This window comes from Micromonospora marina (assembly GCF_900091565.1).
Taxonomy (GTDB): Bacteria; Actinomycetota; Actinomycetes; order Mycobacteriales; family Micromonosporaceae; genus Micromonospora; species Micromonospora marina.
The window spans coordinates 1-57,292 of sequence record NZ_FMCV01000020.1 but is presented as its reverse complement, the minus strand read 5'-3'; the positions used below and the strand labels follow the sequence as shown (position 1 = coordinate 57,292).

50 protein-coding genes, 2 rRNA genes and 1 pseudogene (1 of these 53 cut by a window edge) are annotated in these 57,292 nt (G+C 73.1%); 11 read left to right on the top strand and 42 right to left on the bottom strand.

Annotated elements, in window-relative coordinates; translation table 11 throughout:
- Window positions 1-688, top strand: partial view of a hypothetical protein gene (locus tag GA0070215_RS21025; RefSeq protein WP_208600390.1) — the 3' portion only. It extends 173 nt beyond the left edge of the window; only the last 688 of its 861 coding nucleotides appear in the window; the start codon falls outside the window, past its left edge; the stop codon is at window positions 686-688.
- A 26-nt stretch (window positions 689-714) separates the two neighbouring features.
- Here the strand turns inward: GA0070215_RS21025 and GA0070215_RS21020 are convergent, their stop codons facing one another.
- From GA0070215_RS21020 to GA0070215_RS20990, 7 genes are all read right to left on the bottom strand, one after another.
- The gene (locus GA0070215_RS21020; protein ID WP_018787323.1) at window positions 715-1,548 is read right to left on the bottom strand and encodes a carbohydrate ABC transporter permease; all 834 of its coding nucleotides are present in this window, start codon (window positions 1,546-1,548) and stop codon (window positions 715-717) included.
- Complete coding sequence (locus tag GA0070215_RS21015; protein ID WP_018787322.1) at window positions 1,545-2,531, bottom strand: carbohydrate ABC transporter permease; 987 nt, start codon at window positions 2,529-2,531, stop codon at window positions 1,545-1,547. Before GA0070215_RS21015 ends, GA0070215_RS21020 begins: the two co-directional genes overlap by 4 nt.
- Entirely contained in the window at window positions 2,528-3,820 is a 1,293-nt protein-coding gene (locus tag GA0070215_RS21010) for a sugar ABC transporter substrate-binding protein (protein ID WP_018787321.1), read from the bottom strand. Before GA0070215_RS21010 ends, GA0070215_RS21015 begins: the two co-directional genes overlap by 4 nt.
- Window positions 3,821-4,042: 222 nt before the next feature.
- A complete protein-coding gene (locus GA0070215_RS21005; RefSeq protein WP_030503112.1) occupies window positions 4,043-4,327 on the bottom strand; it encodes a GlsB/YeaQ/YmgE family stress response membrane protein in 285 nt (94 codons plus the stop codon).
- Between the two features lie 253 nt (window positions 4,328-4,580).
- Window positions 4,581-4,868 (bottom strand): GlsB/YeaQ/YmgE family stress response membrane protein, encoded by a 288-nt coding sequence (locus GA0070215_RS21000; RefSeq protein ID WP_018787320.1) that lies wholly within the window; start codon window positions 4,866-4,868, stop codon window positions 4,581-4,583.
- Between the two features lie 219 nt (window positions 4,869-5,087).
- A complete protein-coding gene (lepA, locus tag GA0070215_RS20995; protein WP_018787319.1) occupies window positions 5,088-6,965 on the bottom strand; it encodes a translation elongation factor 4 in 1,878 nt (625 codons plus the stop codon).
- Between the two features lie 106 nt (window positions 6,966-7,071).
- The gene (locus tag GA0070215_RS20990; RefSeq protein WP_018787318.1) at window positions 7,072-7,608 is read right to left on the bottom strand and encodes a DUF4240 domain-containing protein; all 537 of its coding nucleotides are present in this window, start codon (window positions 7,606-7,608) and stop codon (window positions 7,072-7,074) included.
- On the opposite strand from GA0070215_RS20990, the gene GA0070215_RS20985 reads away from it, so the two are divergent.
- Complete coding sequence (locus GA0070215_RS20985) at window positions 7,607-8,683, top strand: phosphotransferase (protein WP_018787317.1); 1,077 nt, start codon at window positions 7,607-7,609, stop codon at window positions 8,681-8,683. The genes GA0070215_RS20990 and GA0070215_RS20985 overlap by 2 nt on opposite strands.
- A 214-nt stretch (window positions 8,684-8,897) precedes the next feature.
- Window positions 8,898-9,164, top strand: coding sequence for a 30S ribosomal protein S20 (gene rpsT / locus GA0070215_RS20980; protein WP_091048864.1), 267 nt, complete (start codon window positions 8,898-8,900; stop codon window positions 9,162-9,164).
- A 285-nt stretch (window positions 9,165-9,449) separates the two neighbouring features.
- Here the strand turns inward: rpsT and GA0070215_RS20975 are convergent, their stop codons facing one another.
- The 10 genes and pseudogenes from GA0070215_RS20975 to pepN form a co-directional block, all read right to left on the bottom strand.
- Window positions 9,450-9,947 carry a hypothetical protein gene (locus GA0070215_RS20975; protein WP_026268341.1) on the bottom strand — a complete coding sequence of 166 codons (498 nt, stop codon included), beginning with the start codon at window positions 9,945-9,947 and terminating at the stop codon, window positions 9,450-9,452.
- Complete coding sequence (gene holA, locus GA0070215_RS20970) at window positions 9,944-10,924, bottom strand: DNA polymerase III subunit delta (protein WP_026268340.1); 981 nt, start codon at window positions 10,922-10,924, stop codon at window positions 9,944-9,946. Before holA ends, GA0070215_RS20975 begins: the two co-directional genes overlap by 4 nt.
- A 120-nt stretch (window positions 10,925-11,044) precedes the next feature.
- The gene (locus GA0070215_RS20965; RefSeq protein ID WP_091048975.1) at window positions 11,045-13,444 is read right to left on the bottom strand and encodes a ComEC/Rec2 family competence protein; all 2,400 of its coding nucleotides are present in this window, start codon (window positions 13,442-13,444) and stop codon (window positions 11,045-11,047) included.
- A 23-nt stretch (window positions 13,445-13,467) separates the two neighbouring features.
- Window positions 13,468-14,391, bottom strand: a complete 924-nt coding sequence (locus tag GA0070215_RS20960) for a ComEA family DNA-binding protein (RefSeq protein WP_091048861.1) — start codon at window positions 14,389-14,391, stop codon at window positions 13,468-13,470.
- A gap of 144 nt (window positions 14,392-14,535) precedes the next feature.
- A pseudogene (locus GA0070215_RS20955) lies at window positions 14,536-14,643 on the bottom strand (short-chain dehydrogenase); the annotation flags it as partial.
- A 9-nt stretch (window positions 14,644-14,652) separates the two neighbouring features.
- Window positions 14,653-15,507: a DegV family protein gene (locus GA0070215_RS20950; protein ID WP_091048971.1), complete on the bottom strand. Its 855-nt coding sequence runs from the start codon at window positions 15,505-15,507 to the stop codon at window positions 14,653-14,655.
- A 48-nt stretch (window positions 15,508-15,555) separates the two neighbouring features.
- Window positions 15,556-16,185 (bottom strand): histidine phosphatase family protein, encoded by a 630-nt coding sequence (locus GA0070215_RS20945; protein ID WP_091048857.1) that lies wholly within the window; start codon window positions 16,183-16,185, stop codon window positions 15,556-15,558.
- Complete coding sequence (gene rsfS, locus GA0070215_RS20940; RefSeq protein WP_018787304.1) at window positions 16,182-16,586, bottom strand: ribosome silencing factor; 405 nt, start codon at window positions 16,584-16,586, stop codon at window positions 16,182-16,184. The genes GA0070215_RS20945 and rsfS overlap by 4 nt, the downstream gene beginning before the upstream one ends.
- Before the next feature lie 110 nt (window positions 16,587-16,696).
- Window positions 16,697-17,293, bottom strand: a complete 597-nt coding sequence (gene nadD, locus GA0070215_RS20935; protein ID WP_018787303.1) for a nicotinate-nucleotide adenylyltransferase — start codon at window positions 17,291-17,293, stop codon at window positions 16,697-16,699.
- A gap of 81 nt (window positions 17,294-17,374) precedes the next feature.
- The gene (pepN, locus tag GA0070215_RS20930; protein ID WP_091048853.1) at window positions 17,375-19,891 is read right to left on the bottom strand and encodes an aminopeptidase N; all 2,517 of its coding nucleotides are present in this window, start codon (window positions 19,889-19,891) and stop codon (window positions 17,375-17,377) included.
- A 66-nt stretch (window positions 19,892-19,957) separates the two neighbouring features.
- Between pepN and GA0070215_RS20925 the strand changes: the two genes are divergently transcribed.
- On the top strand, window positions 19,958-20,176 hold the full coding sequence (locus tag GA0070215_RS20925; protein ID WP_013287999.1) for a DUF397 domain-containing protein: 219 nt from the start codon (window positions 19,958-19,960) through the stop codon (window positions 20,174-20,176).
- 7 nt (window positions 20,177-20,183) lie between these two features.
- On the opposite strand, the gene GA0070215_RS20920 is transcribed toward GA0070215_RS20925, so the two are convergent.
- Window positions 20,184-20,570, bottom strand: a complete 387-nt coding sequence (locus tag GA0070215_RS20920; RefSeq protein WP_091048848.1) for a hypothetical protein — start codon at window positions 20,568-20,570, stop codon at window positions 20,184-20,186.
- Window positions 20,571-20,808: 238 nt separating this feature from the next.
- On the opposite strand from GA0070215_RS20920, the gene GA0070215_RS20915 reads away from it, so the two are divergent.
- Window positions 20,809-22,074 (top strand): cytochrome P450, encoded by a 1,266-nt coding sequence (locus GA0070215_RS20915; RefSeq protein WP_091048844.1) that lies wholly within the window; start codon window positions 20,809-20,811, stop codon window positions 22,072-22,074.
- Window positions 22,075-22,095: 21 nt separating this feature from the next.
- On the opposite strand, the gene GA0070215_RS20910 is transcribed toward GA0070215_RS20915, so the two are convergent.
- A complete protein-coding gene (locus GA0070215_RS20910; protein ID WP_026268336.1) occupies window positions 22,096-23,274 on the bottom strand; it encodes a zinc-dependent alcohol dehydrogenase in 1,179 nt (392 codons plus the stop codon).
- Window positions 23,271-23,909, bottom strand: coding sequence for an SRPBCC family protein (locus tag GA0070215_RS20905; protein ID WP_091048839.1), 639 nt, complete (start codon window positions 23,907-23,909; stop codon window positions 23,271-23,273). The genes GA0070215_RS20910 and GA0070215_RS20905 overlap by 4 nt, the downstream gene beginning before the upstream one ends.
- A 123-nt stretch (window positions 23,910-24,032) precedes the next feature.
- Between GA0070215_RS20905 and GA0070215_RS20900 the strand changes: the two genes are divergently transcribed.
- On the top strand, window positions 24,033-25,118 hold the full coding sequence (locus GA0070215_RS20900; protein WP_091048968.1) for a glycosyltransferase family 2 protein: 1,086 nt from the start codon (window positions 24,033-24,035) through the stop codon (window positions 25,116-25,118).
- A 53-nt stretch (window positions 25,119-25,171) separates the two neighbouring features.
- On the opposite strand, the gene GA0070215_RS20895 is transcribed toward GA0070215_RS20900, so the two are convergent.
- The 3 genes from GA0070215_RS20895 to GA0070215_RS20885 are packed head-to-tail and all read right to left on the bottom strand — an operon-like array spanning window position 25,172 to window position 27,016.
- Window positions 25,172-25,810 carry a DUF3618 domain-containing protein gene (locus GA0070215_RS20895; RefSeq protein WP_018787296.1) on the bottom strand — a complete coding sequence of 213 codons (639 nt, stop codon included), beginning with the start codon at window positions 25,808-25,810 and terminating at the stop codon, window positions 25,172-25,174.
- Window positions 25,807-26,259: a phage holin family protein gene (locus GA0070215_RS20890; protein ID WP_018787295.1), complete on the bottom strand. Its 453-nt coding sequence runs from the start codon at window positions 26,257-26,259 to the stop codon at window positions 25,807-25,809. Before GA0070215_RS20890 ends, GA0070215_RS20895 begins: the two co-directional genes overlap by 4 nt.
- A gap of 31 nt (window positions 26,260-26,290) precedes the next feature.
- Complete coding sequence (locus tag GA0070215_RS20885; protein ID WP_018787294.1) at window positions 26,291-27,016, bottom strand: hypothetical protein; 726 nt, start codon at window positions 27,014-27,016, stop codon at window positions 26,291-26,293.
- Window positions 27,017-27,281: 265 nt separating this feature from the next.
- On the opposite strand from GA0070215_RS20885, the gene GA0070215_RS20880 reads away from it, so the two are divergent.
- A complete protein-coding gene (locus tag GA0070215_RS20880) occupies window positions 27,282-27,746 on the top strand; it encodes a DUF4383 domain-containing protein (protein ID WP_026268334.1) in 465 nt (154 codons plus the stop codon).
- A gap of 100 nt (window positions 27,747-27,846) precedes the next feature.
- Here GA0070215_RS20880 and GA0070215_RS20875 read toward each other — a convergent pair whose 3' ends face one another.
- From GA0070215_RS20875 to GA0070215_RS20830, 10 genes are all read right to left on the bottom strand, one after another.
- Window positions 27,847-28,296 carry a GNAT family N-acetyltransferase gene (locus GA0070215_RS20875; RefSeq protein WP_018787292.1) on the bottom strand — a complete coding sequence of 150 codons (450 nt, stop codon included), beginning with the start codon at window positions 28,294-28,296 and terminating at the stop codon, window positions 27,847-27,849.
- Window positions 28,297-28,355: 59 nt separating this feature from the next.
- A complete protein-coding gene (gene obgE, locus GA0070215_RS20870) occupies window positions 28,356-29,807 on the bottom strand; it encodes a GTPase ObgE (RefSeq protein ID WP_018787291.1) in 1,452 nt (483 codons plus the stop codon).
- A gap of 90 nt (window positions 29,808-29,897) precedes the next feature.
- Window positions 29,898-30,152 (bottom strand): 50S ribosomal protein L27, encoded by a 255-nt coding sequence (gene rpmA, locus GA0070215_RS20865; protein WP_013288010.1) that lies wholly within the window; start codon window positions 30,150-30,152, stop codon window positions 29,898-29,900.
- Between the two features lie 11 nt (window positions 30,153-30,163).
- A complete protein-coding gene (gene rplU, locus GA0070215_RS20860) occupies window positions 30,164-30,478 on the bottom strand; it encodes a 50S ribosomal protein L21 (protein ID WP_018787289.1) in 315 nt (104 codons plus the stop codon).
- Window positions 30,479-30,781: 303 nt separating this feature from the next.
- Entirely contained in the window at window positions 30,782-34,114 is a 3,333-nt protein-coding gene (locus GA0070215_RS20855) for an Rne/Rng family ribonuclease (RefSeq protein ID WP_091048835.1), read from the bottom strand.
- A 130-nt stretch (window positions 34,115-34,244) separates the two neighbouring features.
- Window positions 34,245-34,964, bottom strand: a complete 720-nt coding sequence (locus GA0070215_RS20850; protein WP_081635974.1) for a TIGR03936 family radical SAM-associated protein — start codon at window positions 34,962-34,964, stop codon at window positions 34,245-34,247.
- A 254-nt stretch (window positions 34,965-35,218) separates the two neighbouring features.
- Complete coding sequence (mycP, locus tag GA0070215_RS20845; protein ID WP_091048830.1) at window positions 35,219-36,556, bottom strand: type VII secretion-associated serine protease mycosin; 1,338 nt, start codon at window positions 36,554-36,556, stop codon at window positions 35,219-35,221.
- A gap of 10 nt (window positions 36,557-36,566) precedes the next feature.
- Window positions 36,567-38,099: a hypothetical protein gene (locus GA0070215_RS20840; protein ID WP_091048827.1), complete on the bottom strand. Its 1,533-nt coding sequence runs from the start codon at window positions 38,097-38,099 to the stop codon at window positions 36,567-36,569.
- A 13-nt stretch (window positions 38,100-38,112) separates the two neighbouring features.
- A complete protein-coding gene (locus GA0070215_RS20835) occupies window positions 38,113-38,550 on the bottom strand; it encodes a hypothetical protein (RefSeq protein WP_091048821.1) in 438 nt (145 codons plus the stop codon).
- 169 nt (window positions 38,551-38,719) lie between these two features.
- Window positions 38,720-40,705, bottom strand: coding sequence for a TIGR03960 family B12-binding radical SAM protein (locus tag GA0070215_RS20830; RefSeq protein WP_091048816.1), 1,986 nt, complete (start codon window positions 40,703-40,705; stop codon window positions 38,720-38,722).
- Between the two features lie 207 nt (window positions 40,706-40,912).
- Between GA0070215_RS20830 and GA0070215_RS20825 the strand changes: the two genes are divergently transcribed.
- The gene (locus GA0070215_RS20825) at window positions 40,913-42,847 is read left to right on the top strand and encodes a hypothetical protein (protein ID WP_091048812.1); all 1,935 of its coding nucleotides are present in this window, start codon (window positions 40,913-40,915) and stop codon (window positions 42,845-42,847) included.
- Between the two features lie 4 nt (window positions 42,848-42,851).
- Here GA0070215_RS20825 and GA0070215_RS20820 read toward each other — a convergent pair whose 3' ends face one another.
- From GA0070215_RS20820 to GA0070215_RS20810, 3 genes are all read right to left on the bottom strand, one after another.
- Entirely contained in the window at window positions 42,852-43,544 is a 693-nt protein-coding gene (locus tag GA0070215_RS20820; protein WP_018787283.1) for a lysophospholipid acyltransferase family protein, read from the bottom strand.
- 157 nt (window positions 43,545-43,701) lie between these two features.
- Entirely contained in the window at window positions 43,702-46,848 is a 3,147-nt protein-coding gene (gene ileS / locus GA0070215_RS20815; RefSeq protein WP_018787282.1) for an isoleucine--tRNA ligase, read from the bottom strand.
- 307 nt (window positions 46,849-47,155) lie between these two features.
- Window positions 47,156-48,715 carry an alkaline phosphatase D family protein gene (locus GA0070215_RS20810; RefSeq protein ID WP_091048807.1) on the bottom strand — a complete coding sequence of 520 codons (1,560 nt, stop codon included), beginning with the start codon at window positions 48,713-48,715 and terminating at the stop codon, window positions 47,156-47,158.
- Window positions 48,716-48,909: 194 nt separating this feature from the next.
- Here GA0070215_RS20810 and GA0070215_RS20805 point away from each other — a divergent pair, with 194 nt between their 5' ends.
- Window positions 48,910-49,347 carry a carboxymuconolactone decarboxylase family protein gene (locus tag GA0070215_RS20805; RefSeq protein ID WP_026268329.1) on the top strand — a complete coding sequence of 146 codons (438 nt, stop codon included), beginning with the start codon at window positions 48,910-48,912 and terminating at the stop codon, window positions 49,345-49,347.
- Window positions 49,348-49,497: 150 nt separating this feature from the next.
- On the opposite strand, the gene ndk is transcribed toward GA0070215_RS20805, so the two are convergent.
- Window positions 49,498-49,923, bottom strand: coding sequence for a nucleoside-diphosphate kinase (gene ndk, locus GA0070215_RS20800; protein WP_018787279.1), 426 nt, complete (start codon window positions 49,921-49,923; stop codon window positions 49,498-49,500).
- A 145-nt stretch (window positions 49,924-50,068) separates the two neighbouring features.
- On the opposite strand from ndk, the gene GA0070215_RS20795 reads away from it, so the two are divergent.
- A complete protein-coding gene (locus GA0070215_RS20795) occupies window positions 50,069-51,415 on the top strand; it encodes a VOC family protein (protein WP_091048803.1) in 1,347 nt (448 codons plus the stop codon).
- A gap of 72 nt (window positions 51,416-51,487) precedes the next feature.
- On the opposite strand, the gene GA0070215_RS20790 is transcribed toward GA0070215_RS20795, so the two are convergent.
- Genes GA0070215_RS20790 through GA0070215_RS20780 form a run of 3 tightly spaced genes read right to left on the bottom strand, consistent with a single transcriptional unit; the run spans window position 51,488 to window position 55,898 of the window.
- Window positions 51,488-51,943: a DUF4233 domain-containing protein gene (locus GA0070215_RS20790; protein ID WP_091048800.1), complete on the bottom strand. Its 456-nt coding sequence runs from the start codon at window positions 51,941-51,943 to the stop codon at window positions 51,488-51,490.
- On the bottom strand, window positions 51,940-53,283 hold the full coding sequence (locus GA0070215_RS20785) for a bifunctional folylpolyglutamate synthase/dihydrofolate synthase (RefSeq protein WP_091048797.1): 1,344 nt from the start codon (window positions 53,281-53,283) through the stop codon (window positions 51,940-51,942). Before GA0070215_RS20785 ends, GA0070215_RS20790 begins: the two co-directional genes overlap by 4 nt.
- Window positions 53,280-55,898: a valine--tRNA ligase gene (locus tag GA0070215_RS20780; protein WP_091048793.1), complete on the bottom strand. Its 2,619-nt coding sequence runs from the start codon at window positions 55,896-55,898 to the stop codon at window positions 53,280-53,282. The genes GA0070215_RS20785 and GA0070215_RS20780 overlap by 4 nt, the downstream gene beginning before the upstream one ends.
- Before the next feature lie 70 nt (window positions 55,899-55,968).
- Between GA0070215_RS20780 and GA0070215_RS20775 the strand changes: the two genes are divergently transcribed.
- On the top strand, window positions 55,969-56,646 hold the full coding sequence (locus tag GA0070215_RS20775) for a hypothetical protein (protein WP_026268328.1): 678 nt from the start codon (window positions 55,969-55,971) through the stop codon (window positions 56,644-56,646).
- A gap of 307 nt (window positions 56,647-56,953) precedes the next feature.
- On the opposite strand, the gene rrf is transcribed toward GA0070215_RS20775, so the two are convergent.
- A 5S ribosomal RNA gene (rrf, locus tag GA0070215_RS20770) occupies window positions 56,954-57,070 on the bottom strand.
- Window positions 57,071-57,149: 79 nt separating this feature from the next.
- Window positions 57,150-57,292 (bottom strand): 23S ribosomal RNA (locus GA0070215_RS20765); the annotation flags it as partial.

The following is a 57,292-nucleotide window of genomic DNA, read 5'->3' as shown; positions in this document are numbered from 1 at the left end:
GATGGCGAACGCGGCCACCATCGCGGCCATCGGCATGCAGCGCCGGATGCCCGACCGCGCGGTGGTGGTGGCGCTGGCGACCGCGTACCAGGAGTCGCACCTGCGCAACATCGCCCACGGCGACCGCGACTCGCTCGGCCTGTTCCAGCAGCGCCCGAGCCAGGGCTGGGGCACCCCGGAGCAGGTCCAGGACCCGCGGTACGCGGCGAACAAGTTCTACGCCGCGCTGAAGAAGGTGAAGGGCTGGGAGCGGATGCGGGTCACCGACGCCGCCCAGCGGGTGCAGCGGTCGGCGTTCCCCGAGGCGTACGAGAAGTGGGCGGACGAGTCGGAGGTCCTCACCCGGGCGCTGCTCGGCCACGCGACCGGCGCGGTGGCCTGCACCGTCTCCTCACCGCCGACGATGCGGGGGCCGGCCGCCGCGAGCGCCGTGCTGGAGAGCCTGTCGCTGGACTGGGGGCTGCCCCGGCTGCCCACGGCGACGGACCTGACCGCGCTCACCGTGCCGGCCGGCGGCGACCGCAACGGCTGGCGGTACGCGCACTGGCTGGTCTCGCACGCCGACGACCACGGCGTGAAGAGGGTCCGCTTCGGCAACCTGGAGTGGACCGCCGAGCAGGGCTCCTGGGCCCGGGTGAAGGGCGACCCGGCCACCGAGGTGCGGGCCGAGGTGTTCGCCGCGGCCTGACGGCCGCCGGGTCGGCCCGCACCGGGTCAGCCCTTGACCGCTCCCGCCACCAGACCGGAGACCATCCGGCGCTGTACCAGCAGAAAGAAGACGATCACCGGCAGGGTGAACAGCGTGGACGCGGCCATCACCGAGCCCCAGGCGGTGTCGTCCCGGCCGAAGAAGAACGTCATCGCCACCGGCAGCGTGTACTTCTGCTGGTCGTTGATGAAGGTCAAGGCGAAGATCAGCTCGTTCCAGGCGGTGATGAACGAGAAGATGCTGGTGGCGACCAGGCCGGGCGCGACGAGCGGGAACAGCACCTTGCGGAACGTCTGGGCCCGGCTGGCGCCGTCGATGGCGGCGGCCTCCTCCAGTTCCTTGGGCACCGCGGCGACGAATCCGCGCAGCATCCAGACCGCGAACGGCAGCGAGAAGCCGAGGTACGTGAGGATCAGGCTGGGCAGCGTGTTGTAGAGGCCGAGCCGCTGGATCATCAGGAACAGCGGGATGACCAGCGCCTCCAGCGGGATCATCTGCACCACCAGCAGCATGATCAGGAACGTGGTGCGCAGCTTGAACCGGAACCGGGCCACGGCGGTCGCGGCGAGCAGCGCGACCAGCCCGCTCAGCAGCACCGTCGCGAGCGCGACGAGCACGCTGTTAAGGAAGAAGTCGGCGAACGTGACGCCCGGGATCAGGTTGCCGGTGAGGATCTCCCGGTAGTGCTCCAGCGTCGGCTCCGCCGGCACCGGCCGGGGGGTGGACGAGAAGATCTCCCGGTTGGGCTTCAGTGAGGTCGCCACCATCCAGTAGACCGGGAAGGCGGCGAAGAGCGCCACCAGCAGACCCGCGCCGTTGAGGGCGATCTTCTTCGTCATTCGTCCTCCTGCTTCAGCACCATGCGGACGTACAGGGCGGTCACCACGAGCAGGATCACGGTGAGGATGACCGCGATGGCCGAGCCGAGGCCGTACTTGGGCGGCGGCGAGAACGCCTCCGCGTACGAGTAGATCGACAGCATGAACGTCGTCCGGTCCTGGGTGCCGCCGGCCAGCACGAACTGCTGGGTGAAGACCTTGAAGTCCCAGATCGTGGAGAGCACCACGAGGATGCCGAAGACCGGCCGCAGCATCGGGAACGTGACCTTCCAGAAGACCTTCCACGGCCCGGCGCCGTCGACCCGGGCCGCCTCCTGCAGCTCCGTCGGTACGCTCTTGAGCCCGGCCAGGACGCTCACCGCGATGAACGGGAACGAGTGCCAGACCACCACGAGCGTCAGGATGGCGAAGAACAGCAGCGGATCGTTGAACCAGCCGTACCCGGTCCAGTCGCTGCGCCCGAACAGGGCCGTGGAGAGCCCGTCCGGAAGCTTGTTGAACAGCCAGGTGACCAGGCCGCTCGTGTCGTCGAAGATCCACTTCCAGACGATCGTGCCGGTCAGTGCCGGGGTGGCCCAGGCGAGCATCACGCAGCTCGCCACGAACGTGACCATCTTCTTGCCCAGGCGGTTGAGCAGCAGCCCGACCAGCGTGCCGAGGATCATCGTGAGCGCCACGTTGGCGAGCGCGAACAGCACGGTGTTGCGCAGCACCGTACGGAAGAACGGGTCGCCGAGGATCTGGGCGTAGTTGGCCAGGCCGACCCACGGCCACTCGCGGTCGCCGCGCAGCTGCCGGACGCTGTCCAGCTTGTGGAAGGACATCCACACGACCTGGCCGAGGGGCCAGAGCAGCAACACGGCGATGATCGCCAGGCAGGGCAGCAGGAGCAGATACGGAAGGTGGTCCACCCGGCGACGGCGCCGCCGCGCGGGGGTCTCCCGCGCGGCGGCCTCGCCGGGGCTCTTTGTCAGTAGGCTCACTTGCTGTTCAAAATGCCTTCCATCTCGGTGGCCGCGTCGGCGGTTGCCTTCTCGACCGTCTTCTGGCCCTTGATGACCGAGCTGTTCATCGCCTGGGTCACCGTCTTGGTCCGGCTGACCTCGACCCACTTCGGGGTGAGCGGGGTCAGCTTCGTGTTCTGGATGGCGGTGGCGAACGCGGCCATCACCTTGTCGTTGGCGTAGTCGCCGCTGCTCACCAGGTCCTGGTAGACCGGGAAGAAGCCGAGGCTGCTGGCGAACTCCTTGTCCTTCTGCTTGCTCAGCAGCACTGTCATGTAGTCCCAGGCCAGCGCCTGCCGCTCGCTGTCCTTCCAGATGGCGATGTCGGAGCCGCCGGCGAACGCCGGGGCGGGCTTGCCGTCCGGGCCGGGGATCGGGAACGTGCCCCACACCTTCTCGATGTCGGGGTTGTCCTTCTTCATCGCGCCACCCTGCCAGCTACCGGCGAACGCCATGGCGGCCTTACCGGTGGCGAACTGGGTGCGGGCGTCGACCTCGTTCCACCCGGCGGCGGCGGGCGGGGCGACCTTGTGCACGGTCACCAGGTCGGTCCAGAACTTGACCGCCTTCTGCGCCTCGGGGGTGTTGTAGCCGGACTTCCAGCTGTCGCCCTCCTTGGTGGCGATCTCCCCGCCGGCACCCCAGAGGAAGGAGTAGAACGGCAGCTCGGAGTTGCCGGGCAGGGCGATGCCGTAGGTGCCGGGCTTCTTGGCCTGCACGGCCTTCGCGGCGGCGATCATCTCGTCCCAGTTCGTCGGCGGCTTGACGCCCGCCTCGGCGAACCAGTCGGTGCGGTAGTAGACGGCGCGGACGCCGGCGTACCACGGCACGCCGTACTGCTTGCCGTCGAGCTGGGCGTTCTTGACCAGGTCGGGCAGGATGTCCTTGCCCTCGGACCAGCCGTTGAACTTGTCCGAGACGTCGGCCAGGGCCTCCTGCGCGGCCCAGCCCTGGGTCTCGGTGTTGCCCAGCTCGGTGACGTCCGGGCCCTCCCCGCCGGCGAGCGCGGCCTGGAACTTCTTCGGCGCCTCGAGCCAGGGAATGTACTGCACCACGACGTCGGTCTCGGGGTGCTTCTTCTTGAACTCCGCCTCGACGCTGTCGAGGAACGTGGTCTGGGCGTCGCCGCCCTCACCCATCATCCACACAGTGAGCTTGCTGTTGTCGGCGGCCTTGTCGTCGTCGCCGGAGCCACCGCACGCGGTCAGCACCAACGCGGCCGACGCCACGATGGCGGTGACCGGAGCCAGCCGCTTCCACCTGTTCACGCCATATCTCCCTCAGGGCCGTTTGGCACTAACCTTCTCTGCCGCACCTTAGTAGGAAAATTTCCTTTACAACAGGGGGAGTTCGTGGCGGAGGCACAGGCGACCGTATCGCAGCCTGAGGCCCGGCCGGCATCGACGCCGTCCGGGCAGCTCAGGGCACACATACGCCGACGGGCGCCCGGCCGGTGAGGCCGGGCGCCCGTCGAGGCGCGTGGTGCGGGGTCAGTAGCGCGAGACGCCGCGACGGCGGCCGACACCGGCCACCAGGGCCACGCCGATCGCGGCGAACAGCACCTGCAGCATCAGCTCGCGCCAGTCGATGCCGGCGGTCTCGGCGAAGCCGGAGGCCCGGGCGACGATGGTGCCCAGAAGCGCGGCGCCGACGCCGATCAGCATGTGCAGCCACATCGGCATGTTCTGCCGGCCCGGCACGACCAGCCGGCCCAGCGCGCCGACGATCAGACCAACGACCAGCGCCGTGATGATGCCCCAAACGGTGAGCTCCATGGTCGCCCTCCTCCTTAAGATCGGGTCACACATTCCTGTGTGGTTACTGTCGTGATCGCTAAGTTCCCGACCGCCCGGAAATCCAAACCGACTCCGATGACGAATTGTTCAGGCGTACCCTGAGCTGCTGCTTCTCCCCGAAACCCGGCGCGGCGGGCCAGCCCGGCGCACCGACGGGGCTCAATGCGCCGAATACACCGACGGGCACCCGGCCGCATCGGCCGGGCGCCCGTCGAGGCGCGTGGTACGTCGATCAGTGATGCGCGACGCCGCGGCGGCGGCCGACGCCGGCCACCAGGGCCACACCGATGGCCGCGAGCACGACCTGCACGGCCAGCTCGGCCCAGTCGATACCGGCGGTCTGCGTGGCGATGCCGAGCGCGCGGGCCAGGACGGTGCCCAGCAGCGCGGCGCCGACGCCGATCACCATGTGCAGCCACATCGGCATGTTCTGCCGGCCCGGTACGACCAGCCGGCCCAGCGCGCCGACGATCAGACCCACGACGAGCGCGGTGATGATGCCCCAGACGGTGAACTCCACGGTCGGTCCTCCTCAAGCGATTTCGCACGTTCCGTGCGGTTGCTGTCGTGCCCGCTAAATGCCCGACGCATCGAAAACCGAAACCGGCGGCATCGACCGCCGCTCCCCGACCGCGACGAACCCGCAGGTGGGAGCGCTGCCGGCAGCTGAAAAATTCCTGGGTACGCGAACCGGCCGGCGCCCTGGAGAGGACGCCGGCCGGTGCGTGGAGCCTTGCCGCTACTTCTTGCCGGGCGACTTGGTGTCGCCGGAGTCGGACGACAGCGCCGCGATGAACGCCTCCTGAGGGACCTCCACCCGGCCCACCATCTTCATCCGCTTCTTGCCCTCCTTCTGCTTCTCCAGCAGCTTGCGCTTACGGCTGATGTCACCGCCGTAGCACTTGGCAAGCACGTCCTTGCGGATCGCGCGGATCGTCTCCCGGGCGATGACCCGGCTGCCGATGGCCGCCTGGATCGGCACCTCGAACTGCTGGCGCGGGATCAACGAGCGCAGCTTCGCCGCGATCGTCGTGCCGTACGTGTACGCCTTGTCCTTGTGCACGATCGCGCTGAACGCGTCGACCGGCTCGCCGTGCAACAGGATGTCGACCTTGACCAGGTCGGACGCCTGCTCGCCGGAGGGCTCGTAGTCGAGCGAGGCGTAACCCTTGGTGCGGCTCTTGAGCTGGTCGAAGAAGTCGAAGATGATCTCGGCCAGCGGCAGCGTGTAGCGCAGCTCCACCCGGTCGGCGGAGAGGTAGTCCATGCCGAGCAGGCTGCCGCGGCGCCCCTGGCACAGCTCCATCACCGCGCCGACGTAGTCGTTCGGGGTCAGCACGGTGGCCCGGACGGTCGGCTCGTACACCTCGGCGATCTTGCCGGTCGGGTACTCGCTCGGGTTGGTGACCACGACCTCCTCGCCGTCCTCCTGAATGGCCCGGTAGACCACGTTCGGCGCGGTGGAGATCAGATCGAGGTTGAACTCCCGCTCCAGCCGCTCCCGGATGATCTCCAGGTGCAGCAGGCCGAGGAAGCCGCAGCGGAAGCCGAAGCCCAGCGCGCCGGAGGTCTCCGGCTCGTACGTGAGCGCCGCGTCGTTGAGCTTGAGCTTGTCCAGCGCCTCACGCAGGTTCGGGTAGTCCGAGCCGTCGATCGGGTAGAGCCCCGAGTAGACCATCGGCTTCGGATCCTTGTAGCCGCCGAGCGCCTCGGACGCCGGCCGCCCGTTGATGGTGACCGTGTCACCGACCCGGGACTGCCGCACATCCTTCACGCCGGTGATCAGGTAGCCCACCTCGCCGACGCCGAGCGCGTCGGCCTTCACCATCTCCGGCGAGATGACGCCGATCTCCAGCAGCTCGTGGACCGCGCCGGTGGACATCATCTTGATCCGGTCCCGGGCGGAGATCCGGCCGTCGATCACCCGGACGTACGTGACCACGCCCCGGTACACGTCGTACACCGAGTCGAAGATCATCGCGCGAGCCGGCGCCTCGGCGTCGCCCACCGGCGGCACGAACTGCCGGACGATCTCGTCCAGGAGGTAGGGCACGCCCTCGCCGGTCTTGCCGGAGACCCTGATGCAGTCCGCCGGGTCGCCGCCGATCAGGTGGGCCAACTCCTCGGCGTACTTCTCCGGCTGGGCGGCCGGCAGGTCGATCTTGTTGAGCACCGGGATGATGTGTAGGTCGTTCTCGAGCGCCAGGTAGAGGTTGGCGAGCGTCTGCGCCTCGATGCCCTGCGCCGCGTCGACGAGCAGGATCGCGCCCTCGCAGGCGGCGAGCGAACGGGACACCTCGTAGGTGAAGTCCACGTGGCCCGGAGTGTCGATCATGTTGAGCACGGCGGTCTCGCCGGCCCGGTCGCCCTCGCGGATCGTCCACGGCATCCGCACGGCCTGGCTCTTGATGGTGATGCCGCGCTCGCGCTCGATGTCCATCCGGTCCAGGTACTGCGCGCGCATCTGCCGCGGATCGACCACACCGGTGAGCTGCAACATCCGGTCGGCCAGGGTCGACTTCCCGTGGTCGATGTGGGCGATGATGCAGAAGTTCCGGATGCGCGCCGGGTCGGTGGCACCAGGAGCGTTCGCGCCGGGATCGAGCGTCGGTGGCACAGCGGTCCGTTCTGGTCGGCTGACGTGAGCGGGCCGGCGCGCCGCCGGCCCCCTCCATGGTCCCACGTCGCCCGGGGCGCGCCCGGGCTCCCCCTTCACTCCACGCCTATTCCACGGGTGGCTCGACGAACAGCGCGGCCAGCCTCGGCAGCCGGCGGCGGGCCTCCTCCTCGTCGTCGAAGTCCCAGAAGTCGTTCAGGTCGGGCACCGGGACCGGGTCGCGCTCGGCCGGCAGGTCGGACGCGGTGGCCTTGCGGTACGCGTCCCACGGCACCCCGAGCATCCGCTCGCACTCGAACTCCTCGCCACTGAGCGCGGCGGCCCGGACCTGCGGCAGCTCGGCCAGCGAGTCCGGGTCGCCGACCGTCCGGGCGAACACCGCCCGGCCCTGGGTCATCAGCCAGCCCCGGAAGTACTCGAAGCCGTCGTCCGAGGCGCCGCCGTTGATCAGGTACGCCGCGCCCCACAGGTCGACCCGGTAGGAGGCGGCGAGCACCCGCCGCTGGTGGTGGGCGTATCCGACGATCTCCTCCGGGTCGCGCTCGGCCAGCAGCGCGACCGCCCGGGCGGCGACCGCGTCGGGCTCTCCCCCGGCGCCGGCGCGGGCCTCGTCGATCAACTGCCAGAACTCGTCGGTCCTCATGGCAGGCAGTCTGGCAGAGCCCACCGACGCGCCGGTTCGCCGCGCGCCGCCGGTGCGGCAGCATGGTGCGGTGCGCGCGATCTCCCTACCGCCCGTTCCTTACGGGTCGACGGCCGTCCGGCCCGGCTGGGCCGACCTGCCGGCCGGGCTGCGCGACGCGCTCGCCGCCCGGATCGGCGGTCCACCAGCGGCGGTACGGGTGGCGGGTGGCGGCTTCACCAGCGGCTTCGCCGCCGTACTGACCGGCCCTGCCGGGGAGCGGGCGTTCGTCAAGGCGGCGGCACTGAACGGGCAGCGGCACCTGGTCGACTGGTACGCCCACGAGGCGGCGATCCTGGCCCGGCTCCCGGCCGGGCTGCCGGTGCCCCGGCCGCGCTGGGCGCTCACCGAGTCCGGCTGGTACGCGCTCGCGCTCGACGCCATCGACGGGCACACCCCCCGCCTGCCCTGGGCGCCGGCCGAGCTGGACGCCGCCCTCGCCGCGTACGCCGAGGTGGCCGCCGCGCTCGCCACCGCGCCCGCGGAACTGGCCGCGCTCCGGCTCCCCCGCCTCGCCGACCTGGCCCGCGACGACATCCTCTGGTGGGGCGAGGTGGCCGCCGGACGGGAGCCGCTGCCCGAGCAGGCCGCCGGCGCCCCACTGGCCGAGCTGGTCGCGCTGGAGTCGCGCCTGCCCGGGTACGCCGACGCCGCTCCCGGCCTGACCCACGGCGACCTGCGGGTGGACAACCTCCTGATCGACTCCGGCGGGCGGGCCTGGCTGTGCGACTGGCCCTGGCTCTGCCACGGGCCGGCCTGGTTCGACCTGGCCGGGCTGCTGCTCACCGCGTACGCCAGCGGCCTCGACGCGGACGCCGCGTTCGCGGGGCACCCGGCGGCGGCCGGGGCGCCCGCTGACGCGCTGGACGTGACGCTCGCCGCGCTGGCCGGGTACTTCCTGACCGGCGCCGAGGCCGGGCCGTCCAACGCCTCCCCGCACCTGCGCGCCCACCAGCGCTGGAGCGGGGAGCAGGCACTCGGCTGGCTGGCCGAGCGCCGGGGCTGGTCCTGGGCACGCCCCGCCCCTTCCCCCTGATCCACACCAGTTCGGCGAGATGGCGGCATCCCACGGGCCCTGACCTCACCACCTCCCCGAAGTGGCACGCGCTCGACCAGGCTGGATGGGGCCGGGCGGAGGCGTTTTGGCTCGTCCGGGGCCGACCTGGTAGCCTGGCTTTTCGCGCGGCGATGACGCATGCTCGTCGTGCGCGAAAGCAGACCAACCCGAGCTATCAAGACGAGGCTGTCGCGTGGCGAACATCAAGTCCCAGATCAAGCGCAACCGGCAGAACGAGAAGCGCCGGCTGCGTAACAAGTCGGTCAAGTCGTCGCTGAAGACCGCCATCCGGAAGTTCCTCGTGTCTGCCGAGGCCGGCGACACCGAGAAGGCCACCGTGCTCATGCGTGAGGCCACCCGCAAGCTGGACAAGGCTGCCAGCAAGGGTGTCATCCACTCGAACCAGGCGGCCAACCGGAAGTCGGCGATCGCCAAGCGCGTCGCCTCGTTCTCTGCCTGACCAGCGCCACAGATCCCACCGGAAGCCCCGGGGCCATTGTGCCCACGGGGCTTCCGCCTGTCCGTACTCCCCCCCTTGCACCATCGGAATGCGGGGCGTGGTGCGCGGCGCGGGTGCGCCGCGGAGATCGTGGAAGATTTCGGCCCCTACGGGGGCCGTTTCGTACCAAGATCTGCGGGGTGATCGCGCCACGGTCGGTCGGCGACGGCGCCGGCGGGAGAGCGCGGGTGTTCGGAGGGCGTAGCGCGGGGCGTCCGGCGGAAGAGCGCCGCCCGGTGGCTGCGGCTATCGCTCGTTCGGGCGGTCGAACGTCGCGCGTTGGGGATGGTGGTAGCGGACGCCCCGGGAATCGGCGGTCGCGCCGCCGTGCAGCGCACCGGAGCTCGCCGGTGACGCGCCGCCCGGCAGCGACCCGATGCTCGCCGCCCCGCCCGGCGACACGCGGGCGCTCGCCGGCACCCGGGCCCGCCCGATCACCGGCTCCATCTGCCGGCGGAAGCGGTCCCGTTCCTGCTCGGGCACCTGCGCGGCGGTGCGGACGACCATCTCGGCCACCACGTCGTTGAGCTTGACCATCGCCGCGACCGCGACCGGCAGCACCAGCACCGCCCACCAGCTCACCAGTTCGGCGAGCGCGAGCAGCACGGCCAGCGCCACCGCGCCCTCGAAGAAGAGGAAGCAGAGCACCCCACCCGGGTTGACGAAGCGCAGCCCCAGCACCCGGGCGTAGAGCGGGCGGTACCGCTCCTCGTCCGTGGCCACCGTCGACCACGCTCGGGTCACCGGGCGCCGCCCTGCCGGGCCGCGGCCACCGAGAACACGGCCCGCTCCAGCGCGTACGCCCGGTCGTCGGCACCGCCCTTGACCGCCGCGTTGCACTCGGCGGCCACCCGCATCGCCTCGACCAGGCCCTCGGGCGTCCAGCCCCGGGCGCGTACCTGAGCCTTCTCGATCTTCCAGGCCGGCATGCCGAGCGTCTTGGCCAGCTGGAACGCGTTGCCCCGGCCGGCGGCGGCGACCCGGGCCACGGTCCGCACGCCGTCGGCCAGCGCGTCGGCGATCGGCACCGGGTCGACGCCGACGTGCAGCGCCCACCGCAGCGCCTCCAGCGCGCCGGGCACGTCACCGACCATCGTCGCGTCGGCGACGGTGAAGCCGGTCACCTCGGCCCGTCCCCGGTAGTAACGGGCGACGGTGTCCGCGCCGATCCGCCCGTCGGTGTCGGCGACCAGCTGCGAGCAGGCGGCAGCCAGCTCACGCATGTCGTTGCCGACGGCCGCGACCAGGGCGTCGGCCGCGTCGGGCGTGCACTTGCCACCGTGGCGGCGGATCTCGTCCCGAACGAAGGCGGACCGCTCCCGGTCGCCCTTGAGCTTCACCGCCGGCACCACTGTGGCGCCCGCCGCCCGCAGGCCGTCCGCGAACGCCTTGCCCTTGGCCCCACCCAGGTGCAGCACCACGAGTTGCACGTCCGGGTCGGGATTCTTCGCGTACCCGAGCAGCGCGGTGGACAGGTCCTTGCGGGCGTCCTGACCGGAGCGGAGCACGAGCACCCGGCGACCGCCGAACAGCGACGGGCTGAGCATCTCGGCGATCTCGCCGACGGTGAGCGTGCCGGCCTGGTATTCCCGCACGTCCACGTCGGGGTCGACCTCGCGGGCCCGGGCGACGGCTTCGGTGACCGCTCGCGTGGCGAGCAGCTCCTCGTCGCCCAGGACGAGCACAATAGGAGGCAGGTCGGCGGGGGTCACGTCGCCCATACTCGCACGCCCTCCGACCCGGCCGGGCCTGCTCATCGGGGACTGTGACGGCGCAGCCCGCAGACAGCGCAAATCCAGACATTTGACTTGATCCCCTTTTTACTCTGACAAGATTCCCCCTCAGCGTGGCCGTCCCGCCTCGGCGCCCCGCTTCACCACCGCGAGCCCGCCACCCACCCGGACCGCTGCGATGTCCCCGTCGGTGTCGGTACGCGACACCCGCGCGCCGCCCCGGCTCAGCCGATCCAGCAGCCCGGCGTCGGGGTGCCCGTAGTCGTTGCCGACGCCCACGCAGACGAGCGCCACCGCCGGACGCACCGCGGCCAGGAACTCCGGATCCTGGTACGCCGACCCGTGGTGGGCCACCTTCAGCACGTCGGCCCGGATCCGGGCGGCCGGCGTCGTCTCCAGCATCGCCCGCTGCTCCTCCGTCTCGGCGTCCCCGGTCAGCAGGATGCGTACCCCGTCCACGGTGGCGGCCAGCACCAGCGAGTTGTTGTTCGGGTCGGACCGGCTGCCCCGCAGCGGGTACGGCGGCCCGACCGCGTCCAGGTCCACCGCGCCCGCCCGCCACCGCCACCCCGCCTGCACCGGAGCCACCGGCGTACCCGCCCGACGGGCCGCCTCGCGTACCTGGGCGGCCCCGTAGGGCGGCTCGGACCAGGACGGGCCCACCACAGCACCCACCCGCCGGCCCCGGAACACCCCGGACACCCCGCCGACGTGGTCGACGTGGAAGTGACTGACCACCAGCAGCGGCACCTCACGTACCCGGAGGCGGCGTAGGCAGGCGTCCACGCCTGACGGTTCCGGGCCGGCGTCGACCACCACGGCCCGGCCGGCGGCGACCGGCAGCACCACCGCGTCCCCCTGCCCCACCGCGCACGCCACCACCACCCAGCCGCGCGGCGGCCAGCCGGAGGCGAGCAGTCGTACCGGCACCGCGCCCAGCACCACCGCCACCGCGACGACAGCGATCAGCCGCCGCGCCCGGCGCCGCTGGAAGGCGAGCAGCAGCGCCACGCTCACCGCGGCCAGCAGCAGCGCCCCGGCCGCCCCGCCCGCCCACGGCAGGTTCCCGGCCGGCAGGTCCGCCCCGTATCCGGCCACCGCCACCAGCCAGCGCGCCGGCCAGCTCGCCAGCCAGGCCAGGAACTCCGCACCGCCCGGCCACAGCGGCGACAGCACCGCCGCCAGCACGCCGAGCACAGTGGCCGGCGCGACGGCCGGCACCGCAAGAAGGTTCGCCGGCACCGCCACCAGGCTCACCGTCGCGGATAGGCCGGCGATCACCGGGCCGCAGGCCAGTTGCGCGGCCGCCGGCACCGCGAGCGCCTCGGCCAGCCCGGCCGGTACGCCCCGGCGCCGCAACGCGTCCCGCCAGCCGGGCGCGAGCAGCAGCAGTCCCCCGGTGGCGCAGACCGACAACGCGAAACCCGGGTCGCCCGCGAGCTCCGGGTCGTACAGCACCAGACCGGTGACGGCGGCGGCGAGCGCGGGCAGCGCCGACCGGGACCGCCCGGCGGCGAGCGCGGCGAGCCCGATCGCGCCCATCGCTGCGGCACGCACCACGCTCGGCGAGGGTCGCACCAGGATGACGAACCCGACGAGCGCGAGGACGCAGAGCACGGCGGCGGTACGCGGACCGGCGCGCGCCCAGCGGGCCAGCAGCAGCACCGCCCCCACGACGATCGCCACGTTGGAGCCGGACACCGCGTTGAGGTGGGTCATCCCGGTGGCCCGGAAGTCCTCCTCCACCTCCGGCAGCAGCCGGCTGGTGTCGCCCACCACCAGACCCGGCAGCAGCCCGCCCGGCGCGTCGGGCAGCGGTTCGCAGGCCCGTTGCAGCCCGGCGCGCAGCACGCCCGCGGCCCGTTGCGGCCACGACGCGTCGCCGCGCAGCGTGGGCGGGTCGGCGGTGGAGAGCACGGCGGCGGTCAGGTCGCCGCCGCGCGGGGCGGACAGCCGTCCCCGGCTGGTGACCCGCTGCCCCGGCAGCAGTGGACGCCAGGACGGGTCGGTGGCGAGCACCAGCGCGCGTACCGGGCCGGTGACCCGGGTGCCGCCGGATCCGGTGAGCCGGATCAGATCCACCCGGACCAGCAGCATCGGCGGACGGCCGGGCGCGCCGCGAATCGCACGGGGGTCGTCTCGGAGCACCAGCTCGGCGGTGACCGGGGCTCGGTCGGTGACGAGCGCGCGGACCGGGGCGGCGTCGCGGACCGCGACCCGGGCCCCGGTGGCCGCCGCCCCGCAGAGCACGCCGAGCAGCACGGCGACCGCGATCCAGCCGTAGCGACGGGCCACCGCACCCGGCCGGCGGCCCAGCACCCCGCCCAGGTGCAGGCCCGCGAGCAGGGCGAGCGCAGCGGCGACGGCGGCCAACCACACGCTCGCCCGGGCGCTGAGGTGCAGCCCGGCCAGCGCGGCGAGCCAGGCGGCCACCGCCAGCCCGGCCAGCCGCAAGTCGGGCGCGTCGCGCTGGGCCGCGTCTCCGTCGACCGGGCGGGAACCATCCAGGGCCGGTCGCGATCCACGGCGGTTCACACCGTCACCAGTTCCTTGAGCTGCTCGTACCGGGCGTCGCCGATGCCGTCGACCTGGCGCAGGTCGGACACGGACCGGAATCCGCCGTTGCGGTCCCGGTGGTCGAGGATCCGCTGGGCGAGCACCGGGCCGACGCCCGGCAGCGCGTCGAGCTGGGCGAGCGTCGCGGTGTTGAGGTTGACCGGTCCGGCGGGCGCCGCCGAACCACCGGGCGCACCGCCACCGGTCGCCGGTCCGGGCACGGCCTGACCGGGTGGGGCGGTGACACCGACCAGGATCAGCTCCCCGTCGGTGACCTTGCGGGCGGGGTTGAGCAGCGCCACGTCGACGCCGGGCAGCGCACCGCCCGCCGCCTCGATCGCGTCGGCCACCCGCGCGCCGGCCGGGAGGCGGACCAGGCCGGGACGCCGGACCTTGCCGGCCAGCGCGACGACCACCTGACCGGGTGAGCCCGCCGGCACGGGCACCCCGGGTACCGCTTCGGTCGCCGTGCTCACCGGCGCCTCGGCGGACGCCGCGACCGGCTGGACCGGCTCGGCGCTGGGACGCGCGCGCCACGCCCAGACGGCGGCCACCACGACCACCACCGCGGCCACCGCCGCGAGCGCGCGCACGCCCCGGCGACCGGGATCGAACGCCCCGGGGCCGGGGAGCCGCGACGCGAGCCCCCGCTCGGTTGCCGGAGCATCGTGGACTCCGGCGTCCGGCTCGGCGCGGGCCGGCTCGGGAGCGAACCGGTGCTCCCGCTCCGGGAAGCCGGCGCGCAGCCCGGCACCCTGCTCGGGCGGCGAAGGCGGGGGCCACCGCTGCGACGCGGCCGCCCGGACGTCGGTGACTGGCGGGACGGCAGCTTCCGTGTCCGCGCCTCCGAACAGCCGGGCGAGCCGCCGCCGTACCGTCGTCTCCTCGTCGTCTGGCACGGCTCGGGACGCTACGGCGACGGCTCGTCACCCGTCGGCCGGTGAACTCTCACCTGTGGACGACGCAAGCACTGTGGACAGGATCCCGATCAAGCCCTGACTGTGCTAAAGCCGACCGGTGACTGGATGCCGGGCCAGCCAGTCCACCGCGCCGGCATCCCGCTCGACCACGACCACCATGCCGCCGGCGGCGGCCAGCCGTTCGACGACGGCCCGCCCGCCGCCGGTGACGACGTACGACAGTGGGCTCATCCGGCCACCCTAGGGAGTGCGGCGGTGGACCACCACGCATGCCAGCCCGGGCCCGGCGTGGGCGGCGACGACGGCTCCGGCCTCGGTGACGTACGTGTCGTGCAGGCGGTCGCCCAGGCGCTCGGTCAGCGCCGCCAGCAACTGCTCGGCCCGCTGCGGCGCGGCGAGGTGGTGCACGCCGAGGTCCACAGGCCCGTCGCCGGCCGCCTCGACGGCGAGGTCGACCAGGCGTGCCACGCCCCGGCTCGCGGTCCGGACCTTGTCCTTCACCACGATCGCACCATCGGGCATGTGCATGATCGGCTTGACCGAGAGGGCGGTGCCGAGCAGTGCCTCGGCCGCGTTGATCCGGCCGCCCCGGCGCAGGAACTCCAGCGTGTCGACGTAGAAGTAGATGGTTGTCCGGGCGACCGCGTCCAGCGCCGCGTCGCGTACCCCGGTCAGGTCGGCGCCCTGCGCGGCGGCCGCGGCGGCGGCGAGCGCCGGGAAACCGAGGCCCATGCCGGTGGATCGGCTGTCGACCACCGTGACCCGGTCGTCGCCGACCTCGGCGGCGGCCAGCCGGGCGGCCTCGACGGTGCCGGACAGCTCGGCGGACAGGTGCACCGACACCACGCCGTCGGCGCCCTCGGCGAGCAGCGTGCGGTAGACCTGCGCGAACTGTTCCGGCGCGGGCCGGGACGTGCTCACCGAGACCCGCCGGCCGCTCAGCGCGCGGGTGGCGTCGGCCGGGGAGGTCTCGACGCCCTCCAGCCCTTCCGCGCCGTTGAGGACGACGGTGAGCGGAACGACCGTGAACCCGCGTGCGCGGACCAGGTCGGGGGGCAGGTAGGCGGTGGAGTCGGTGACGACCGCGACGGGCATGACCGGCACGCTAGCCGATGGCGCTGTGACGCGCCGGGTCCGGAGGTGTCAGACCGCCTCGGTGAGCGCCGGCTGGGCGATCAGGCCGACGTTGTGCGCGCGCAGGTGCCAGCCCCGGACGTCGTCGTGGCGCAGTTCGGTCCAGTGGCAGTTCGCCAGCGAACCGAGGCTGCGCAGCACCGTGTGGTCCCAGCCGAGCAGGTGCCCGACGCCCTGCCGGGCGCCGCCGCCGTGGGTGGTCACCACGACCGTGCCGCCGACGGCGAGGTCGGCGGCGGCCTGGAACGCGGCGCCGAGTCGCTCACCCAGGTCGGGCAGAGGCTCGATGCCGGCACCGGGGTCGGGGTCGCCGGCCCGCCAGCGGGCGTACTCGTCGGGGTGGCGCTCGGCCACCTCGGTCAGGGTGAGGCCCTGCCACTGGCCGAAGTGCCGTTCGCGCAGCCGGGCGTCGGCGCGGACCGGCAGCCCGGTCAGCGCCGCGAGCGCGGCGGCGGTGTCGGCGGCGCGGCGCAGGTCGCTGGCGACGAGCGCGTCCGGGCGCAGCGCGGCGAGCACCGGAGCGGCGGCCCGGGCCTGCTCGCGGCCGAGGTCGTTGAGCGGCACGTCGGTCTGGCCCTGGACCCGGCTCGCGGCGTTCCAGTCGGTGTTGCCGTGCCGCCAGACGATCAGGCGGGTCATTCGGCGGTGGCGGTGCCGGCGGCCGAGTCGGCCAGGTCGCGATCGGTGAACGGGATCTGCGGGCAGTCCTTCCAGAGCCGGTCGAGGGCGTAGAACTCGCGCTCCTCGGTGTGCTGGACGTGGACCACGATGTCGACGTAGTCGAGCAGCACCCAGCGGCCGCCCCGCTCGCCCTCGCGGCGCACCGGCTTGGCCTTGTCCGGCAGCTCCAGCAGGCGCTCCTCGATGGCGTCGACGATGGCGAGCACCTGACGCTCGTTCGGAGCGGCGGCCAGCAGGAACGCGTCGGTGATCGCGAGCTGGTCGCCCACGTCGATGATGACGATGTCCTGTGCCTTCTTGTCGGCCGCGGCCTGGGCGGCGGCCATCGCCAGCTCGTGCGCGCGTTCGGAAACTGTCACCGTTCTCCTTCGATCAACCGTGCGACCCTCCAAGCCTCTCACACCCGGCGGTGCGGCGACTTGTCAGTTCTGGTCGATTTCAGGTATCAACCGGGACGTAAGTGGGCGTATCACCGCTGGTAGAGACGCCGTTTCGCGATGTACTGCACCACACCGTCGGGCACCAGATACCACACCGGCTCCCCCCGGGCGACGCGCGCGCGGCAGTCGGTCGACGAGATGGCCATCGCGGGCACCTGCACCAGGCTCACCGAGTCGGCCGGGAGGTGCTTGTCGGTGAGTTCGAAGCCGGGCCGCGTCACGCCGATGAAATGGGCCAGTTCGAGCGCGTCGTCCAGGTCCTTCCAGGAGAGGATGCGCTCCAGGGCGTCCGCGCCGGTGATGAAGAAGAGCTGCGCCTTCGGGCCGTACTCGGCGTGCAGGTCGCGCAGCGTGTCGACGGTGTAGGTGGGACCGCCGCGGTCGATGTCGACCCGGCTCACCTGGAAACGCGGGTTGGAGGCGGTGGCGATCACCGTCATGAGGTAACGGTCCTCGGCCGGGGTGACCGCTTCCTCCGCCTTCTGCCACGGCTGCCCGGTCGGCACGAACACGACCTCGTCCAGACCGAACCGGTCGGCCACCTCGCTCGCCGCCACCAGGTGCCCGTGGTGGATCGGGTCGAACGTGCCGCCCATGATGCCGACCCGCCGGATGTCTTCCTCCACCCCGCGATCGTAGGCCGCGCCCCGGACAGGCCCGGGCGGGGTCGGCCACGCCGGGCGGAGGAGGCCGCCCGGCGTGCCCGGTCAGGCCGACGTGGCCGCCACCGCCGTCCGGGCCACGAGCGCCCGGCGCATGTCGTCGTCCAGGTCGGTCACCCACCGCCGCAGGCCGGGCGTGAGGTCGTCGCGGGCCAGCAGCGCCGCGGCCATCTCCCGGGTGGGCTGCGCCACGGCGTAGCGGGGGTACGCGGCGACGGTGACCGCGTCGGCCACCCACGCGGTACGCAGACGCGCCGCCGCCGGCATGTCGGTGAAGTAGCGCTCCACGTACCCGGCGGTCAGCTCGGCCTGCTCGGGCTGCCAGAAGCCCTCTGCGGTCGCCTCGACCAGGCGGTTCGACAGTTCGGTGCTGCGGGTGACGATCTCCCAGGCGGCGCGCTTCGCGTCGGCGCCGGGCAACGCGGCCCGGCACGCGGCGGCCTGCTCGGCGCCGGTGGCGCTGCGGTCGGCGCCGGCCTCGGCGTCGATCTCCGGCGCGCCGGCCGCGCCGAGCACCACGAGCCGGCGCAGCACCGCCCAGCGCAGGTCGGCGTCGACCGCCAGGCCTGGCGGGACGCCCTCGCCGGCCAGCCAGCCGGTCAGCATCGCGGTGTCGGTGGTGGCGCCGATCAGACCACGCGCGGCGGCGAGCTGCAACGAGCCGCCCGAGGGTGCCGGGTCGAGCAGCGCCGCGCAGGCGGTCGCGACCCGCAGCAACGCCGCGTCACGGGCGAGCGGGTCGAGGTAGCGGTCGATCAGCCGGCGGCTGAGCGACAGGACGTCCTCGACGATCGTCACCTCGGTCTCGGCGGGCAGCGCCGCCCCGATCAGCTCGGCGAGCGCGCCGGCCGGCCGTTCCCCGTCGGTTACCGCGTCCAGCGTCTCGGCCCAGAGCAGCGCCCGGGCCAGCGAATCGTCCAGGCCCGGAAGCAGCAGCGGCACCGCGTCCGCCGAGGCCGGGTCGAGCCGGACCTTCGCGAACGTCAGGTCACCGGCGTTCGGCAGCACGAGCCCGGTGGCGGGCCGCCCGACCAGCTCCGGCAGCGGCGTACGGCCGCCGTCGGCGTCCGGGTCGAGGTCGACCTCGAACCGGTACGCCGGGCCGTCCGCGGTGTGGTGGGCCACCCCGATGCGGTGCGGCCGCAGCACCGGGTGGCTCGCCGGGGCGGTCTGCACGATCGCCACGTCGGTCCACCGCCCGTCGGCGTCCACAGCGGTGTCCACCCGCAGCGTGTTCACCTGCGCGCGGCGCAGCCAGCGCTCCGCCCAGCCGTCCAGGTCGCGGCCGCTCGCCCCGCCGAGGGCGGCCAGCAGGTCGGCGAGCGTGGCGTTGCCGAACCGGTGCGCCGCGAAATGGGCGTTCAGCCCGGCCAGGAACGCCTCGTCACCGAGCCAGGCGACGAGCTGGCGCAGGACACTGGCGCCCTTGGCGTACGAGATGCCGTCGAAGTTGAGCAGCGCCTGGGCGGCGTCTGCCACCTCCTGCGGGGCCACCGGATGGGTGGAAGGGCGCTGGTCGGCGGTGTAGCCCCAGGCCTTGCGGCGGCTCGCGAACGTGGTCCACGCCTGGTCGAACCGGGTCGCCTCGGCGGTGACCCGGGTGCCCAGGTATTCGGCGAAGGACTCGTTGAGCCACAGGTCGTCCCACCAGCTCATGGTGACCAGGTCACCGAACCACATGTGCGCCATCTCGTGGGCGATGGTGGTGGCGCGCAGCTCCCGCTGGGTGTCGGTGACCGCGGAGCGGAACACGTAGTCGTCGCGGATCGTGACCAGGCCCGGGTTCTCCATCGCGCCGGCGTTGAACTCGGGCACGAACGCCTGGTCGTACTTGCCGAACGGGTAGCGCTCGGCGAACAGCTCGTGGAAGCGGTCGAAGCACTGCCGGGTGACGGTGAAGATCTCGTCGGCGTCGGCGTCCAGGTGGGCGGCGAGCGAACGTCTGCAGTAGAGGCCGAGCGGGATGCCGTCGTGCTCGGCGCGCAGCACGTGCCAGGGCCCCGCGATCAGCGAGACGAAGTAGGTGGCCAGCGGCTCGGTGGGGGCGAACTCCCAGCGGCCGGGCGCGGGCCGCTCGGCGAGCTGCCCGTTGGCGGCGACAGTCCACTCCGGCGGCACGGTTACCGTCAGCGTCACCGGGGCCTTCAGGTCGGGCTGGTCGAACGCGGCGAAGATGCGCGGCCCGTCGTCCAGGAAGGACATCGCGTAGAGGTAGGTCTCGCCGTCGGCCGGGTCGACGAAGCGGTGCAGCCCCTCGCCGGTGTTGGAGTAGGCCATCTCGGCCTCGACGGTGAGCGTGTTGGTCCCGGCCAGGCCGGTCAGCGGCAGCCGGTCGCCGGCGAGCAGGGCCGGGTCGAGGTCGCGGTCGTTGAGGCGGGCGGCGACGAGTCGGCGCGGCTTGACGTCGACGAAGGTCTCGGCACCGGGGGTGGCCCGGAACCGGATGGTGACGGCGGAGCGGAACCGCTCGGCGTCGCCGGTCAGGTCGAGGTCCACATCGTAGGACTCGACGACGATCGACGCGCCGCGCGCGGTCGCCTCTGCACGGGTGAGGCTCGGCATCCGCTTATCCTGCCCGATGAGGTCCGCTCGGGCCTTCTCGTTACGCATGGCAATGGAGGAGCAGCGATGGGTCAGCACCCCAAGGGCGATTTCGACCTCTCCCGGGCGGTTTGGCAGCGGGCCGAGGGCGACACCTCCGAGGGAGCGGTCGAAGTGGCATTCGTCGACGACCTGATCGGCATGCGCAACTCCGCCGAGCCGGACGGGCCCGTGCTGGTCTTCACGCAGGCCGAGTGGGACGCGTTCGTCGCGGGCGCCCAGGACGGTGAGTTCGACCTGGACTGAGCGCGCCTCAGTCACCGTCGCCCCAGCCGAGGCCGCCCGGACCGGGCGCGTGGTGGAAGCCGGGGTGACCGGCCACGTCGGCACAGCGCTCGCCGTCGGGCCCGGCGGCGTCGCAGAACAGCCGCTCGGCGCGGTGCCAGGCGTCCGCCGGGGACAGCGCCGCCGCGCCCAGCGCCAGCTCCGGGCGGAGCAGTCCGAGCGCTTCGGCGTACGCCACGGCGTGTTCACGCGCGACGGCGGGATCGGCGGCCGCGAAGCCCAGGTGCACGGTGAAGTGCCGCGGTGGGCGGGGTGCGGAGCGCCGCGGCCCGCCGATCAGCGGCCCGTCGCGGCCGTCGCCGCGCAGCCGGTCCGGCGCCTCGCGGTGCCGTCGTGCCGCCCTGTCGTCACGCATCGGTGCCCTCCCCCGTCGCCGGTGTCGCCCGCCGGACGTCGCGCCGGCGGGCGGCGGACCGGTCGCCGCCGGTCCGCGGAACCGAGCCAACCAGCTTTTCCGCGCCCGGGGAGGGGCCAGTGGCCACCCGCGTGGCCGGCCCCTCCCCCGAGCGGCCGGAGCTGCTGGAATGGAGGGTTCGGCCGCGCCGACCCGGGTAGGTAGGCAGCGCCGCCGAACCGCGTCAGGAGCAGCCCAGATGAGCACCATGCCGAGCGACCGGACCCCGGACAGTACGCTGGCGTTCCTTCGGGAGGGCTACCGCTTCGTCGGCGACCGCTGCGACCGCCTCGGCACCGACGTCTTCCAGACCCGGCTGCTGCTGGAGCCGACGATCTGCCTGCGCGGCCGGGAGGCCGCCGAGCTGTTCTACGACGAGGAGCGGTTCGTCCGGCGCGGCGCCATGCCGGTGCGCGGGCAACGCACGCTCACCGGCGTCGGCGGCGTGCAGGGCCTCGACGGACAGGCTCACCTGGTCCGCAAGGCGATGTTCATGTCGATCATGACCCCGGCCGCGATCCGCCGCCTCGGGGAGATCTTCGACGAGCAGTGGCGGGCCCAGCTCCAGGTCTGGGCGGGCAGCGGCCCGGTGGCGCTCTACGACGAGGTGGGCCGGATCCTGACCCGGACGGTCTGGGCCTGGGCCGGGGTGCCGCTGGCCGAGGCCGACGTGCCGCGCCGCACCGCCGAGATGCACGCGATGATCGAGGCGCCGGCCGCAGTGGGCCCCCGGCACTGGCGCGGACGGCTCGGCCGCCGGCACGCGCAACGCTGGGCCGGCGAGCTGATCGAGCGGGTACGCGCGGGCGCGGTGCCCGCCCCGGAGGGCAGCGCGCTGGCGGTCGTGGCCGGGCACCGGGACGAACGGGGCCTGCCGCTGCCCCGCCGGATCGCCGCGGTGGAGCTGCTGAACGTGCTGCGTCCCACCGTCGCGGTGGACCGGTACGTGGTCTTCGCCGCGCTGGCGCTGCACGACCACCCGCACTGGCGGGACCGGCTACCCGGCGACGACGCCGCGACCGAGCAGTTCGTGCAGGAGGTACGGCGCTACTACCCGTTCTTCCCGGTCGCCGCGGCCCGGGTGCGCCGCTCGTTCCGGTGGCGGGGGTATGCGTTCCCACAGGGCCGGCGGGTGCTGCTCGACCTGTACGGCACGAACCACCACCCCGACGTGTGGCCCGAGCCGGAACGGTTCCGCCCGGAGCGCTTCGCCGGGTGGCGGGACGACCCGTTCGGCCTGGTCCCGCAGGGCGGCGGCGACCACTACACCGGCCACCGCTGCGCCGGAGAATGGATCACGATCGAGCTGATGAAGCGGGCGGTGACGAACCTGACCGGCGCGATGACCTACCGCGTACCGCCGCAGGACCTGGCGCTCGACCTCGGCGCCATGCCGGCGTTGCCGCCCGGCGGGCTGGTGCTCGACGGGATACGACCGGCCGAGGGGGTACGCCCGCCGCGCTGACTCGGGCGCACCCCCGCGTGCTCACGCGGCCTGCGGGTGCAGCACGGTACGCAGGCAGCCGTCCTCCTTCTTCTCGAAGATCTCGTAGCCCCGGGCGCCCTGTTCCAGCGACATCGGATGGGTGGCCAGGTAGCCGGGGTCGATCTCGCCGGCTGCGACCCGGTCCAGCAGCATCGGGATGTAACGCTGGGCGTGCATCTGTCCCATCCGCAGCACCAGGGCCTTGTTCATGGCCGCGCCGAGCGGGAACTTGTCCACCAGGCCGCCGTACACGCCGACGATGCTCACCGTGCCGCCCTTGCGAGCCGCCATGATCGCCTGCCGGACGGAGGTGGGCCGGTCGGTCTGCGCGCGTACCGTCTGCTTGGCCTTGTCGTACGCGTAGACCGGGCCGACGTCGTGCGACTCCATGCCGACGGCCTCGATGCAGGCGTCCGGGCCGCGCCCGGCGGTCATCTCCCGCAGCGCCTCCAGCACGTCGGTCTCGGCGTAGTTGATCGTCTCCACGCCGAGGCGCTGCGCCGCGGTGGCGAGCCGCTCCGGCAGCCGGTCGATGACAACGACGCGCTCGGCACCGAGGATCTGCGCGGACCGGGCCGCCATCTGACCGACGCCACCGGCGCCCCAGACCGCTACCACCTCGCCGCCCTTGAGGTCGCAGAAGTCGGCGGCCATCCAGCCGGTCGGCATCGCGTCGGAGGCGAACACGACGGAGTCGTCCGGTACCCCGTCCGGCACTGTGAACGCGCCGACGTCGCCGAACGGCACCCGGATGTACTCGGCGTGGCTGCCCGAGTAGCCGCCGGCCGCGTGCGAGTAGCCGAGGATGCCGGCGGGCGAGTGACCCCACAGCTTCTCGGTGAAGACCGGCTGCGGGTTGGAGTTGTCGCAGAGCGAGAACTGCTCGGTGCGGCAGTACCAGCACGAGCCGCAGGCCACCACCGACCCGACCACGACCCGGTCGCCGACGGAGATCCGGCGCACGTCCGGGCCGGTCTCGACCACCTCGCCCATGAACTCGTGGCCGAGGATGTCACCCTCACGCATCGCCGGCAGGTAGCCGTTGATCAGGTGCAGGTCGGAGCCGCAGACGCTGCTCGCGCGGACCTTGACGATGATGTCGCCGCCGGACCTGACGGTCGGCTCCGGCACGTCCCGCACCGCCAGCTTGCCGACCCCCTCCCAGCACAACGCCCTCACGGCCGTCCTCCCGCCATCAGCTTCTCGCGTACCTTGTCCGTCGCCCGTTCCTGCCGTGGGCTGCGGCCGGACGGGTCGTGCCGGGTGTCGAGCACCTGCCCGGTCTCGACCAGCGACTTGATCCGGCGCAGCGTGGTGCGCAGCGCCAGGTCCGGGTCGCCGCCGCCGGCCAGGCCGACCACCCGCCGGATCGGTCCGGAGCGCCACCGCAGCTCGGCCCGGATCTCGGTGCCCCGGTCCTGCGGAGCGGCGGTCAGCTCGACCCGGCCGCGCTGGGCGACCGGCCCGTCGGTGACCCGCCAGCTCAACCGGCCCGGCCCGTCGACGGTGATCTCGGCCCGCCACCCGGTGCCGCCGCCGGCCGGGTCGGCCGCCACGCAGCGCCACCGGTTCGCGTCGATCTGCTCCAGCGTGGCCCACTCCGCCAGGCCACGGTCGAGCCGTTCCCGGTCGGCCCAGAAGCCGACCACCTCGTCCATCGGCCGGTCCACGGTGATCCCGCGGTGCACCACGTACCAGCCGTCCTCCCGGTCGGGCTGGTGCCGGTGCCGCCGCCGCGCCACCGTCCGGGTGACCCCGAGGGCGGTCACCGCGGCGGCGCCGGCCAGCGCCCATCTCGTCGCGTTGCTGGGCATCACGTCTCCTCCCGACTCGGACCGTCCGTATTCGGCTGCGCTACCCGGCGCAGCCCGCCCGAAACGGTTTCAGCAGCCGCATTCCGGGCAAGTCGCGTGACCCGACACGAGGGGGAGGGCGACGTGACCCGACCGACCGCCGCACAGCCGCGCGACGAGGGCGCCGTGTCCGCGCCGGTCCGGCTGCCGATGACGTACGTCCTGCCGCTTCGCGCCCACGACGACGACGGTCTGGACGAGCTGACCGGGTACCTGCGCGAGCTGAGCCGCTGGGTCGACGTGGTGGTGGTCGACGGATCGCCGCCGGAACTGTTCGCCCGGCACGCCGGCGCCTGGCGCGAGCTGGTGCGGCACGTGCCGCCGGACCCGGCCTTGCACGGCCGCAACGGCAAGGTGCTCGGTGTGCTCACCGGCGTCGCGCTGGCCCGGCACGAGCACGTGGTGATCGCCGACGACGACGTCCGGTACGACCGCCCCGCCCTGTGCGCCGTGCACCAGATGCTGGACGGGGTGGACCTGGTTCGGCCGCAGAACCACTTCGACCCGCTGCCCTGGCATGCCTGGTGGGACACCGGCCGGACGCTGCTCGCCCGCACGTTCGGCGGCGACTGGCCGGGCACGCTCGCGGTACGGCGGAGCACGTTCCTGTCGATGGGCGGCTACGACCCCGACGTGCTCTTCGAGAACCTGGAACTGGTCCGGACCGTGCGCGCGTACGGCGGCAGCACCGCCACCCCGGCGTGGCTGTACGTGCGGCGGCTACCGCCGACCGCCGCGCATTTCCTCGGGCAGCGCGTCCGCCAGGCGTACGACGAGACGGCCCGTCCGGTGTGGCTGCTCGCCGCGCTGGCGGTGCTGCCCGCGGCGGCGGTCGCGCTCGCCACCGGCCGGCCCGGCCTGCTGCTGCGCGCCGGAGTGGCCACCGTCGCGGTGGCCGAGTTGGGCCGGCGACGGGCCGGTGGCACCCACATCTTCCCGGCGCACACGAGCCTGGCCGCGCCCGCCTGGGTGCTGGAACGTGGCCTGTGCGCCTGGCTGGCGGTGGCACGGCGGCTAGGCGGCGGGCTGCCCTACGCGGGAGCCCGGCTGCGGACGGCGGCCCACCCCTCACGGGTCCTGCGCCGGCGGATGACACGGCGCCGCCCCGACGATCTGGTGCTCTGGGTGGAGGCCGGGGCGATGCCCCCACCGCTGCGCGCCGAGGTGTAAGGAAGGGCCCCTTTTTATCGCCTGGGCGATAAAAAGGGGCCCTTCCTTACAGTTCAGGACCGCGCCTGCTCGGCGCTGTGCCGGACGTCGTGGGCGGCGGCGCGGCCGTCGTCCTTGACCGTGTACGCGGCGTCCTGCGCGGTGGCCTTCACCGACTCGGCGGCGTGCTGCGCCGGCTCGCGCAGCTCCTCCTTCAGCTCACCGGCGACCTCGCCCAGCTTCTCCTTCACCACCCCGCCGTGCTCGGCGGCCTTCTCCTTGACCTGCGCGGCGACCTGCTGCTCGCGGCGGGTGGCCGGGATCAGCGAGGAGACCAGCATGCCGACACCGAAGGCGATCACCCCGGCGGCGATCGGGTTGCCCTCGGACTTCTGCCGCACCACCTGCGGCGCCCGGTGGGCGGCGTCGCTCACCGAGGCCGCGGCGGACTGCGCCTTGTCGCCCACCGAGGAGGCCATCGAGGAGGCGTGGTCGCCCACCGAGTGGGCGGCGTGGCCGGAGCTGTGGCCGAGGTCCGAAGCGGTTCCCATCACCTTGTCCTTCACGTTCGTCAGCGCGCTGCGGACGCGCTGCTTGCGGTCGTCGACGATGCGGCTCGGGCTGACCTTGTACGCCAGGGCGTCCACGTCCGAGCTGAGGTTGTTGCGGGTGGCTTCGATCTCGCGGCGGATCTGCTCGGGATCGGTGCTCATCGGGTGACTCCCTCCGGGTGCGGCTTGAGCGCGTCGGGGATGCGCTGCACGCTGTCGTTCGTCTGCTTCAGGCCGCGGATCCGCTCGGCGTTCTTCTTGCCCATCGAGTACAGGACCGCCGCGACCGCGGCCCAGATGACGGCCACGATCAGCGCGGCCAGCCCGGAGTCCATGACGTTGTCGAGGAACTGCCAGATCGCGATCGAGACGAAGAGCGCCACCATGTAGCCGCCGAAGCCGGCGCCGCCGAACAGGCCGGCGGCCTTCCCCGCCTTCTTGCCCTCCTGGCGGATCTCGGCCTTGGCCAGTTCCACCTCCTGGCGCATCAGCGTGGACAGGTCGGTGGTGACCTGGCGCATCAGGTCGCCGAGCGAACTGCCGCGCACCTCGTCGGCGTGGGGCGGGGCGCCCGCCGCCTGGTAGCCGGGGTCCTGCGTGGGTACGGTCATGCCGTCGCCTCCCTTCTGCCGGTGCGGCCGGTCACGGCCGGGGAGCGCCGGTCGACGGGACGCCCGGCAGCGGGTCGGTGCGCTCCGGCGGGGGCAGCGGCTGGCCGGTGCCGCCCGCCGGGTCGGCCCAGGTGTTCGGGGCGCCGCCACCCGGGTAGGTCGCGCCCGGCGCGGAGTAGCCCGGGTCCGGCTCGGCGTAGCTGCCCGGCGTCGGGTCGAGGTAGCCGCCCGGCGGCACCTGGTCCGGCACCTCACGGGCGGTCGGGATGACGGCGGTGCGGTCCGGGTCGTACGCCGGCCGCGCAGTGCTGTCGTCGCCGAGCGCGGTGATGTTGCGGGTGAGCCGCCCGGCGACCACGCCGAGCAGCGCCGCGCCGACGAGGAACGTGCCCGGGTTGCGGCGGGCGTAGGTCTTCACCTCGTTGAGCAGGTCGCCCGGCTCGCGCTGCTCCAGCCACCCGGCCACGCCGTGCACGCGCTCGGCCGCCTGGTGGGCCAGCTCGGTGACCGGCCCGGAGCCGCCACCCTGCTGCGCCATGGTGCGCATCTCGTCGGCGAGCGACCGCAGTCCGCTCGCGGCGCGCTGCTGCTGCTGACCGGCCTGCGCGGTGACCTGGCCTCGGGCCTCGCCGTAGAGGTCGCGGGCCTGCCGCTTGGCCTCGCCCACCACCTCCCGGCCCTGCTCCTTGGCGGTCTGCGCGACCGCGCCGCCCGCGTGTGCGGCGTCGGAGCCGACCTGGCGCGCCTGGTCACGCACGCCGCCACCGTTCGTCGACTGGTACGTCGCAGACGTGGGGGAAAGATCCTGAGTCATGGTGTCCCTTCCGCTCGTGTGTTCCCAGCGGGTGTCGTCGGGGGGTCACGCGGATCGTTTCCGCGTGACAACTGCCCTACCCCAGGCCGGTCGGTCCATTCCTGATTCGTGATTTCTCTGCGGGACCGACCCGCTCCGGTCAGAGAATGGAATGCCCGCCCGCCCGGGCGGCGGCCAGTTCACGGGGGTGACGGGGATGGCACGTGACGTGCGCGAACACGCGTCTGCCCGGCCTGCGGTGCAGAAGGTCGCCCTCGCGGCGGCGGCCCTCTTCACACTCCTCGGCGTGCTCGGCTTCGTGCCCGGCGTCACCACCCACTACGGCGAGATGACGTTCGCCGGGCACCACTCCGAGGCGAAGCTGCTCGGGGTGTTCCAGGTGTCGGTGCTGCACAACCTGCTGCACCTGTCGTTCGGGCTGGTCGGCCTGGTGATGGCCCGGCGGCTGGGCGGGGCGCGGGTGTTCCTGACCGGCGGCGGCGCGCTCTACCTGATGCTGTGGCTGTACGGCTTCGCCATCGACCGGGACACCTCGATGAACTTCGTGCCGGTCAACGACGCCGACAACTGGCTGCACCTGTTCCTCGGCTTCGGCATGCTCGCCGCCGGCCTGCTGCTCAACAACAACCTCGGCACCGGCACCCGGGTGGAGGCTCCCTTCGATCGCCCATGACCAGGCACGACCCGCCGATCCGGAGTTTGCCCCGGCCGGCACAGTCAGGCCGGGGGCGACGGCGATCGGGGCGAGGAGGTCAGGCGATGGTGTTCGAGCGTCAGGCCGCCACCGGCAGCCGCTTGGCGAAGCAGACGCTGTACGGGTTGTCCACGTACTCGCCGTAGACCGGGATCGGCTCGTAACCGCTGGACCGGTAGAGCCCGATCGCGGCCGGCAGGTAGATGCCCGTCTCCAGGCACACCGTCCGGTGCCCCTGCTGGAACGCCAGCTCCTCCAGCGCCACCAGCAGCTGCCGGGCGATGCCCCGCCCCCGGTACGCCGGCCGCACGTACATCCGCTTCAGCTCGCCGGTGTCGGCGTCGAGCGCCTGGAGGCCGCCGCAGCCGACCGCCCGGCCGCCCACCACGACGGCCAGATAGTGGATGTCGGTGTGCACGACTGTGACCTGCCCGTCCAACCCGCCGTCCGCGTCGCGCAGCTCACGCTGCTGGGCGACGACGAGCGCGGCGATCTCCGGATCGGTGGCGGGGCGGGACTCGATCAACATGCCCGTACGTTAGATCAGCCGGATTTCGCGCAGGTTTCCCACCATCGACCCGCAAACGGCTACTCGGCGTCCGCTTCCGCCGCGGGCGCGGCCTCGACCTCGTCCTCCGGCCGGACCCGGCGGGCCTTGCGGGCCGCCAGCCGGTCGGACGCCGACGGGCGGTTCGACTTCTCCTCCAGCCGTACGTCGGTGCCCCGGTTACCGGGCACGAAGTCGGCACCGGCGTAGAGCGTCGGCTGCCAGTCGAACTCCCGGTCGCCGATGCGCACCAGGTCACCGGCCTGCGCACCGGCCTTCGCGAGCTTCTCCTCGACGCCGAGGCGGGCCAGCCGGTCGGCCAGGTAACCCACCGCCTCGTCGTTGTCGAAGTTGGTCTGCTTGACCCAGCGCTCCGGCCGGCTGCCGCGCACCGTGTACGACCCGTCCGGCTCGGCCTCGATGGTGAAGCCGGCGTCGTCGACCGCCTTCGGGCGGATCACGACCCGGGTCGGCTCGGCCGGCGGGGCGGCGCGACGGCCCTGGTCGACCAGCTCCGCCATCGCGTACGTCAGCTCGCGCAGGCCCTCCCGGGTGGCGGCCGAGACGTCGAACACGCGCAGGCCACGCGCCTCCAGGTCGGGGCGGACGATGTCGGCGAGGTCCTTGCCGTCCGGCACGTCGACCTTGTTGAGCGCGACCAGCCGGGGCCGGTCGGCCAAGCCGCCGTACTGGGACAGCTCCGACTCGATGGCGTCGATGTCGGCGAGCGGGTCGCGGCCGGGCTCCAGCGTCGCGGTGTCGATCACGTGCACCAGCACGGCGCAGCGCTCGACGTGGCGGAGGAACTCCAGGCCCAGGCCCTTGCCGCTGGCCGCACCAGGGATCAGGCCCGGTACGTCGGCGACGGTGAAGGTGTGGTTGTCCACCCGGACCACGCCCAGGTTGGGCACCAGCGTGGTGAACGGGTAGTCGGCGATCTTCGGCTTGGCCGCGGAGATCACCGAGATCAGCGACGACTTGCCGGCCGACGGGAAGCCGACCAGGCCCACGTCGGCGACGCTCTTGAGTTCCAGCACCACGTCCAGCCGGTCGCCGGGCTCGCCCAGCTCGGCGAAGCCCGGTGCCTTGCGGCGGGCGTTGGCAAGCGAGGCGTTGCCGCGCCCGCCCCGGCCGCCCCGGGCCGCCTCGAACGTGGTGCCGACGCCGACCATGTCGGCCAGCACCTCGCCGTCGAGGCTCTGCACCACGGTGCCGTTCGGCACCTTGATGACCAGGTCACGCCCGTTGGCGCCGTCCCGGTTCGAGCCGGCGCCACCCTTGCCGTTCTCGGCCTTCAGGTGTGGCCGGAAGTGGAAGTCGAGCAGCGTGGTGACCTGCGGGTCGACCACCAGTGACACGCTGCCGCCGTGGCCGCCGTTGCCGCCGTCCGGCCCGCCGAACGGCTTGAACTTCTCCCGGTGGATCGAGACACAGCCGTGCCCGCCGTCGCCGGCCTGCATGTGCAGGACGACCCGGTCAACGAACGTCGTCACGACGCCAATCCTTCCAGCGGGGTCCGCCCCGCACGGGGAAAAGCGAAGCGGGCCGGGACTCGAGGTCCGCGGCCCGCAACGCTTTCGGAACTACTGCTGCGGCACGATGCTGACGGTCTTGCGACCGCGCTTGGTGCCGAACTGCACCGAGCCGGCGGCCAGCGCGAACAGCGTGTCGTCGCCGCCACGGCCGACCAGGTCACCGGGGTGGAACTTGGTGCCACGCTGACGGATGAGGATCTCACCCGCGCTGACGACCTGACCACCGAAGCGCTTCACGCCGAGTCGCTGGGCCGCGGAGTCACGGCCGTTACGCGAGCTGGACGCACCCTTTTTGTGAGCCATTGGAGGACGACCTACTTCCCGCTGGAGATGCCGGTCACCTTGACCTGGGTCAGCGGCTGGCGGTGACCCTGGCGCTTGTGGTAGCCGGTCTTGTTCTTGAACTTGTGGATCCGGATCTTCGGGCCCTTGGTGTGCGCGGCGATCTCGCCGGACACCGCGACCTTGGCGAGCTTCGCCGCGTCGGTCACCAGGTCGTCACCGTCGACGAGGAGCACCGCGGTGAGCTTCACCGCGTCGCCGGGGGCACCGGCGAGCTTCTCGACCTCGATCACGTCGCCCTCGGCGACCTTGTACTGCTTGCCGCCGGTCTTGACGATCGCGTACATCGGAGGCGGACTCCCTGTCGTTGAGGCTACTGGCGTCTATTCCACCGCTGTCGGCTGTCACACCGTTCGCGGTCGTTCCCACGGCGTCTCGCCGGGAGCCGTGACACCGGCAGCGCGGGCACGCGGGAACTCGGCCCACCAAAAGTGCGCCGCAGGCAAGCGTACGCCATACCCGCCCCGCCCCCCAAACCGGGCTGCCGGTCGGTGCCCCTGCGCCCGGATCGGCGGGCACGACAGGGCCCCCGCTCCGCCGGGAAGAGGCGGGGCGAGGGCCCGGTTCGCGCAGGTCAGCGCGTCAAGACCTCACGGCCGGGTACGCCGCCGGGCGCCGCCGCGGCGTGCCCGCCGGCGCGGAGCGCCGCTGTCGTCGTCGTTGTCCCCGTCACCGATCGCGTCCGGGTCGTCGGCGGCGGCCAGCCGGGCCGACTTGCCCTCCTGGCTGTCCGCGACCGCCGGGGCGGCGGGCATGTCCGTCTCGAACCGGGACAGGTCGTAGCCCTGGGTGTCGTAGTAGTCGTCGTCGTTCTCGACCACCTCGGCGACGGTCCGCTCCGGCATGACCGGCGCGGCCGGCGGCTCGACCTGCGCAGCCGGCTGCTCCGGCGCGGCGGCCTCGGCCGCGGGCTTCTCCGCGGCGGCCTTGCGGCCCCGGCGGCGGCCGGTCTTCTCCTCGGCCGGCGCGGCGACCGCCGAGGCGACCGCCTTGACCTTCTCCCCCGCCCCGGCGCGCGGCTTCTCCGGCACCGGCTCGGTGTGGATGATCACGCCCCGGCCCTTGCAGCACTCGCAGGTCTCGCTGAACGCCTCCAGCAGGCCCGCGCCGATGCGCTTGCGGGTCATCTGCACCAGGCCGAGTGAGGTGATCTCGGTGACCTGGTGCTTCGTACGGTCCCGGCCGAGGCACTCGGTGAGCCGGCGCAGCACCAGCTCCCGGTTCGACTCCAGCACCATGTCGATGAAGTCGATCACCACGATGCCGCCGAGGTCACGCAGCCGGAGCTGGCGCACGATCTCCTCGGCCGCCTCCAGGTTGTTGCGGGTGACGGTCTCCTCCAGGTTGCCCCCGGAGCCGGTGTACTTGCCGGTGTTGACGTCGACGACAGTCATCGCCTCGGTGCGGTCGATCACCAGCGAGCCGCCCGAGGGGAGGAAGACCTTCCGGTCCAGCCCCTTGAGGATCTGCTCGTCGATCCGGTACTCGGCGAACACGTCCGCCACCCCGGCGTGCCGGCGCAGCCGCGCCACCAGGTCCGGCGACACGTGCGACAGGTACGACTCGACCAGGTCGTACGCGGGCTCGCCCTCGATGACCAGCTCGCGGAAGTCCTCGTTGAAGAGGTCCCGGACCACCCGGATGACCAGGTCCGGCTCCTCGTAGAGCAGCACCGGCGCGCCACCCTCGGTCGCCTTGGCCTGGATGTCCTCCCACTGCGCCTGGAGCCGCTTGACGTCACGCGCCAGCTCGTCCTCGCTGGCGCCCTCGGCCGCGGTCCGGACAATCACCCCGGCGCCGTCCGGCACCAGCTTCTTCAGCACGTCCCGCAGCCGCTTGCGCTCGGTGTCGGGCAGCTTGCGGCTGATCCCGGAGGCGTTGCCGTTGGGCACGTAGACCAGGTGCCGGCCGGAGAGCGCGATGTGGCTGGTCAGCCGCGCGCCCTTGTGCCCGATCGGGTCCTTGGTCACCTGCACCAGCACCGAGTCGCCCGAGCGCAGCGCCTGCTCGATCGAGCGGGCCCGGCCCTCCAGGCCGGTGGCGTCCCAGTTGACCTCGCCGGCGTACAGGACCGCGTTGCGCCCGCGCCCGATGTCGACGAAGGCCGCCTCCATGCTCGGCAGGACGTTCTGGACCTTGCCCAGGTAGACGTTGCCGGCCATGGTGCCGGACGAGTTCCGCGTGACGTAGTGCTCCACGAGCACGCCGTCCTCGAGCACGGCGATCTGGGTGCGGTCGCCGCGCTGGCGGACCACCATCACCCGGTCCACCGCCTCGCGACGGGCCAGGAACTCCGACTCGCTCAGGATCGGCGGCCGCGTACGCCGCTGCTCGCGGCCGTCCCGGCGGCGCTGCCGCTTGGCCTCCAGCCGGGTCGAGCCGGAGACGCCCTGCACCTCGTCGACCGGCTTGCGCGGCTCACGGATCTTGACGACGGTCGGCACGCCGTCCTCGGCGGCGGTGTCCGCCTCCCCGGCGCCCCGGCGGCGACGACGGCGACGGCGGCGGGTCATCCCCTCGCCCTCGTCCTCCTCGTCCTCCGCGGGCTCCTCGGCCTCGCCCTCGGCGGCCTCGGCCGCGGCGGCGGGCTCCTCGACGTCCTCGTCGTCGGCCTCGTCCGCGCCGCCCTTGCCCCGGCCCCGGCCCCGGCGGCCCCGGCGACGGCGACGGCGGCCCGCGGCCGTCTCGTCGTCCTCGTCCCCCTCGGCAGGCTCCTCGGCCTCGGCGGTGGGCTCCTCCTCGGCGGCCTCCGGCTCGGCCTCGGCCTCGACCTCGACCGGCTCGACCTCACGGCGGCCGCGACGGCGACGCCGGCCGGTCTCGACCGTTTCCTCGATCGGCTCCTCGGCGGCCGGGTACGTCACCTGGACGGCCGGCGCCTCGTCGGGCTGCGGCGCCATGAACAGGACGGTCGGCGCGGAGAGCGCGGCACGACGCCGGCGGCTGGTGGCGGGCGGTGTCTCGGCCGGCTCCTCGGCCGCGCGCGGCACGGCGGCGCCCGTCGCGTCCGCCGGGCCGCCGCGGGCCAGCTTCACCTCTTCGGTACGCGCAGCCGCGGCGCTCGCGTCCGCAACCGCCTCGGCGTCCTCGTCCTCGACGTCCGCGCCGGTGGTCTCGACGATGCCGGACGGGCCGGCGGTGCTCACCGTGCCGGCGGCCTTGTTGCCGCGGGTGGTGGCCCTGCGCCGGCCGGTGGGGGCCTGCGCGGCGGTCCCGGCGGCGGCACCCGCGGTCTCCGCGATCCCTGCGCTCTCCGCGGCGGCGGCTTCGCCGGGTGCGGCGGCCTCGCCGCCGTCGATGTCGGCGCGTCCCTCGGCGATCAGGTCGCCCCCGGGCGCGGAGACCGGTCCGTCGATCACGCCGTCCGCGGGCGCCTGCCCCGCGGCGGCGGTCTCCTCCGGCGCGACGTTCTCGGCAGCCGGCGGCGTGGCCTTGCGACGACGGGTCCGGGTCACCTTGACCGGCGGCACGACCTCCTTCGAGGCGGCCTCCACACCGGCCGCCGCCACCGGCTCCTCGACCGCCTTCGCCGGGGTCGCCTTGCGACGCCGCCGGGTGGTCTTCGGCGCGGTGTCCAGTTCGCCGGCCACCGGCGCGAGCACCTCGGCCTGCGGCGACTCACCGCTGCCGGTGACCGTCGTGGACGCCTCGACCGGCGCATCGGTCTGCTCCGGCTGGTTCAGCGGGGCGGCCCTGCGGCGGCTGGCCCGTTTACGGGCCGGCGGCTTGGTCTCGGCGACACCCTCCGCGACGGTGCCGCCTTCCGCGGTGCCGCCTTCCGCGGTGGTGCCGGAGGCGGCACCCTCGGTGCCGGCAGAGGTCGCACTCGCGGCGCTGCCGGAGGCGGTGGTCGCGCTGTCGGCGGTCGTCCCGGCCGGCTCTGCGCCGGTCCGTTCGCCGCCCTCGGGCTCGTTCTCGAGCATGGACGTTCTCCAGTTCTGGCCGCCCCGGGCGCGGGTGAGCGCTGCCACGCAGGGTTGCCGCAAAGGTGTTTCCGCCGGGCGCGCAAACGCGCGACCGCCGAAGTCTGCCTGCCAGAGCGTTGACCGACGGTCAGCGCTCTCCGATGGTTGCCCCGTCGCGATCCGCTTCCAACGGATCGACGATCTCGCCCTGCGCGGTCAGCGTGCCCTGCGCCAGCCGGATCACCTTCGGGGTGACCGGCGGCTCCAGGGCGGCCACCGCGCGGAGGCCGGACAGGACGTCATCGGGCCGAACGGACGGGGTGACCTGCCGCACGACCAGTTCGAGTATCGCACACGGTACGGCCGCCGCCCCGGAAGGCGTCTCAGCCGGAGCCATGGCATCGATCGTCACCACTGCCGCGCGGGCGTCGAACGTACGCCGCCCCTGCTTGGTCATCCGCTCGACCTGGATCTCCTCGGCGGCGGTGAAGGCCGCCACAGCCTCCGCGAGCACCTTCGGATCGACCTCGGGCAGCTCGATCCGCCAGTACGACGCCTCGATCCGGTCCGCCAGGCTGCCGCCGGTGGCCTCCACCGCGTCGAGCACGTCGAGTCCGGGCGAGAGCGCGGCGTCGAGCGCCGCACGCAGCCCCGCCGGGTCGACCGGCTCACGGAGCCCGATCTCCAGGTACTCCGCCTCGCTCGCCACTCCCGTCGGGGCGGCCGAGGCGTACGAGATCTTCGGGTGCGGGGTGAACCCCTGGGAGAAGGCGATCGGCACGCCGGCCCGGCGCAGCGCACGCTCGAAGGCCCGGGCGAAGTCGCGGTGCGAGGTGAAGCGCAGCGGCCCACGCTTGGCGTACCGGATACGGACCCGCTGGACGACGGGGGCCTGGCCGCCCTCGGGTTGAGGCTTTCTGGCGATCGTGAGCTCCTCGGCTGTGCCTGCGTATCTGTCTCATCCTGACGCAGCGCCCACCGCGCCCCACACCCGGGGCCACTCCACCCACCCCAAACCCCCGCAAACCACCGCCCGCACCACACCCCCGTCCCGCCACACCCCGGCGATCATGAAGTTGGCGACACGATCGGAGATCGACTTCGCCGTCAACCTCATGATCGTCAGGTTGGGGCGTGCGGGCTCTGCCCGGGTGGGGTGTGGGGGGCCTGGCCCTGGGGCGGGTAGGCGCCGGGTGGACCGTGGCCGGGCGGCGGGGCGGCCACGCGACCGGCGGGCACCGGCGGGCCGTGCCCACCACCGTCCATCCGGTCCAGCGCCTCGTCCGGGATCGAGCCGGCCTCGGCCAGCTCGCGCCGGTGACGGCGACGGTTCCAGATCAGGAACACCCCGAGCGCCAGCAGCACCACGAGTGCCACGGCGATGCCGATCCCGATCACCATGACCTGCTGGTCGGTGGGGCCGCCCCGGTCGCCGTACTTCGTCACGTCGAAGTTGTCGTCCTCGGCGGCGGCCGGCGGCGCGGACGCGCTCGGCGCGGCGGCCCCGAGCAGCGGATTCGCCGACACCGACGGCACCTCGGCGGTGAGCGCCGCCACCGGGTCGATCCGCCCGAAGCCGAACCGCGGGTCGCGGCCGGGCGGGCCGGCATCCCGGGCGGTACGGATCATCCGGTTGATCACGTCCGGCGCGGAGAGCTTCGGGAACTTCGACCGGATCAGCGCCGCGACGCCGGACACGACGGCGGCGGCGTCGGAGGTGCCGTCACCCCAGCCGTAGCCCCGATCCGGGCCGATGTTGTAGACCTCGTCGCCGGGTGCGGCGATCACCGCTTCCGGGCCCTGGGCCGACCCCGACCAGAAACCCCCGCCCCGGACCGTGCCGGTCACCGCGATCACGCCGGGGATCTTGGCAGGTGAGACGACGTCCGGGCCAGCCCGCCGGACGTTGCCGGCGGCGGCCACCACGACCACGTCGCGCTCCAGCGCGTACCGGATCGCGGCCTCCTCGGTCTCCTCCACCGGCCCGGCGCCGCCGTACGACAGGTTGAGCACCTTCGCCCCGCCGTCGACAGCCATCCGGATGCCGGTCGCGGAGTCGTCCTTGGTGGCCGCCGCGCCGACGGGCTTACGGATGGGCAGGATCCGGGCGTCGGGCGCGATGCCGACCACCCCGGTCCCGTTGGCCGCGATGATCCCGGCCATGTGGGTGCCGTGGCCGTCCGGGTCGCGCCGGCCGTCACCGGAGTCGCGGGTGCTGCCCCCGGCCAGGACCCGGCCCCGCATGTCGGGGTGCCCGGCGTCGACGCCGGTGTCCAGCACGCCGACGACGACGCCCCGCCCGGTGGAGATCTGATGCGCCCGGTCGATCCGCAGCTCGTCCAGATACCACTGTTCGGCGCGCCGCGGCGCGGCGACCGCCGGCTGGGCGGCACCCAGCAGCATCAATCCGGCAAGCAGACCGGCCGCCACCGGCCGGAGCGCGCCGACGTGCACCGTCATCCGTCTGTCCTCATCGCAGGATGCCCGGGGACGCACCGTCACCGGCGCCCCACGGATCGTCGTCCTCAGTCAACCATGACGAGTGGCCCGCCGCGTCGCCGCCGTGACCGGCGCCGCCGTGACCGCCCATCATTCCGCCGCCCACCATCCCGGCGCCGGCCATCCCGCCACGCGCGCCGCCCGTACCGCCCGGTCCCGCCGCGGCCGCGGCCTTCAGCGCACTGGCCGCGCTGGTCAGTGGCGGAACCTTGCCGTTGCCGCCGCCGACCATGCCGGGCAGGCCGCCCATGGCCATGCCGCCGACCGCGCCGGTCCCGCCGCCGATCCCGCCGACCGCGCCCAGGCCCGCCCCGCCGCCGCCGAAGCCGCCACCGGCGCTCAGCCCGCCCGCGCCACCGGCGCTCAGCCCGCCCGCGCCACCGGCGCTCAGTCCGCCCGCGCCACCACCCAGGCCGAGCGTGCCCGGCCCACCGGCGGTGATCGTGCCGGGCCCGCCCGCGCCGGCCAGGCCACTGCCGTACTCCGGGGTGCCCGAGCCGGGGGCACCACCGAGTTCGGGGATCCCCCCGGTGGTCGGCGGAGTGTAGGAGCCGCCGGGAGTGCCGCCACCCGGCAGGCCGCCGCCGGGCCCGCCGGAGGGCGGCGTGAACGAGCCGCCGCCGGGCGTGCCGCCACCACCGATGCCGGTGCTGCCGATGGACAGCATGGGGCCGCCACCACCGGCGGGCGCGCCACCGCCGGGCGCACCGCCACCGGGCAGGCCGCCGCCGGGCACACCCGTCGGGGGGACCCGCGGCTCGCCGCGGTAGCCGTCGCCCATCTCGCTGTCGGTGGGGCGGGGTACGGCCAGCTTGGGGCGTTCGGCCTCGACCGCGGCCGGCAACGGCGACATCGCCGCGTTGGCCGCCTTCTGGTTGTCGTTGTACCAGTTGTCGAGGTGCGACTTGGTGTCCCACCAGCCGCCGCGCTTCTGGTCGCTGGCGTTGCCGTCGATCTTCATGGTGGCTTCGAGGTCGTCGGCCTTGTCGCGGAACGCGCCGTCGGCGTACAGCGCCTGGTTGCTCTGGTAGTCGCTGCGCAGGACGGCGAGGAAGCCGGACTGGCTCTCACCGTCGCGCGCGTCGTCCAGCTCGGTGCCGCCGGGCAGGCTCCACTCGTTCCAGCCGAAGTTGTCCATCAGCGGGATCGGAATGCTCGCCACCGTCTTGCGGATGTCACCCTCGATCCGCGTCAGCGCGCCACTGACGTTGCTGGCGTACGTGACGAGTTCCTCGATCTGCTTGCCGATGTCGCCGAGGTGCTCGCGGTACGCGTCGCCGCCGCTGCCCGTCCAGCCGGCGAGCATCCCGGGGAGGCCGCCGGTGTGCGGGCGCTCCTGCCCGGCCGCGACCGGGCCGACGAACGAGCGACCGACGAGCGAGTCGCGCAGGTGGCCGAGCGCGGTGGCGAGGTTCTTCCAGCCCGCGCCGACCGATCCGACGGTTTCCGGGTCCGCCGAGAGCGTCACCTCACGGACGCAGCGCTCCCAGGTGCCTGCTGCCATGACCGTCTCCCCCTCAGGCCGTGTACGGGTAGCTGGGCTGCTGCCCGGCGTCCGGCGGCGGCGCCGCGGACTCCAGCAGCCGCTCGATGTCCCTACCGTTGGCCGCGTTGCGGGCCTCGGCGTCGCGGAACGCCTTGGCGATGTCCTGTGTGCCCTGCTTCAGGCCGGCCAGCTTCAGGGAGATGGCCTTCAGGTGAGCCTCCATGCTGGCCGTCGACGTGGTCAGCGCCTGCCACTGCATCCGGGCGTCCTCGTACGCGCCGAACGGCGTGCCGTTGGGCACCGTCTGCGCGTTGCCGCTGTCGCCCTTCATCCGCTCCTTGATGCGCTCCATCTCCCATGAGATGGTGTCCTCGACGTACTGCTTGAGGCGCTCGATGTATTCGGCCGCCGCATCCAGGTCCTCGACGCTGACGTGCAGATCGCCGGTGTCCGGCGGATTGATGCCCATCCTGACTGTCCTCCCCGCTGCCGGCCCCGGCCGGTCCACTACGGACGCAGCGTATCGAGGAAGAACCAGTCGGGGCACCCCACCCCGCGTACCGCGGCGGTCACCGGGGGAAGACGACGGAGCGCGGGAACCCGATCGGGTTCCCGCGCTCCGGTGGGTGCGGGCGGCCTCAGCCCTGAGCGGCGGCGGGCAGCTTCAGTCCGTTGACCGGGGTCAGCGGCAGCAGCTTGCGGCCGGTCGGGCCGATCTGGATCTCGGTGTCCATGGCCGGGCAGACACCGCAGTCGAAGCAGGGGGTCCAGCGGCAGTCGTCCTGCTCGTACTCCGACAGCGAGTCCTGCCAGTCCTGCCAGAGCCAGTCCTTGTCCAGGCCGGAGTCGAGGTGGTCCCAGGGCAGGACCTCCAGCTCCTCGCGCTGCCGGGTGGTGTACCAGTCGAGGTCCACGCCGTACGCCGGCAGCACCTCGGCGGCGGCGTCCACCCACCGCTGGTACGAGAAGTGCTCGCTCCAGCCGTCGAACCGGCCGCCGCTCTCCCAAACCTTGCGGATCACCGCGCCGACCCGGCGGTCCCCCCGGGACAGCAGGCCCTCGATCAGCGACGGCTCGCCGTCGTGGTAGCGGAAGCCGATCGCCCGGCCCAGCGACCGGTCGCTGTTGATCGCCTGCTTGAGCAGCTTGAGCCGGGCGTCGATGACCTCCGGCCGCTCCATCGAGGCCCACTGGAACGGGGTGTGCGGCTTCGGCACGAACCCGCCGATGGAGACCGTGCAGCGGATGTCCTTGGACCCGGTCGCGGCGCGGCCGGCCCGGATCACCTCGTGCGCCATGTCGGCGATCTCCAGGACGTCGGAGTCGGTCTCGGTGGGCAGGCCGCACATGAAGTAGAGCTTCACCTGCCGCCAGCCGTTTGAGTACGCGGTGACCACGGTGCGGATGAGGTCTTCCTTCGACACCATCTTGTTGATCACCTTGCGGATCCGCTCCGACCCGCCCTCCGGGGCGAAGGTCAGACCGGTCCGGCGTCCGTTGCGGGACAGCTCCTGGGCCAGGTCGATGTTGAACGCGTCCACCCGGGTCGACGGCAGCGACAGCGAGACGTTAGTGCCCGCGTACTGCTCGGCCAGGCCGGAACACATGTCGCCGATCTCCGAGTGGTCGGCCGACGACAGCGACAGCAGGCCGACCTCGTGGAAGCCGGAGAACTCCAGCCCCTGCTGCACCATCTGGCCGACAGTGGTGATGGAACGCTCCCGCACCGGGCGGGTGATCATGCCGGCCTGGCAGAAGCGGCAGCCACGGGTGCAGCCCCGGAAGATCTCCACCGCGTACCGCTCGTGGACCGTCTCGGCGAGCGGAACCAGGGGCTTCTTCGGGTACGGCCAGGCGTCCAGGTCCATCGTCGTGCGCTTGTGCACCCGGAACGGCACGTCCGGGCGGTTCGGCACGACCCGCTGGATCCGGCCGTCCGGCAGGTAGTCGACGTCGTAGAAGCGCGGCACGTAGACGCTCTCGGTGCGGGCCAGCCGCAGCAGCAGCTCGTCCCGGCCGCCCGGGGAACCCTCGGCCTTCCATTCCCGGACGATGGCGGTGATCTCCAGCACCGCCTCCTCGCCGTCGCCGAGCACCGCGGCGTCGACGAAGTCGGCGATCGGCTCCGGGTTGAACGCGGCGTGCCCACCGGCCATGATCACCGGGTCGGCGTCGGTGCGGTCGGCGGCGAGCAGCGGGATGCCGGCGAGGTCGATCGCGGTGAGCAGATTGGTGTAGCCCAGCTCGGTGGAGAAGGAGACGCCGAACACGTCGAAGTCGCGGACCGGGCGGTGGGCGTCGACGGTGAACTGCGGCACGCTGTGGGCGCGCATCAGCTTCTCCAGGTCGGGCCAGACCGCGTACGTCCGCTCGGCGAGCACGTCGGGCAGCTCGTTGAGCACCTCGTACAGGATCTGCACGCCCTGGTTGGGCAGGCCCACCTCGTACGCGTCCGGATACATCAGCGCCCACCGGACGGTCGCGGCGTCCCAGTCCTTGACCACCGCTCCCAGCTCTCCACCCACGTACTGGATGGGCTTGGTCACCTGCGGCAGCAACGGCTCCAGCCGGGGCCAGACGGAGTTGGCGGCGGCGGGACGCGGGGTCGTGGACGGGGCACTCATGATGCCCAAGCGTACGCGGTGCCCCCGCCTTCGCCCGCGCCCGCGCCCGTGTCCGTCGCGTTGATCAAGGAGTTCGTGTGCCGTCCGGCGCTCCCGCCGGACCCGAACTCCTTGATCACCGGAGTGGGGCCGGACACCGGGGCGGGATTCGTCCCGGGTGGCGGGACGGTACTAACCTCGCAACGGGCGCGAGAGGAGATAGCCGCGATGCCGCAGCCGCAGCCGGGGGCGGACCGGCCGGCCGACGGGGCCGAGATGCCGTCCGTCACCGAGCCGGCGACCGCCGTCGACACCGAGGACGCCACCGGCGCCTCGGCTCCGGCGTCGCCGTCCGACACTCCGGAGACCGCCGACGACCGGTCCCCCGGCGCAACGGCGGCCGACCAGCCGTCCGACGCCGCCGACGGCGGACCGCACGACGGTACGCCCCGCGGCCGGCCGGCGGCCGTCGTGTCCGACGAGCAGCCGCACCACACCGAGCCCGGCGACCGGCCGTCCGACGATCAGGTGCACGCCTCGCCGCCCGACGAGCCGGCGCGACAGGACGAAGCCGCCGGGCCAGCGGAACAGGCTGACCCGACGCGGCAGGACCAGGCCGCCGACGCGGCGGGGCAGGCTGACCTGACGCGGCGGGAGCAATCCGCCGGGCCGGGGACTCCGGCGGAACCGGCCGGCACCGCCGCGCCCGGCGACGCGAGCCCGCACCCGCCGGCCGGCGCGGCCGACGTCCCCGGCGACGGTTCCGAGGCGCCGACCGCCGACGCCGCAACGCCGGCCGGGCCGGTCACCCCGGCTCGGGGTTCGGCAGCGGTTCCCGGCCGCACCACACCCGTCCCGACCCCGCGCACGGGGCACCGGCCGGATCCGACGCGCATCGACCTCGCGCCGCAGTCGCCCCAGCCCGCCCCGGATCCCACCCGGGTCGACGACGCCCCGGATCGCACCCGCGAGGAAAGCACGCCCGACCCGACCCGGGTCGAGGCGCCCACGCCCCGCTGGAGCGGTTCCGCCGCCGTCCCGCCACCGCCGGCACGCCGGCCCGCCTGGGGCGAGTCGGCCGAGCCCACGCCCGTGCCGCCGCTCGCGTCGCCGGAGCACGCCACGCCGGTCGACCCGTGGGCCGGGGTGGACACCACCGGCTGGGAGCTGCACGCTCCCGAACTGCCGCCGCTGACGCCGACGATGCCCTACACCGCGCCCTGGACCACGCCGGGCGACCCTCACCCGGCCCACCCGGCGCCACCGGCGGCTCACCCGAACCCACCGGCACACCCCGCCCCGCAGCCGGCGCCACCGGCCCATGCCGCGCCGCCCGCCGCCCGCCCGGTGTCGCCGCCCGGCGCGCCGTACGCCGGACCGGCCCGCCCGGTGTCGCCGCCGCACCACCCGCCCTACCCCGGACCGGCCCGCCCGGTGTCGCCGCCGCACCACCCGGGTGCGCCGGCCGCCCGGCCCGTCGCGCCGCCGCCCGTCGCGCCGCCGCCCGTCGCGCCGCCGGCGAAGCCCGGACGGCCGCCGAAGCAGCGCCGGGGCAAGGCCGGGCCACCTGCCGCGCCGCCACCGGGCTGGCAGCAGCCGCCCAAGCGGACCCGGCGCCGGCGCCGCTGGCCCTGGATGCTGCTGCTCTCCGTGGCCTGCTGCTGCGGCGTCCCGCTCTGGTGGATCCAGCCGGTCTCCAGCCAGTACCCGGCCAGCGCCACCCTCCCGGACCGGATCGACTCGATGCGGCTGCGCCAGGACGAGAGCAGCCGGGCCACCGCCGAGGAGCTGAAATCCCAGGTACGCGAATCGAACCTGCTCGCCGAGGACACGTTCGCCGGCATCTACACCACGAACGACGGCAAGCGGGTGACGTTGTTCGGCAGCACCGGCCTGCGGTTCAGTCCGGAGTCGGACGCCAAGTCGGAGATCGACCGCCTCGCCGGGGACTACGCCCTGAAGGAGTCGGTGGCAGTGGACACCGGCGTACGGGGACGCTACGAGCGCTGCGCCGTCGGCCGGGCCGACGGCGACTCGGTGGTGGTCTGCGTCTCGGCCGACCACGGCAGCCTCACCACCGGCGTGTTCACCCGGCTGTCGGTGGACGACAGCGGGCGGCTGCTCGACGACCTGCGCCAGCGCGTGGTGGTGCCGAAGTCCTGACCGCTCAGGCGGCCTGGTCGCCGCCGGTCTGGTCGGCGCGCTTCGGGGCGTAGCGCGGGACGTACTCCTGGCCGCTGAGCTTCTGGATCTCGGCCATCATCTCGTCGGTCATCGCCCGCAGCGACGTGCGGTCGTCGGGACGGCCGGTGAAGTCCAGCGGCTTGCCGAACTTCATGGTGATCTTGGCGCGGCCCGGCCGCGGGATCCGCGTACCGATGGGCTGGGCCTTGTCGGTGCCGGTCACGCCGACCGGAATGATCGGCACACCGGCGGCGATGGCCAGCCGGACCGTGCCGGTACGCCCACGGTAGAGCCGCCCGTCCGGCGAGCGGGTGCCCTCCGGGTAGACGGCGACCAGGTCACCGGCCTTGAGCACCGGGATCGCCGCGTCGAACGCGGTGAGCGCGGCCCGGCCCCCGGCCCGCTCGACCGGGATCGCGCCCAGGCCGGTGAGGACGAACTTGGAGAAGCCGCCCTTGAGCCCGGCGCCCGTGAAGTACTCCGACTTGGCCCAGAACGCCAGGTGCCGGGGCACCACGGTGCCGAGGAGCAGCTCGTCGGCGACCGAGAGGTGGTTGCTGGCGAAGATCGCGCCGCCGGCCGCCGGGATGTGCTCCAAACCCTCCACGTGCGGACGGAAGGCCAACCGGAGCGCGGGCGCCACGGTGAGCTTGCCGATGGTGTAGAGCAGGGGCACGGGTCCTCCGGCGGTCGTACGTGAAACAGGCGCTGTCACGGTAGCCGACGCGGCCGTCCGCCACCGAGCGGGTGGCCCGCAGTCCACTGGCTGGGTGCGGGCGTTGAGCGGGGGCCCTTCCTCTACCTGAGGCGTCGAGAAGGGCCCCCGCCTCACTTCACACCTTGCGGACCGCCACGGTCACGCGCTCGCCCTCGCCGGCCTCGCCGTCGAAGCCGTCGAGGCCCTCGGCGAAGTCGACGCTGTCGGCGAGCACCTCCCGCGCCACGAACTCGGTGTACGCGGCGACGGCCGCGCGCACCTCCTCGGACGCGGAGACGGCCACCGTGATCCGGTCGGAGACGTCCAGCCCGGCCTCACGGCGGGCCTGCTGCACGACCCGGACCACGTCCCGGGCCAGCCCTTCGGCCGCGAGTTCCGGCGTGACCCCGGTGTCCAGCACGACCACTCCCTCACCGCCCGGAAGCGGCGCGGAGTGTTCGGCGTCGGCGGCGACCAGGCGCAGCTCGTACTCGCCCTCGGCCAGCGTGACCCCGGCGGCGACCGGGGCGCCGTCGCGCAGCTCCCACTCCCCCGCCTTGACCGCCTTGATCACCTGCTGGACGGCCTTGCCGACGCGCGGGCCGAGCGCCCGCGGCACCACTGTGAGCACCTGCTGGCAGTACGCGGACACCTCGCCGGTGAGCACAACCTCCTTCACGTTCACCTCGTCGGCGACCAGGGCGGCGAAGGGCCGCAGCTGGGCGGCGACGGGCGACGCCACGGTGAGCTTCGCCAGCGGCAGCCGCACCCGCAGGCCCTTGGCCTTGCGCAGCGACAGGGCCGCCGAGGCGACCGCCCGGACGTTGTCCATCGCGGAGACCAACTCGTGGTCGGCCGGGAACTCCTCCGCGGACGGCCAGTCGGTCAGGTGGACCGACCGCTCGCCGGTCAACCCGCGCCAGATCTCCTCGGCGGTCAGCGGCGCCAGCGGCGCCACCACCCGGCACAGCGTCTCCAGCACGGTCCACAACGTGTCGAACGCGTCCGCGTCGCCGGCCCAGAACCGGTCCCGGGACCGGCGCACGTACCAGTTCGTCAGCGCGTCCAGGTAGGACCGCACGGTGGCGCACGCGCCGGAGATGTCGTACGCGTCCATCTGCGCGCCGACGGTCGCGACCAGCTCGTTCGTCTTCGCCAGCACGTACCGGTCGAGCACGTTCGCCGAGTCGGTACGACGACGCGCGGTGTGGCCGTCGGCGTTGGCGTAGAGCGAGAAGAAGTACCAGACGTTCCACAGCGGCAGCAGCACCTGGCGCACCGCGTCCCGGATGCCCGACTCGGTGACCGCCATGTCGCCGCCGCGCAGCACCGGCGACGACATCAGCATCCACCGCATCGCGTCCGACCCGTACGAGTCGAACACGTGGTAGACGTCCGGGTAGTTGCGCAGGCTCTTGGACATCTTGCGCCCGTCCGAGCCGAGCAGGATGCCGTGGCTCAGGCAGTTGCGGAACGCCGGCCGGTCGAACAGCGCGGTGGCCAGCACGTGCATGGTGTAGAACCAGCCGCGGGTCTGCCCGATGTACTCGACGATGAAGTCACCCGGGTAGTGGTGCTCGAACCACTCGCGGTTGGAGAACGGGTAGTGCACCTGGGCGAACGGCATCGAGCCGGACTCGAACCAGCAGTCCAGCACCTCCGGCACCCGGCGCATCATCGACTTGCCCGTCGGGTCGTCCGGGTTGGGGCGGACCAGGTCGTCCACCGCCGGCCGGTGCAGGTCGGTCAGGCGTACGCCGAAGTCACGCTCGATGTCGGCCAGCGAGCCGTACACGTCCACCCGCGGGTGGTTCGGGTCGTCGGAGCGCCAGACCGGGATCGGCGAGCCCCAGAACCGGTTCCGGCTGATCGACCAGTCCCGGGCGTTCGCCAGCCACTTGCCGAACGAGCCGTCCTTGATGTGGCCGGGCGTCCAGTTGATCTGCTGGTTCAGCTCGACCATCCGGTCCTTGAACCTGCTCACCGCGACGAACCACGACGACACCGCCTTGTAGACCAGCGGGGTGTCGCAGCGCCAGCAGTGCGGGTACGAGTGGGTGTAGGTGTCCTGCCGCAGCACCACCCCCCGCTCCTTCAGTTCCCGGATCACCGGCTTGTTCACGTCGAAGACCTGCTCGCCCTGGTACGGCGGGACCAGCGCGGTGAACCGGGTGTGGTCGTCCACCGTCACGACGGTGGGGATGCCGGCGGCGTTGCAGGTGTTCTGGTCGTCCTCACCGAAGGCGGGCGCCAGGTGGACGATCCCGGTGCCGTCCTCCGTGGTGACGAAGTCCGCGCCGAGCACCTGGTAGGCGTTCGGGCCGGCCGGCTCGACCAGGAAGTCGTAGAGCGGCGTGTAGCGGCGTCCGGCCAGGTCGCGGCCGTACACGGTGCCGACCTGCTCGTACCCCTCCAGTTCCTTGGCGTACGCGCCGAGGCGCGCGGCGCCGACCACGTAGCGCTCGCCGTCACGCTCGAGTAGCGCGTACTCGATGTCGGGGCCGACTGCGAGCGCCAGGTTCGACGGCAGCGTCCACGGCGTGGTCGTCCAGACGCCGAGCTTGACCGGCCCGCGCAGCGGCTCCGGCGCGTTCTCGTCGGCGGTCAGCTCGAACCAGACGGTGAGCGTCGGGTCGTGCCGGTCCCGGTAGACGTCGTCCATCCGGGTCTCGGTGTTCGACAGCGGCGTCTCGCACCGCCAGCAGTACGCGAGCACCCGGAAGCCCTCGTAGACCAGACCCTTGTCGTGCAGGGTCTTGAAGGCCCACATGACGCTTTCCATGTAGTCCAGGTCGAGCGTCTTGTAGTCGTTGGCGAAGTCGACCCAGCGCGCCTGCCGGGTGACGTACCGCTCCCAGTCGTGGGTGAACTCCAGCACCGACGTGCGGCAGGCGTCGTTGAACCGGGCCACGCCGAGGTCGAGGATCTCCGCCTTGGTGGTGATGCCGAGCTGCTTCTCGGCGACCACCTCGGCGGGCAGGCCGTGGCAGTCCCAGCCGAACCGGCGCTCGACGTGCCGCCCGCGCATGGTCTGGTAGCGCGGCACCACGTCCTTGACGTAGCCGGTGAACAGGTGGCCGTAGTGCGGCAGGCCGTTGGCGAACGGCGGGCCGTCGTAGAAGACGTACTCGTTCTCGCCGTTCCGGCCGGCGTCGCGGGCCTCCACCGACGCCTCGAAGGTCTTGTCGGCCGTCCAGTGCTCCAGCACCCGGCGCTCGACCGCGGGCAGGTCCGGGCTCGCCGGGACGCCGGCGCCGGTCGGGTCGTGCAACGGATAGGCCATCGCCTGTCGCTCTCCCTCAGCAGCTCACTCGTCTGTGGTCTGCGAGGACGAGCCGACTCCGGTACGCCGTGACCGGCGCCCCGGGCGTGGCCCGCGGTACCACCCCGCTTGGCGGCCGAGGTGCGACCGCCCGCTCGTTGGCCGGCTGTGACGGGCCGTCCCGTCCGGTTCTACTGGGCCGGTGACCCGGCTGTTCTTCCGGAGGCTCGCCGGTGATGGCCGGGTCGTCGCCTGTGCCCCGCAAGCGTACTCGACCTCCCACCCGCCGCGCCTCCGACTATCTCCTCTCCCATCGACCCCGGGCGGGTCAACGGCGGGAGGCGGGGGCCGGGAGGGTGGTGGTCCAGAGGGAGACGCCGGTGCGGTCGCGCAGGTGGACCGTGAGCGCCCGCGACGCGCCGTCGATGGTCACCTCGCCGAAGTGCTGGAAGCCCTCGGCCGGGGAGGTGTTGGCCCGCGGCGGGGCGTGCACGAAGACCGCCTTCGGGCCGAACGTGCCGTCGAGCGCGTTCGGGCCGAACGCCCCCGCGTGCGCCGGGCCGGAGACGAACTCCCAGAACGGGCTGAAGTCCCGCACCGCCGCACGCGCCGGGTCGTAGTGGTGGGCGGCGGTGTAGTGCACGTCGGCGGTGAGGAACACCAGCCCGGTCACCCCGGCCCGGTGCGACGCGCGCAGCACCTCGGCGAACTCCAGCTCCCGGCCGGCCGGCGCGCCGTCGTCGCCCTGCGCGACGCCCTCCTGCGCGCCCGCACCGTCGGGCACCACCACCCCGATCGGCAGGTCGTTGGCGATCACCTTCCAGGTGGCGCGGGACGCGCGCAGTTCCCGGATCAGCCACTCCCGCTGCGCCCGGCCGAGCAGGCCGCGGTCGCGGTCGGCGTACGTGTTGCCGTCGTTCGGGTCCTTGTAGGTGCGCATGTCCAGCACGAACACGTCCAGCAGCGGCCCGTACGACAGCCTGCGGTACATCGGCCCGCCCGTCGACACCGGCAGCCACTCGTGGAACGCCTGCCGGGCCCGGGCGGCGAGCACGTCCACGCGCTTCTCGCCGTACCTGTCGTCGGTCAGGATCTCCCCCGGGTACCAGTTGTTCACCACCTCGTGGTCGTCCCACTGGTTGATCTGCGGCACCTGGGCGGCGAACGCCCGCAGGTGGGTGTCGAGCAGGTTGTACGCGAACTGCCCCCGGTACTCGGCGAGCGTCTCGGCCACCTTGCTCTTCTCCGGCGTCACCAGGTTGCGCCAGGTGCGGCCGTCGGGCAGGACCACGCTCTCGGCCAGCGGTCCGTCGGCGTACACGGTGTCGCCGCTGCACAGGAAGAAGTCCGGCCGGCGCTCCCGCATGGCCCGGAAGATCGCCAGGCCGTCGAAGTCGGGGCTGATCCCCCAGCCCTGCCCGACGATGTCGCCGGTCCACACGAACCGCACGTCACGCCGCTGGTGCCGGCCGGGGGCGGTGGCGAACGAGCCGGTCAGCGGCTCGCTGCACAGGCCGTGCCGGTCCAGGCTCTCCACCCGTACCCGGTAGTGCAGCCGCTCCCCCGCGGGCAGGCCGCGCAGCCGGACCTTGCCGGTGAAGTCGCCGGTGGGGTCGACCACCGGGCCGCGCACCAGCCGCGCGCCACGCAGGTCCGGCCGGCGGCTCACCTCGACCAGCATCCGGCCGGGCCGGTCCGCGCGGGTCCAGACCAGCGCCGAGTCGGCGGTCACGTCGCCGCTCTGCACGCCGTGGGTGAGCAGCGGCCGGCCCCCGGCCCGCAGGCCGGGCGCGGCGGGCGCGCCGGGCGCACCGAGCAGCGCGCCGCCGGCGACTCCACCGGCGACCAGGCCGGCACGGAGCAGGGTACGTCGATCGATGTGCGTCATGGGTCCTCCCGGTGTCGGCAGTGTCACCGGCCCCGGTCTACCGGCCCCAGGTGACCGGCGACTCCGACAGAGGTGACCGGCACCCCAACGACTGCTGTCGACCCCGGTCATGACCACCGTCACACCGCCGCGCCGTCACACCGCGCCCGCCGTGTCCCGTCCTGTCCGCGTACCCGAACCTCAAGGAGGCGGCGATGAGCCGGATGGACATGGCGGCGGTGGCGCCCGAGGCGTTCCAGGCCGTGCTGGGCCTGGAGAAGTACGTCCGGGCGAACGTGGACCACACCGTGCTGGAGCTGGTGAAGCTCCGGGCGTCGATGCGCAACGGCTGCGCGTTCTGCGTGGACATGCACAGCCGCGAGGCGCTGGCGGCCGGCGAGGACAGCCGCCGACTGTTCGCGGTCGCGGCGTGGCGCGAGGCACCGTTCTTCGACGAGCGGGAGCGGGCCGCGCTGGCCCTCACCGACGCGGTGACCCGGCTCGGCGAGCACGGCGTGCCGGACGACGTCTGGGACGCCGCGGTGAAGGTGTGGTCGGAGAGGGAACTGGCGGACCTGGTGACGGCGATCGCCACCATCAACGTGTGGAACCGGATCGCGGTGACCTGCCAGACGCAGCCGCCCACCGGGTAGTGCACCCCGGGCGCGCCCGACTGTTCCCTGCCGCACCGGTGGTGGCGGCCCTGGCGGAGCGGATCGTGCGCGAGCTCGGCGCGCTGCCACCCGCGCCGACGCCCTGACCTGACGGGCCGGCGGGGGCCCGGGGCCGCCGCCGGAAACCGCTCAGGCCAGCTCGGGGAACCAGAGCGCGATCTCGCGCTTGGCACTGTCCGCCGAATCGGAGGCGTGCACCAGGTTCTCCCGGTTCGACAGCGACAGGTCACCGCGGATGGTGCCGGCGGCGGCCTTGCGGCCGTCGGTGCTGCCGATCATCGCGCGCACCACCTCGATCACCTGGTCGCCGGAGAGCACCAGCGCCACCAGCGGGCCGCTGGTCATGAACGTCTTCAGCGGCGGGTAGAACGGCTTGTCGACGTGCTCGGCGTAGTGCTGGTCGGCGAAGCCGCCGTCCATGGTCCGGCTCACCATCGCGTCGATCCGCAGGCCCTTGCGCTCGAAACGGGACAGGATCTCGCCCACCAGACCGCGGCGCACCGCGTCGGGCTTGATCAGTACGAGCGACCGCTCGTCCGGGCTGCTGCTGGACACGCTGGGTTCCTCCTGCGCACTCAAACGGGGTTCGGCTGGGTACGGTCAGCGTAGCGACCCGGTCCCGGCGCCGGCGCGGCGGCTGCGTCTTCCCTGGCCCGCCGCGGCGGCCTAGCCTGGCCCTGGAACCCCTGGGAGGTCCACTGTGGCGAATGGCGGGAACCACACGATCGCGCCGGTACGCAAACTGATCGGGGCGGTGCTGGGCACCGTCGCCACCTTCGTGACCGTGTTCGGGCTCGGCATGACCAGCTGGGCCATCGTGGCGCTCGGCGTCGCGCTACTGGTGCTGGCGATCGCCCTGGCCACGGTACGCGGCGGCGGCCGCGCCTGGGTGATCGGCCTGGGGCACGTGCACAGCGCGTCCGAACCGCCCACCCAGTACGCGTTCGGCCGCTGCGAGCTGCAACTGGTCATCGACGCGCCGGGGCTGCCACCCCGCTCCAAGAAGATCATCGAGCCGCGGGTGCCGGTCGCCAAGTGGCCCTCGCTGGGCCAGGCGCTGCCGGTCCGGGTGGCGCTGGACGACCAGCGGCACGTCCGGGTGCTCTGGGACGAGGTGCCCACGCACGCGGAGAGCACCGCCGCGGTCGCCGACCTGCCGCCCGAGTACGCCGCCGAGCCGGACCCGCTGGACGAACCACTGATCGCGCAGGAGGCGCCGCCGTGGGCCGGGCGCGCGCCGGAGGACGACTTCCGCGACGACTACCCGCCCGCGCCGGACCCGTACCTGGACGACGTCCCGGCCCGGGCCGAGGACCGCGAGCCGGTGGTGCTGCACCGGAGCCCCGGCGGCCCGGTGGTGCTGGAGGGGCAACTCGTCGAACGGGCCGAACGCACGGCCGGCCCCGGCGCGCTCCCCCGCCGCGCCCCGGCCCCCCGCTCGCCGGTCGAGGAGCCGGCCGACACGGTGCCGGTCGAGACGGTGCTCACCGACCCCGGGCCGGCCGACACGATCCCGACGAACGCCGAGCCGGCCGACACCGTGCCCGACCCGATCGACGTGCCGCTGGACGACCCGCCGGACGCTCCGCGGCGCTCCGACGCGCCGACCGCCGAGGAGCTGGACGAGGCGATCTTCGGGCCGTCCGACGCGGTCGAGCCGGACGAGCCGGCCAGCCCGATCAGCGGCGTCGGCATCACGCTGCTCGTCACCGACCTGGACCGGTCCCTCGACTTCTACCGGGAACTCGGCTTCGACGAGCTGGACCGGGGCGAGGGCAACGCCGTGCTCTCCTCCGGGCCGACCCGGCTGGTGCTGCGCCGGGTGACCGGCGCCGCCCCGATCAGCCGCCGCCTGGTGCACGTCAACCTGGAGGTGGACGACATCCAGGGGGCGTACGAGCGGCTGCGCGACTCCGGCGTCCGGTTCACGTACGCGCCGCGTGTGGTCAACCGGGGCACCAAGCTGGAGGTGTGGGCGGCAGCCTTCCGCGACCCCGACGGCCACGGCGTCGCGCTCACCCAGTGGCGCACCCTCGCCGAGGTGTAAGGAAGGGCCCCCTCTTAACGCCTCAGGTAGAGGAAGGGGCCCTTCTTAACACGCGCAGCCGCGCGACGGCGCTCAGCCGAGGATGACCCGCCGCACGTGCAGCGCGTACGCCCACACCAGCGCGAACATCACACCGAGCGCGAACAGCGACCAGTGCAGCAACCCGGAGAGCAGCAGCAGGCCCTGGAGGACGGTGCCGGCGTGCCACGCCCACGGGCGGCCCATCATGCCGGCGAGCACCACGCAGGCGACCGCCAGCGCGACGATCGCGCCGATCGCCGCGCCGCTCAGGTCACCGCCGACCACCCGGATCGGCTGGATGGCCAGCAGCAGCACCAGCGCCTCCAGCGCCATCGTGCCGGCGCCGAGGCCGCGTACCGCCTTGTCCGGGTTCCGCAGCCCGGACCGCCGCACACCGGCCGGCGCGTGGCCCTCCGACGCGGCGCCGCCCGGCCGCTCGGCGCCGCCCGGCCGCTCCGGACCCGCTGGCTCGTACGGGCCGGCCGGGCGCTGCTGCGGGCCGGTCATCGCTTGAGCAGCCGGCGGGCGTCGGCCACTGTCACCACCGATCCCGTGATCAGCACGCCCACCCCGGCCAGCTCGCCCGGCACGTCCGACTCGGCCTCCGCCACCGCCGCCTCGATCGCGTCGGGCATCTCCCGGGCCACCTGCACCCGCTCCGGCCCGAAGATCTCCCGCGCCAGCGCGGCCAGTTCGTCCACCGGCATCGCCCGAGCCGAGCTGTTCTCCGCCACCACGATCGAGTCGAGCACCGGTTCGAGCAGTTCGAGCAGGCTCGCCGCGTCCTTGTCGCCGAGTACCGCCAGCACGCCGACGAGCTTGCTGAACGCGAACTCCTCCTGCACGGCGGCGACCGTCGCGGCCATCCCGTGCGGGTTGTGCGCGCCGTCGAGCAGCACCGTCGGTGCGGTACGCACCCGCTCCAGCCGGCCCGGCGAACTGGTCGCGGCGAAGCCCTCACGGACCGCCTCGATGTCGAGCTGCCGCCGGGCCCCGGCGCCGAGGAACGCCTCCACGGCGGCCAGCGCCACCGCCGCGTTCTGCGCCTGGTGCGCCCCGTGCAGCGGGATGAAGATCTCCTCGTACACCCCGCCCAGGCCCTGGATGGTCAGCACCTGGCCGCCGACCGCGACCGCGCGGCGCAGCACGCCGAACTCGGCGCCCTCGCGTGCGACGGTGGCGTTGACCTCGGCGCATCGTTCCAGGATCGGGCGGGCTGCCTCCTCCTCCTGCGCCGCTGCGATCACCGTGGCGCCGGCGTGGATGATGCCCGCCTTGTGCAGGGCGATGTCCTCGATCGTGTCGCCGAGCCACTCGGTGTGGTCCAGCCCGATCGGGGTGATCACGGCGACGCCGGCCTGGAGGACGTTCGTCGCGTCCTCCGCGCCGCCGAGCCCGACCTCCACCACCGCCACGTCGACCGGGGCGTCGGCGAACGTGGCGAACGCCAGCGCCGTGGTCATGTCGAAGTACGTCAGCGGCTCGGCGAACCGCTGGTCGACCAGCTCGGCCAGCGGCGCGATCTCGCGGTACGTGGACACGAACCGCTCCTCGCTCACCGGCTCGCCGTCCAGGCTGATCCGCTCCCGGACGGTCTCCAGGTGCGGGCTGGTGTAGCGGCCGGTGTGCAGCCCGAACGCCCGCAGCAGCGAGTCGATCATCCGGGCCGTCGAGGTCTTGCCGTTGGTGCCGGTCAGGTGGATCGACGGGTACGCCCGCTGCGGGCTGCCCAGCAGGTCGAGCAGGGTCTCGATCTTCTCCAGCTCGAAGTGCATCCGGGTGAAGCCGCGCGCGTTGAGCGCGGCCTCCACCTCGGCGAACGCCGTGCGGTCGGTGCGTTCGCTCATGAGGGAAGCGCCTCCAGGGCGGCGTCGATCCGGACCAGATCCGCCTCGGCCACCGCCAGCCGTTCGCGGATCTTCGCCACCACCGGCTCGGGCGCCTTGCCGACGAACGCCGGATTGTCCAGCTTCGCCCGCGCCTGGGTGGCTTCCTTCTCGGCGGCCGCCCGGTCCTTGGTGAGCCGGGCGCGCTCGGCGGCCACGTCGATCGAACCGCGGGTGTCGAGCGCGACGCTCACCTCACCGGGCATGGCCAGCGTGGCGCTCGCCTGGAACTCGTCGCCCGGCACGTCCAGCCGGGCCAGCGAGCGGACCAGCGGCTCGTGCGCCGCGATGCCCGCGCCGGCCAGGCCGTCGAGCCGCGCGGCGACCCGCTGGGTGGGCCGCAGCCCCTGGTCCGACCGGAACCGGCGGACCTCGGTCACCACCCGCTGCAGGGTGCCGACCTCACCCTCCGCGGCGTCGTCGATCAGGGTACGGTCGGCGACCGGCCAGGACGCGGCCAGCACGGTCTCGCCGCCGCTGAGCGCGGCCCACAGCTCGTCGGTGACGAACGGGATGACCGGGTGCAGCAGCCGCAGGAGCTGGTCCAGCACGTGCCCGAGCACCCGGCGGGTGGCGTCGGCGGCCGGGCCGCCCTCGGCCAGGACCGGCTTGCTCAGCTCCACGTACCAGTCGCAGACGTCGTCCCACGCGAAGTGGTAGAGCAGATCGCAGACCTTCGCGAACTCGTACGCCTCGAACTGCTCGTCGACCTCGGCGGTGACGTGCGACAGCCGGGACAGGATCCACCTGTCGACGGTGGAGAGGTCACCGGCGTCCGGCAGCGGGCCGTCGGTGTGCGCGCCGTTGAGCAACGCGAACCGGGTGGCGTTCCAGAGCTTGTTGCAGAAGTTGCGGGAGCCCTGGCACCACTCCTCGCTGACCGGCACGTCCTGGCCGGGGTTGGCGCCCCGGGCCAGCGTGAACCGGGTCGCGTCGGCGCCGAACCGGTCGATCCAGTCCAGCGGGTCCACCACGTTGCCGAACGACTTCGACATCTTCTTGCCGTGCTCGTCGCGGACCATGCCGTGCAGCGCCACCACGTCGAACGGCTGCACGCCGTCCATCGCGTACAGGCCGAACATCATCATCCGGGCGACCCAGAAGAACAGGATGTCGTAGCCGGTGACCAGCACGCTGGTCGGGTAGAACTTCGCCAGGTCCGGGGTGCGCTCCGGCCAGCCGAGCGTGGAGAAGGGCCACAGGCCGCTGGAGAACCAGGTGTCCAGGACGTCCTCGTCCTGCCGCCAGCCCGCGCCGGACGGCGGCTCCTCGTCCGGGCCGACGCAGACGATCTCGCCGTCCGGGCCGTACCAGACGGGGATGCGGTGGCCCCACCAGAGCTGGCGGGAGATACACCAGTCGTGCATGTTGTCGACCCAGGCGAAGTAGCGCTTGGCCAGCTCGGAGGGCTCGATCGTCACCCGGCCGTCGCGCACCGCGTCGCCGGCGGCCTTCGCGAGCGGCGCGGTGTTGACGAACCACTGCAACGACAGCCGCGGCTCGACGGTCGTCTTGCACCGCGAGCAGTGCCCCACCGCGTGCAGGTACGGCCGCTTCTCGGCCACGATCCGGCCCTGCTCGCGCAGCGCGGCGACGATCGCCGGGCGGGCCTCGTACCGGTCCAGGCCCTGGAACGGGCCGGGCGCGGTGATGACACCGCGCTCGTCCATGATCGTCAGCGACGGCAGGTCGTGCCGCTGGCCGATCTCGAAGTCGTTCGGGTCGTGCGCCGGGGTCACCTTGACCATGCCGGTGCCGAAGCTCGGGTCGACGTGCTCGTCGGCGACGATCGGGATCCGCCGGTCGGTGAGCGGCAGCTCCACCTCGGTGCCGATCAGGTGCCGGTAGCGCTCGTCGTCCGGGTGCACCGCCACCGCGGTGTCGCCGAGCATGGTCTCGGCCCGGGTGGTCGCCACCACGACCTCGTCGCCGTAGCGGATCGAGACCAGCTCACCCTCGTCGTCGGTGTGCTCCACCTCGATGTCGGACAGCGCGGTAAGGCAGCGGGGGCACCAGTTGATGATCCGGTTGGCCCGGTAGATGAGCCCGTCGTCGAAGAGCTTCTTGAACATGGTCTGCACGGCCCGGGACAGGCCCTCGTCCATGGTGAAGCGCTCGCGGTCCCAGTCGACCGCGTCGCCCAGCCGGCGCATCTGGCCGAGGATCGCGCCGCCGGACTCGGCCTTCCACTGCCAGACCCGCTCAACGAACTTCTCCCGCCCGAGGTCGTGCCGGGACAGCCCCTCACCGGCGAGCTGCCGCTCGACCAGGTTCTGGGTGGCGATGCCGGCGTGGTCCATGCCCGGCAGCCAGAGCGCCTCGTACCCCTGCATCTTCTTCCGCCGGGTGAGCGCGTCCATGAGCGTGTGCTCGAACGCGTGGCCCATGTGCAGCGAGCCGGTGACGTTCGGCGGCGGGATGACGATGGTGAACGGCGGCTTCTCGCTGTCCGCCGACGCCCGGAAGTGCCCGCCGGCTACCCACTGCTCGTACCGTCGCTGCTCTACCTCGCCGGGCTGGTACTGGCCGGCGAGGGTCGGGGCGTCGGGGCGTCGGGCATCCAGTCTCTCGGTCACCTGCGAAAGTCTACGGAGCGCTTTCGGGGACCCGACGTGCACCACCTGTGATTCGCGTACGGTGGCGGTCATGTCCGACGCGCATCTCACCGAGCGCCCGGTCGACGGGGGTTCCGATCCGGTCGAGCTGACCGACGAGCCGATCGAGCTGAGCCGCCGCGATCCCGCGCAGGAGCCCGAACGCCGTCCCGTCTCGCGCCGCCGGAAGATCGTCCTGGCCGCTCTGCTCGCGGCCGGTCTGGCCGGCGCCGGCGCGCTCGGACTGGGCGGCTGGCGGGTGCTCCAGCAGAAGGACACCACTCTCGGTCGGCCCGCCGAGGTGGCGGGGCTGGTGCGGGACGACAGTGAGCGGGCCCGGAGCACCGCCGACTATCTGCGCGACGGGCTGGCCGCCGACATCGAGCTGGACCGCGGCTACGGCGCCGTCTACTCCGAGTCCGGGGACGCCAAACGTTCGGTGCTGCTGTTCGGTGGCACCACGCTGCTCTGGCAGCCCGAACGCGACCTGGACACCCTGTTCGGCCTGATGGCCGACGAGACCGGCCGGGTGGCGGGGCTGCGCGAGGTGGACGCGGGCCGCCTGGATGGCGTGATGAAGTGCGGTACGACGAGCGGCGACGGCGGCGACTTCGCGGTCTGCGGGTGGGCCGACCACGGCAGCGTCGTCATGGGCATGTTCCCGGGCCGCCGGGTCGACGACGCGGCGGCGCTGTTCCGCGACATCCGCGAGTCCGTCCAGAGCCGCTGAGCCGCGACCTCGGCGCCCACTCATCGGGCAGTACGCCGAGGTGCCCACACACGCTCCTGCCCCGCCCCCGCCACGTCGCCGTGTCGGCGGCCCCTGTCCCCTCCCACGCCCCGGTTTCGGGGTGATGGCCGCACTTCGGGGAAGTGGCGGCCTGGTTCGGCTGGCCGGTATCGGTGCCGGCAATGAGATGGGCGGTCCGTTGGTTACCCGCATCGGGGGCCAGCTCGGCGGCCGGTCTGGTGGTGTTTTCCGGGGGTGAACGCAATTCAGGGCCACCCCGGAAGGGGTGACCCTGAATGAAAAGGTTGTCCGGCGGTGTCCTACTCTCCCACACCCTCCCGAGTGCAGTACCATCGGCGCTGGAGGGCTTAGCTTCCGGGTTCGGAATGTGACCGGGCGTTTCCCCTCCGCCATGACCGCCGTAACTCTATGAACATGTCAACCAACCCAACAACACGGGCGGCAGTTTGTTCAGAGTTGCACAGTGGACGCGTAGCAGCTTGGTAGTCAAGTCCTCGGCCTATTAGTACCGGTCAACTGAACCCGTTACCGGGCTTACATTTCCGGCCTATCAACCCAGTCGTCTAGCTGGGGGCCTTACCCCACAAATGTGGGTGGGATACCTCATCTTGAAGCGAGCTTCCCG

Coding starts and splice junctions, on each gene's coding strand:
- GA0070215_RS21020 (WP_018787323.1), bottom strand. CDS start 1,548: ATGACGAAGAAGATCGCCCTCAACGGCGCGGGTCTGCTGGTGGCGCTC.
- GA0070215_RS21005 (WP_030503112.1), bottom strand. CDS start 4,327: ATGGAGCTCACCGTTTGGGGCATCATCACGGCGCTGGTCGTTGGTCTG.
- GA0070215_RS20985 (WP_018787317.1), top strand. CDS start 7,607: ATGGCAGGCAGTCTGGCAGAGCCCACCGACGCGCCGGTTCGCCGCGCG.
- GA0070215_RS20990 (WP_018787318.1), bottom strand. CDS start 7,608: ATGAGGACCGACGAGTTCTGGCAGTTGATCGACGAGGCCCGCGCCGGC.
- holA (WP_026268340.1), bottom strand. CDS start 10,924: ATGGGCGACGTGACCCCCGCCGACCTGCCTCCTATTGTGCTCGTCCTG.
- GA0070215_RS20950 (WP_091048971.1), bottom strand. CDS start 15,507: ATGCCCGTCGCGGTCGTCACCGACTCCACCGCCTACCTGCCCCCCGAC.
- GA0070215_RS20945 (WP_091048857.1), bottom strand. CDS start 16,185: ATGACCCGCCTGATCGTCTGGCGGCACGGCAACACCGACTGGAACGCC.
- pepN (WP_091048853.1), bottom strand. CDS start 19,891: ATGCCGAGCCTCACCCGTGCAGAGGCGACCGCGCGCGGCGCGTCGATC.
- GA0070215_RS20925 (WP_013287999.1), top strand. CDS start 19,958: ATGGGTCAGCACCCCAAGGGCGATTTCGACCTCTCCCGGGCGGTTTGG.
- GA0070215_RS20920 (WP_091048848.1), bottom strand. CDS start 20,570: ATGCGTGACGACAGGGCGGCACGACGGCACCGCGAGGCGCCGGACCGG.
- GA0070215_RS20915 (WP_091048844.1), top strand. CDS start 20,809: ATGAGCACCATGCCGAGCGACCGGACCCCGGACAGTACGCTGGCGTTC.
- GA0070215_RS20905 (WP_091048839.1), bottom strand. CDS start 23,909: ATGCCCAGCAACGCGACGAGATGGGCGCTGGCCGGCGCCGCCGCGGTG.
- GA0070215_RS20895 (WP_018787296.1), bottom strand. CDS start 25,810: ATGAGCACCGATCCCGAGCAGATCCGCCGCGAGATCGAAGCCACCCGC.
- GA0070215_RS20890 (WP_018787295.1), bottom strand. CDS start 26,259: ATGACCGTACCCACGCAGGACCCCGGCTACCAGGCGGCGGGCGCCCCG.
- GA0070215_RS20875 (WP_018787292.1), bottom strand. CDS start 28,296: ATGTTGATCGAGTCCCGCCCCGCCACCGATCCGGAGATCGCCGCGCTC.
- rpmA (WP_013288010.1), bottom strand. CDS start 30,152: ATGGCTCACAAAAAGGGTGCGTCCAGCTCGCGTAACGGCCGTGACTCC.
- rplU (WP_018787289.1), bottom strand. CDS start 30,478: ATGTACGCGATCGTCAAGACCGGCGGCAAGCAGTACAAGGTCGCCGAG.
- GA0070215_RS20855 (WP_091048835.1), bottom strand. CDS start 34,114: ATGCTCGAGAACGAGCCCGAGGGCGGCGAACGGACCGGCGCAGAGCCG.
- mycP (WP_091048830.1), bottom strand. CDS start 36,556: ATGACGGTGCACGTCGGCGCGCTCCGGCCGGTGGCGGCCGGTCTGCTT.
- GA0070215_RS20840 (WP_091048827.1), bottom strand. CDS start 38,099: ATGGCAGCAGGCACCTGGGAGCGCTGCGTCCGTGAGGTGACGCTCTCG.
- GA0070215_RS20835 (WP_091048821.1), bottom strand. CDS start 38,550: ATGGGCATCAATCCGCCGGACACCGGCGATCTGCACGTCAGCGTCGAG.
- GA0070215_RS20830 (WP_091048816.1), bottom strand. CDS start 40,705: ATGAGTGCCCCGTCCACGACCCCGCGTCCCGCCGCCGCCAACTCCGTC.
- GA0070215_RS20825 (WP_091048812.1), top strand. CDS start 40,913: ATGCCGCAGCCGCAGCCGGGGGCGGACCGGCCGGCCGACGGGGCCGAG.
- ileS (WP_018787282.1), bottom strand. CDS start 46,848: ATGGCCTATCCGTTGCACGACCCGACCGGCGCCGGCGTCCCGGCGAGC.
- GA0070215_RS20810 (WP_091048807.1), bottom strand. CDS start 48,715: ATGACGCACATCGATCGACGTACCCTGCTCCGTGCCGGCCTGGTCGCC.
- GA0070215_RS20805 (WP_026268329.1), top strand. CDS start 48,910: ATGAGCCGGATGGACATGGCGGCGGTGGCGCCCGAGGCGTTCCAGGCC.
- GA0070215_RS20790 (WP_091048800.1), bottom strand. CDS start 51,943: ATGACCGGCCCGCAGCAGCGCCCGGCCGGCCCGTACGAGCCAGCGGGT.
- GA0070215_RS20785 (WP_091048797.1), bottom strand. CDS start 53,283: ATGAGCGAACGCACCGACCGCACGGCGTTCGCCGAGGTGGAGGCCGCG.
- GA0070215_RS20775 (WP_026268328.1), top strand. CDS start 55,969: ATGTCCGACGCGCATCTCACCGAGCGCCCGGTCGACGGGGGTTCCGAT.